General features: G+C 55.3%; 45 protein-coding genes, 1 tRNA gene, 1 other RNA gene and 3 pseudogenes (1 of these 50 running past the window's edge). 34 read left to right on the top strand and 16 right to left on the bottom strand.

Features of this window, described 5'->3' with window-relative positions; genetic code table 11:
• The 5 genes and pseudogenes from A3466_RS21145 to A3466_RS21160 all read left to right on the top strand — a co-directional run.
• Window positions 1–1,091, top strand: a 1,091-nt coding sequence (locus tag A3466_RS21145; RefSeq protein ID WP_245167796.1) for an RHS repeat domain-containing protein, incomplete at its 5' end; no start/stop codon positions are given.
• 15 nt (window positions 1,092–1,106) lie between these two features.
• Window positions 1,107–1,304, top strand: coding sequence for a hypothetical protein (locus tag A3466_RS21150; protein ID WP_023300305.1), 198 nt, complete (start codon window positions 1,107–1,109; stop codon window positions 1,302–1,304).
• A gap of 331 nt (window positions 1,305–1,635) precedes the next feature.
• Window positions 1,636–2,454, top strand: a pseudogene (locus A3466_RS21155) (RHS repeat domain-containing protein); the annotation flags it as partial.
• 63 nt (window positions 2,455–2,517) lie between these two features.
• Window positions 2,518–2,646, top strand: a pseudogene (locus A3466_RS23945) (hypothetical protein); the annotation flags it as partial.
• Between the two features lie 129 nt (window positions 2,647–2,775).
• Window positions 2,776–3,564: a hypothetical protein gene (locus A3466_RS21160; protein ID WP_063452221.1), complete on the top strand. Its 789-nt coding sequence runs from the start codon at window positions 2,776–2,778 to the stop codon at window positions 3,562–3,564.
• A 545-nt stretch (window positions 3,565–4,109) separates the two neighbouring features.
• On the opposite strand, the gene ychF is transcribed toward A3466_RS21160, so the two are convergent.
• Window positions 4,110–5,204, bottom strand: a complete 1,095-nt coding sequence (ychF, locus tag A3466_RS21165; RefSeq protein ID WP_010432886.1) for a redox-regulated ATPase YchF — start codon at window positions 5,202–5,204, stop codon at window positions 4,110–4,112.
• Between the two features lie 126 nt (window positions 5,205–5,330).
• Complete coding sequence (gene pth / locus A3466_RS21170; RefSeq protein ID WP_006810922.1) at window positions 5,331–5,915, bottom strand: aminoacyl-tRNA hydrolase; 585 nt, start codon at window positions 5,913–5,915, stop codon at window positions 5,331–5,333.
• Between the two features lie 273 nt (window positions 5,916–6,188).
• Between pth and ychH the strand changes: the two genes are divergently transcribed.
• Window positions 6,189–6,464 carry a stress-induced protein YchH gene (ychH, locus tag A3466_RS21175; RefSeq protein ID WP_028013466.1) on the top strand — a complete coding sequence of 92 codons (276 nt, stop codon included), beginning with the start codon at window positions 6,189–6,191 and terminating at the stop codon, window positions 6,462–6,464.
• Window positions 6,465–6,585: 121 nt separating this feature from the next.
• Entirely contained in the window at window positions 6,586–7,644 is a 1,059-nt protein-coding gene (locus A3466_RS21180; protein ID WP_063452222.1) for a MerR family transcriptional regulator, read from the top strand.
• On the opposite strand, the gene dauA is transcribed toward A3466_RS21180, so the two are convergent.
• The 4 genes from dauA to lolB form a co-directional block, all read right to left on the bottom strand.
• The gene (gene dauA, locus A3466_RS21185; RefSeq protein ID WP_063452223.1) at window positions 7,630–9,309 is read right to left on the bottom strand and encodes a C4-dicarboxylic acid transporter DauA; all 1,680 of its coding nucleotides are present in this window, start codon (window positions 9,307–9,309) and stop codon (window positions 7,630–7,632) included. The two genes, A3466_RS21180 and dauA, sit on opposite strands and share 15 nt — an antisense overlap.
• A gap of 124 nt (window positions 9,310–9,433) precedes the next feature.
• Window positions 9,434–10,381 carry a ribose-phosphate diphosphokinase gene (prs, locus tag A3466_RS21190; protein WP_003856663.1) on the bottom strand — a complete coding sequence of 316 codons (948 nt, stop codon included), beginning with the start codon at window positions 10,379–10,381 and terminating at the stop codon, window positions 9,434–9,436.
• 125 nt (window positions 10,382–10,506) lie between these two features.
• A complete protein-coding gene (gene ispE, locus A3466_RS21195; protein WP_063452224.1) occupies window positions 10,507–11,376 on the bottom strand; it encodes a 4-(cytidine 5'-diphospho)-2-C-methyl-D-erythritol kinase in 870 nt (289 codons plus the stop codon).
• A complete protein-coding gene (gene lolB / locus A3466_RS21200) occupies window positions 11,373–11,984 on the bottom strand; it encodes a lipoprotein insertase outer membrane protein LolB (protein ID WP_003856665.1) in 612 nt (203 codons plus the stop codon). The genes ispE and lolB overlap by 4 nt, the downstream gene beginning before the upstream one ends.
• Before the next feature lie 201 nt (window positions 11,985–12,185).
• Between lolB and hemA the strand changes: the two genes are divergently transcribed.
• From hemA to kdsA, 6 genes and pseudogenes are all read left to right on the top strand, one after another.
• A complete protein-coding gene (gene hemA, locus A3466_RS21205) occupies window positions 12,186–13,442 on the top strand; it encodes a glutamyl-tRNA reductase (protein ID WP_063452225.1) in 1,257 nt (418 codons plus the stop codon).
• A gap of 41 nt (window positions 13,443–13,483) precedes the next feature.
• Window positions 13,484–14,566 carry a peptide chain release factor 1 gene (prfA, locus tag A3466_RS21210; protein WP_003856667.1) on the top strand — a complete coding sequence of 361 codons (1,083 nt, stop codon included), beginning with the start codon at window positions 13,484–13,486 and terminating at the stop codon, window positions 14,564–14,566.
• The gene (gene prmC / locus A3466_RS21215) at window positions 14,566–15,396 is read left to right on the top strand and encodes a peptide chain release factor N(5)-glutamine methyltransferase (RefSeq protein WP_063452226.1); all 831 of its coding nucleotides are present in this window, start codon (window positions 14,566–14,568) and stop codon (window positions 15,394–15,396) included. The genes prfA and prmC overlap by 1 nt, the downstream gene beginning before the upstream one ends.
• Window positions 15,397–15,410: 14 nt before the next feature.
• Window positions 15,411–15,592: pseudogene (locus A3466_RS21220) on the top strand (SirB2 family protein); the annotation flags it as partial.
• Window positions 15,593–15,595: 3 nt separating this feature from the next.
• Window positions 15,596–16,405, top strand: a complete 810-nt coding sequence (sirB1, locus tag A3466_RS21225; protein WP_022648376.1) for an invasion regulator SirB1 — start codon at window positions 15,596–15,598, stop codon at window positions 16,403–16,405.
• Between the two features lie 36 nt (window positions 16,406–16,441).
• Window positions 16,442–17,296 carry a 3-deoxy-8-phosphooctulonate synthase gene (gene kdsA, locus A3466_RS21230; protein ID WP_003856671.1) on the top strand — a complete coding sequence of 285 codons (855 nt, stop codon included), beginning with the start codon at window positions 16,442–16,444 and terminating at the stop codon, window positions 17,294–17,296.
• Window positions 17,297–17,402: 106 nt separating this feature from the next.
• Here kdsA and chaA read toward each other — a convergent pair whose 3' ends face one another.
• Window positions 17,403–18,503 (bottom strand): sodium-potassium/proton antiporter ChaA, encoded by a 1,101-nt coding sequence (gene chaA, locus A3466_RS21235; RefSeq protein WP_024907071.1) that lies wholly within the window; start codon window positions 18,501–18,503, stop codon window positions 17,403–17,405.
• A 269-nt stretch (window positions 18,504–18,772) separates the two neighbouring features.
• On the opposite strand from chaA, the gene chaB reads away from it, so the two are divergent.
• Together chaB and A3466_RS21245 are read left to right on the top strand one after the other, a co-directional pair.
• Window positions 18,773–19,003: a putative cation transport regulator ChaB gene (gene chaB / locus A3466_RS21240; RefSeq protein ID WP_003856674.1), complete on the top strand. Its 231-nt coding sequence runs from the start codon at window positions 18,773–18,775 to the stop codon at window positions 19,001–19,003.
• Between the two features lie 177 nt (window positions 19,004–19,180).
• Window positions 19,181–19,876 (top strand): gamma-glutamylcyclotransferase, encoded by a 696-nt coding sequence (locus A3466_RS21245; RefSeq protein WP_063452227.1) that lies wholly within the window; start codon window positions 19,181–19,183, stop codon window positions 19,874–19,876.
• A gap of 37 nt (window positions 19,877–19,913) precedes the next feature.
• Here the strand turns inward: A3466_RS21245 and A3466_RS21250 are convergent, their stop codons facing one another.
• A complete protein-coding gene (locus tag A3466_RS21250) occupies window positions 19,914–20,267 on the bottom strand; it encodes a DsrE/DsrF/TusD sulfur relay family protein (protein WP_063452228.1) in 354 nt (117 codons plus the stop codon).
• A 72-nt stretch (window positions 20,268–20,339) separates the two neighbouring features.
• Here A3466_RS21250 and nasR point away from each other — a divergent pair, with 72 nt between their 5' ends.
• The 7 genes from nasR (at window position 20,340) to A3466_RS21285 (ending at window position 32,691) form a co-directional block, all read left to right on the top strand.
• Complete coding sequence (gene nasR / locus A3466_RS21255; RefSeq protein ID WP_063452229.1) at window positions 20,340–21,521, top strand: nitrate regulatory protein NasR; 1,182 nt, start codon at window positions 20,340–20,342, stop codon at window positions 21,519–21,521.
• A 229-nt stretch (window positions 21,522–21,750) separates the two neighbouring features.
• Window positions 21,751–22,998, top strand: a complete 1,248-nt coding sequence (locus A3466_RS21260; protein WP_082830962.1) for a CmpA/NrtA family ABC transporter substrate-binding protein — start codon at window positions 21,751–21,753, stop codon at window positions 22,996–22,998.
• A gap of 2 nt (window positions 22,999–23,000) precedes the next feature.
• Window positions 23,001–23,879, top strand: a complete 879-nt coding sequence (gene ntrB / locus A3466_RS21265; protein WP_063452231.1) for a nitrate ABC transporter permease — start codon at window positions 23,001–23,003, stop codon at window positions 23,877–23,879.
• Window positions 23,880–23,888: 9 nt separating this feature from the next.
• Window positions 23,889–24,677, top strand: coding sequence for an ABC transporter ATP-binding protein (locus tag A3466_RS21270; protein WP_063452232.1), 789 nt, complete (start codon window positions 23,889–23,891; stop codon window positions 24,675–24,677).
• Between the two features lie 12 nt (window positions 24,678–24,689).
• Window positions 24,690–28,676, top strand: a complete 3,987-nt coding sequence (nirB, locus tag A3466_RS21275; RefSeq protein WP_074161114.1) for a nitrite reductase large subunit NirB — start codon at window positions 24,690–24,692, stop codon at window positions 28,674–28,676.
• A complete protein-coding gene (locus A3466_RS21280) occupies window positions 28,673–31,150 on the top strand; it encodes a nitrate reductase (RefSeq protein WP_063452233.1) in 2,478 nt (825 codons plus the stop codon). Before nirB ends, A3466_RS21280 begins: the two co-directional genes overlap by 4 nt.
• 122 nt (window positions 31,151–31,272) lie before the next feature.
• Window positions 31,273–32,691, top strand: a complete 1,419-nt coding sequence (locus A3466_RS21285; RefSeq protein ID WP_063452234.1) for a YchO/YchP family invasin — start codon at window positions 31,273–31,275, stop codon at window positions 32,689–32,691.
• Window position 32,692: 1 nt separating this feature from the next.
• Here the strand turns inward: A3466_RS21285 and narL are convergent, their stop codons facing one another.
• Window positions 32,693–33,343 carry a two-component system response regulator NarL gene (narL, locus tag A3466_RS21290; RefSeq protein ID WP_003856701.1) on the bottom strand — a complete coding sequence of 217 codons (651 nt, stop codon included), beginning with the start codon at window positions 33,341–33,343 and terminating at the stop codon, window positions 32,693–32,695.
• Window positions 33,336–35,132, bottom strand: a complete 1,797-nt coding sequence (gene narX / locus A3466_RS21295; protein WP_063452235.1) for a nitrate/nitrite two-component system sensor histidine kinase NarX — start codon at window positions 35,130–35,132, stop codon at window positions 33,336–33,338. The genes narL and narX overlap by 8 nt, the downstream gene beginning before the upstream one ends.
• Window positions 35,133–35,441: 309 nt before the next feature.
• Here narX and A3466_RS21300 point away from each other — a divergent pair, with 309 nt between their 5' ends.
• The 5 genes from A3466_RS21300 (at window position 35,442) to narI (ending at window position 43,879) form a co-directional block, all read left to right on the top strand.
• Window positions 35,442–36,839: a NarK family nitrate/nitrite MFS transporter gene (locus A3466_RS21300; protein ID WP_063452236.1), complete on the top strand. Its 1,398-nt coding sequence runs from the start codon at window positions 35,442–35,444 to the stop codon at window positions 36,837–36,839.
• Window positions 36,840–37,219: 380 nt separating this feature from the next.
• The gene (locus tag A3466_RS21305; RefSeq protein ID WP_063452237.1) at window positions 37,220–40,963 is read left to right on the top strand and encodes a nitrate reductase subunit alpha; all 3,744 of its coding nucleotides are present in this window, start codon (window positions 37,220–37,222) and stop codon (window positions 40,961–40,963) included.
• The gene (narH, locus tag A3466_RS21310) at window positions 40,960–42,495 is read left to right on the top strand and encodes a nitrate reductase subunit beta (RefSeq protein ID WP_063452238.1); all 1,536 of its coding nucleotides are present in this window, start codon (window positions 40,960–40,962) and stop codon (window positions 42,493–42,495) included. The genes A3466_RS21305 and narH overlap by 4 nt, the downstream gene beginning before the upstream one ends.
• On the top strand, window positions 42,492–43,202 hold the full coding sequence (gene narJ / locus A3466_RS21315) for a nitrate reductase molybdenum cofactor assembly chaperone (protein WP_063452239.1): 711 nt from the start codon (window positions 42,492–42,494) through the stop codon (window positions 43,200–43,202). The genes narH and narJ overlap by 4 nt, the downstream gene beginning before the upstream one ends.
• On the top strand, window positions 43,202–43,879 hold the full coding sequence (gene narI / locus A3466_RS21320; RefSeq protein WP_063452240.1) for a respiratory nitrate reductase subunit gamma: 678 nt from the start codon (window positions 43,202–43,204) through the stop codon (window positions 43,877–43,879). The genes narJ and narI overlap by 1 nt, the downstream gene beginning before the upstream one ends.
• Window positions 43,880–44,118: 239 nt before the next feature.
• Here narI and A3466_RS21325 read toward each other — a convergent pair.
• The 4 genes from A3466_RS21325 to A3466_RS21340 form a co-directional block, all read right to left on the bottom strand.
• Window positions 44,119–44,249, bottom strand: a non-coding RNA gene (locus A3466_RS21325) — RtT sRNA.
• A gap of 46 nt (window positions 44,250–44,295) precedes the next feature.
• A tRNA-Tyr gene (locus A3466_RS21330) sits at window positions 44,296–44,380 on the bottom strand.
• Window positions 44,381–44,537: 157 nt separating this feature from the next.
• Complete coding sequence (gene purU, locus A3466_RS21335; RefSeq protein ID WP_063452241.1) at window positions 44,538–45,380, bottom strand: formyltetrahydrofolate deformylase; 843 nt, start codon at window positions 45,378–45,380, stop codon at window positions 44,538–44,540.
• Between the two features lie 41 nt (window positions 45,381–45,421).
• Window positions 45,422–45,886, bottom strand: coding sequence for a YchJ family protein (locus A3466_RS21340; RefSeq protein ID WP_063452242.1), 465 nt, complete (start codon window positions 45,884–45,886; stop codon window positions 45,422–45,424).
• Window positions 45,887–45,999: 113 nt separating this feature from the next.
• Here A3466_RS21340 and rssA point away from each other — a divergent pair, with 113 nt between their 5' ends.
• From rssA to galU, 3 genes are all read left to right on the top strand, one after another.
• On the top strand, window positions 46,000–46,902 hold the full coding sequence (rssA, locus tag A3466_RS21345) for a patatin-like phospholipase RssA (RefSeq protein ID WP_063452243.1): 903 nt from the start codon (window positions 46,000–46,002) through the stop codon (window positions 46,900–46,902).
• Window positions 46,903–46,992: 90 nt separating this feature from the next.
• Window positions 46,993–48,006 carry a two-component system response regulator RssB gene (gene rssB, locus A3466_RS21350; RefSeq protein ID WP_063452244.1) on the top strand — a complete coding sequence of 338 codons (1,014 nt, stop codon included), beginning with the start codon at window positions 46,993–46,995 and terminating at the stop codon, window positions 48,004–48,006.
• A gap of 199 nt (window positions 48,007–48,205) precedes the next feature.
• A complete protein-coding gene (galU, locus tag A3466_RS21355) occupies window positions 48,206–49,111 on the top strand; it encodes a UTP--glucose-1-phosphate uridylyltransferase GalU (protein ID WP_063452245.1) in 906 nt (301 codons plus the stop codon).
• Between the two features lie 202 nt (window positions 49,112–49,313).
• On the opposite strand, the gene hns is transcribed toward galU, so the two are convergent.
• Window positions 49,314–49,727 (bottom strand): histone-like nucleoid-structuring protein H-NS, encoded by a 414-nt coding sequence (hns, locus tag A3466_RS21360; protein WP_003856724.1) that lies wholly within the window; start codon window positions 49,725–49,727, stop codon window positions 49,314–49,316.
• Between the two features lie 550 nt (window positions 49,728–50,277).
• Between hns and tdk the strand changes: the two genes are divergently transcribed.
• Complete coding sequence (tdk, locus tag A3466_RS21365; RefSeq protein WP_063452325.1) at window positions 50,278–50,892, top strand: thymidine kinase; 615 nt, start codon at window positions 50,278–50,280, stop codon at window positions 50,890–50,892.
• Between the two features lie 70 nt (window positions 50,893–50,962).
• Here tdk and adhE read toward each other — a convergent pair whose 3' ends face one another.
• Window positions 50,963–53,644: a bifunctional acetaldehyde-CoA/alcohol dehydrogenase gene (adhE, locus tag A3466_RS21370; RefSeq protein WP_063452246.1), complete on the bottom strand. Its 2,682-nt coding sequence runs from the start codon at window positions 53,642–53,644 to the stop codon at window positions 50,963–50,965.
• Between the two features lie 479 nt (window positions 53,645–54,123).
• Between adhE and A3466_RS21375 the strand changes: the two genes are divergently transcribed.
• The 3 genes from A3466_RS21375 to oppB all read left to right on the top strand — a co-directional run.
• Window positions 54,124–54,771: a YchE family NAAT transporter gene (locus tag A3466_RS21375; RefSeq protein WP_063452247.1), complete on the top strand. Its 648-nt coding sequence runs from the start codon at window positions 54,124–54,126 to the stop codon at window positions 54,769–54,771.
• A gap of 769 nt (window positions 54,772–55,540) precedes the next feature.
• Complete coding sequence (gene oppA / locus A3466_RS21380; RefSeq protein WP_063452248.1) at window positions 55,541–57,172, top strand: oligopeptide ABC transporter substrate-binding protein OppA; 1,632 nt, start codon at window positions 55,541–55,543, stop codon at window positions 57,170–57,172.
• A gap of 82 nt (window positions 57,173–57,254) precedes the next feature.
• On the top strand, window positions 57,255–57,671 hold the 5' end (the start) of the coding sequence (gene oppB, locus A3466_RS21385; protein WP_063452249.1) for an oligopeptide ABC transporter permease OppB. It continues 504 nt past the right edge of the window; only the first 417 of its 921 coding nucleotides appear in the window; it begins with the start codon at window positions 57,255–57,257; the stop codon falls past the right edge of the window.

Raw genomic sequence — 57,671 nt, forward strand, 5'->3', positions numbered from 1 at the left:
CGCGGGACCGCAACAGGCCGCAGACGCAGGTCAGCTTCCGCTACGATCCGCTCGGGCGACGAATCAGCAAAACGCGCTGCCAGATGCTGGGCGGCCAGCCAACCGGTAAGCCGGTCACCACCCGGTTTGTCTGGGAAGGGTTCCGGCTGTTGCAGGAAGTACACGGGGATGTGCCGCTGACCTACGTCTACAGCGATCAGGACAGCTACGATCCGCTGGCGCGTATCGATGGCATTGATGACGCGGAGATCTTCTGGTTCCACTGCCAGCCGAACGGCACGCCGGAACGGATGACGGATAGCGAAGGGCAAGTACGCTGGGAGGGCGTGAACAGCGCCTGGGGCAAGCTGTTGCGGGAAAGCGAGACGCAGGTATCAGGATATTCCCAGAACCTGCGTATGCAGGGGCAATACCTGGACCGCGAGACAGGGCTGCACTACAATCTGTTCCGGTATTACGACCCGGACTGCGGAAGGTTTACGCAGCAGGACCCGATAGGGCTGGCGGGGGGGATAAACCTTTACCAGTATGCGCCGAATGCGCTGGGGTGGGTGGATCCGTGGGGGTTGTCGTGCAGAAATAGCTGGAATGATTTCCAGAGCAAAACTCGAGGTGCTTTTGCTACAAGAGGTCATGCTGCACGGGCCTACCGAGCTACTCATGGAATTTCAAAGCCAGATTTCCCTAATCCGGCCACATACCTTGATGCAGGAAAAATTAGTAGGCATTTAGAACTATTCAAGGGAGGGGTTACTAAGTTCGTTTGGGGTATTAATCCTGAATTTAGTCATTTAGGTCCACCAGGAGGCCACTTTGTTATGCCAAGGACCGTTGCTGATGACTTAATTAGACGTTCAGGTGGGAACATTCCAAAGCTTGAGAGATTGTTAGGGTTAAATGCAGGTGATCTCGGAGACGCTCCTTTAAGAGTTGATATTAATAATCCGACAGGTTTAAGAATGCCAACAGGAAATGAACGAGGAGCAAATGAATTTTGGTTGCCGGGAGGATATACTTCAGGTGGTATCCCAGAGGCGGCCATAGATCCTACTCCGCTAAATCAATTAAAGATCACACCGTTGAAAAATTAAAAAAAAGGAGGCGCAATGGATAAAATAATATTTAATAATTATGGAGTAATCCTTATCGAAAGAGAAGGGCGTTTTTTTATTAGGTTTTATTCAGGGGGGATAGTTATGAAAGAAGAGGAAGAAGAATTGAGCATTGATGAGGCCAAAAAAGTTCAAATGAGTGAAAAGGATGCTTATGAGGTTTTAATAGCCATTGAAAAAAAGAAAAGCTAAAATATTGGCCTCATTTTTAATAATTACCTGTCGATCAGTAATAAGGATGGTTTTTTACTACAAACCAAAATAAGTCGCTCAATGAGGTTCTTTGTAAAAATTAACTTTAGCCAATTATAATAGAGAACTAAAAACACGCATGGGGGGCGTTTTTTGTTCAAAGCGATTAAAAGTTAAATAAAAAATTATCTCATAGAAATCTATTAGAAGTAATTTTCCCCTTCCACAACCATCTTGTCCGTTACTTTCGTGCCTGGCTTATCCTTGTCGGCGTGGAGTCCTTATACATTATAGCTTGAGCACGTATAAGCCCTCGCTCTAGGCGCAAGCAGGGGGGCTGTCTACCCGCAGCGAATATGACCGTCTTGGCCGCCTGCATCGCCGGGATATAGTTACCGGTAACCCGCCCGAAGGCTCTGCTGAGAAGGTCACGCACAACCGCCTGACGCAGCTGAACGGCATTCGATGGCGTTATGACGTCCACGGTCGTACCGTGGAGAAAGATAACGGCCAGACCCGCTGGCACTACCGCTACGACGGTGAGCACCGCCTGACGGAGGTGATCAGCCAGCCGCGGGACCGCAACAGGCCGCAGACGCAGGTCAGCTTCCGCTACGATCCGCTCGGGCGACGAATCAGCAAAACGCGCCGCCAGATGCTGGGCGGCCAGCCAACCGGTAAGCCGGTTACCACCCGGTTTGTCTGGGAAGGGTTCTGGCTGTTGCAGGAAGTGCACGGGGATGTGCCACTGACCTACGTCTACAGCGATCAGGACAGCTACGATCCGCTGGCGCGTATCGATGGCGTTGATGCCCCGGAGATCTTCTGGTTCCACTGCCAGCCGAACGGCACGCCGGAGCGGATGACGGATAGCGAAGGGCAGGTGCGCTGGGAAGGGGTAAACAGCGCCTGGGGCAAGCTGTTGCGGGAAAGCGAAACGCAGGTATCAGGATATTCTCAGAACCTGCGCATGCAGGGGCAATACCTGGACCGCGAGACAGGGCTGCACTACAATCTGTTTCGGTATTATGACCCGGATTGTGGACGGTTTACGCAGCAGGACCCGATAGGGCTGGCGGGGGGGATAAACCTTTACCAGTATGCGCCGAATGCGCTGGGGTGGGTGGATCCGTGGGGGTTGACGCCTAAAACATTGATTCACTACACGACTGAAGAAGGTATGAAAGGTATCACGGAAAGTGGTGTGATTAGACCGTCATCTGGTGATATACATGCTCGTTTTGGGGATGGGCAATATTTCACTAATATCAGACCTGAAATGATTGGCGGAAGAACACTTAAAGATGTGGGAGAACTGGAAAAATGTCTCTCGGCCAATTAGCAGCTGATATATATGGTGATGCGAGAAAATTAAAAGGTATAAGCCATTTTGTTGAAATAGATGTTACTGGCCTAGATGTAATTGAACCCCGGAAAAACACATTCTTGATCTTAAACTCAAAAGATCTTGATGTCTCTAAAAGAATTGTTAAAAGTGGGAGGAGTTGTGGTTGATGTGAAAAAATATTATAAAGGTAACGTTGATTTTATTGCAGGTGAAGGAGTTATTATTAATGAATTCATAGGAGAGGTGGCCACACGACAAATAAACATCATAGATGGTGATTATTATGCATCTTCCTCTTTGCTAGATAAAAATGATAAAGTTGGTTTTCTGCTGTATGATGGTAAAAAAAGCGATCTCGACTTAAGTGATGCTGAAGAAATTTCGAATGAGGAGTTTGAAACTTTCTGGAAAACATCAACGAGTTCATTGCAAGAAAAAAAACAAATAAAATACTTGTCTGGAAATGCTGTGGAACCTTTGAAAAAATCCACAGTTATAGCTCACATTGTGAATAATAAAGGGAAATGGGGTAAGGGCTTTGTTCTGTCTCTTTCAAATAAATATCCTTCTGCAAAGAAATACTATCTCAATAGCTTCAATGGAAATAATATCCCAGAATTAGGTACGGTGGATTTTGTCTTAGTTGATGCTAAAGAACAGATATTTATTGCTAATATGTATGCACAAGATGGTATTAAGAAAAATGTCAATGACAAAAATCAATACGTGTGTTATGCATCCTTGGACGTTTGTCTTGAAAAATTATCTGACTTTGCTTTAGTGAATCGCCTTTCAGTACAAATGCCGAGAATAGGCGCTGGCCTCGGTGGAGGTGATTGGGATGTTATAGAGTCATTAATACTAAAAAATATTTGCTATAAGTTGGTCGATTGTAATGTAATAACTTTATAATATAAAAGCAAAATTAGCGTTGCATTTTATTATGTTTTGTTGTTGCTTGGAAAAGGATTTTTATTTAAAAAGGCAAGGGCTTTAGTATGAAAACGGCTATAGTAGATACTATTGAACAAGGAAGCAAGTTACACGACAACCAAAAATACGCCGAGGCTTTAGAGCAATATCAAAAAGCTTGGAAAGCTCTCCCTGAGCCAAAGTCCGAATCAGAACTTGCTAACTGGATCTCTGCATGCATGTACAGCGCATATTTTGATCTTGCGGATTACGTTGAGGCAAAGAAATGGGGAGAGACGACTTTACGGACACGTAGATCGGATATAGACACTGCACCGTTAATCGACTTGGGTATGGTCTGTTACGAGTTGAATCAATTCGAGGAAGCGTATAAATATTTTAACGATGCTTATAACTACGGCAAAGAGCGTGCGTTTCAGGATAGACCTAAAATATCTAGAGTTCTATCTGCGCAAGAGGGGATAAGTTCGTTACTCTATAAAAAAATCCACGCCAAAGCGTGGATTTTTTCCGTACAAAACAAATTAAACGTTAAACAAGAAGTTCATCACATCGCCATCTTTAACGATGTAGTCTTTCCCTTCCGCACGCATTTTGCCTGCTTCTTTCGCACCTTGCTCACCCTTGTAGGTGATAAAGTCTTCAAACGCGATAGTCTGCGCACGAATGAAGCCCTTCTCGAAGTCGGTGTGGATCTTACCCGCTGCCTGAGGCGCAGTCGCACCCACTGGAATCGTCCACGCACGCACTTCTTTCACGCCTGCGGTAAAGTAGGTTTGCAGGTTCAGCAGCTCATAGCCCGCGCGGATCACGCGATTCAGGCCCGGCTCTTCCAGACCCAGCTCGGCCATGAACTCTTCACGGTCGGCGTCGTCCAGCTCGGCGATATCGGATTCAACGGCAGCGCAAACCGCTACAACCACAGAACCTTCAGCCGCGGCAATTTCACGCACTTTGTCCAGGTACGGGTTGTTTTCGAAACCGTCTTCGTTAACGTTGGCGATATACATGGTTGGCTTCAGGGTCAGGAAGCTCAGGTATTTGATCGCCGCCTTGTCTTCTTCAGTCAGGTTTTTCAGCGCGCGGAGCATGCCCGCGTTTTCCAGCTGTGGCAGACATTTTTCCAGCGCAGCCAGTTCCGCTTTCGCGTCCTTGTCGCCGCCTTTGGCTTTCTTCTGCACGCGGTGAATTGCGCGCTCGCAGGTGTCGAGGTCAGAGAGCGCCAGCTCGGTGTTGATGACGTCGATGTCGTCAGCCGGATCCACTTTATTGTTAACGTGGATGATGTTGTCGTTCTCGAAGCAGCGCACAACGTGGCCGATCGCTTCGGTTTCACGAATGTTGGTCAGAAACTGATTGCCCAGACCTTCACCTTTGGATGCGCCTTTTACCAGACCCGCGATGTCCACGAACTCCATGGTGGTGGGCAGAATACGCTGCGGCTTCACGATTTCCGCGAGCTGGTCCAGACGCGGATCGGGCATAGGCACAACGCCGGTGTTCGGCTCGATGGTACAGAACGGGAAGTTCGCCGCTTCAATACCTGCTTTGGTGAGCGCGTTGAACAGGGTGGATTTGCCCACGTTAGGCAGACCGACGATACCGCATTTGAATCCCATTTCTAAATCACCTTAATCTCTTGATAATCAATCCGTTAACGATAACCGATTGAAGAAAAGTAAATAACTACGCCTATTATACACGTAACCCGCGCGCCGCGCGGTAAAAATGCCGCAAGGGCTTGTTTATTGCGCTTTGAAAGCGTGCAGTCGATTGGTGGCTTTCGTTAAGCCGTCCTGAAGCCAAATCTCGGTGCAGCGGGCCGCTTCGTCTACCGCTTCATCAATCAGCTTTTGCTCAGAAACCGGTGGTTTACCGAGTACGAAACCGACAACTTTGTTTTTATCGCCCGGATGACCGATTCCCACGCGCAAACGGTGGAAATTAGGGTTATTGCCCAGCTTGCTGATGATATCTTTCAGACCGTTGTGGCCACCATGACCGCCACCCAGTTTGAACTTCGCCACGCCTGGCGGCAGATCCAGTTCGTCGTGGGCCACCAGGATCTCATCCGGATTGATGCGGTAGAACGTTGCCATGGCCGCCACGGCCTTGCCGCTCAGGTTCATAAAGGTGGTTGGCACCAGCAACCGCACGTCGGCACCCGCAAGATTGATGCGTGAGGTATACCCGTAAAACTTTGGTTCTTCACGCAGAGGCGCGCGCAGACGCTCCGCCAGTAGATCAACATACCAGGCGCCGGCATTATGGCGGGTAGCGGCATACTCTGCGCCCGGATTGGCGAGGCCGACAATCAGTTTAATCGTCACGATTTACTTCCTAATGGGTTCCAGATCTGGTGCGTAGTTTACTGTCTGGCGCGCCGCTTGACAAAGTTCCGCCTGCTGTACATCGAATTGCGAATAATTTCTTATTTGAACAATTAGAATTTCAAGCTGTTCAATGTCTTATTTGTAAATTTTTGTCTGGGCGTTATCTGTAAATGTGATCGCTCGCGCAACTCATATAAGAGGCGTTGTCTATACTTTACACACAAGGAGAAGGGGCTTTTCCCTGACAACCCAAAGTTCCGGAGGTGACATATGAAACGCAAAAACGCTTCGATGCTCGGTAACGTGCTAATGGGGTTGGGACTGTTCGTGATGGTAGTCGGCGTAGGTTATTCCATTTTAAACCAACTGCCGCAGCTTGATCTCCCACAATACTTCGCGCATGGCGCGGTATTGAGCATCTTCCTCGGTGCAGTATTGTGGCTCGCCGGGGCGCGCGTAAGCGGACATGAGGAAGTCTGCGATAAATACTGGTGGGTGCGCCACTACGACAAACGTTGTCGTCGCGACCAGCATAAGCACAGCTAGTGCATGATTAAGAACATCGAAACGACTCCATCCGGAGTCGTTTTTTTTTGCATAGCATATTGACCCTCACGTAACGTAAGGCTCCAGAGTGGTGGCACTGGCAAAGTAAAAAGGAGCAGTTATGTTGATTCAGGTGGGGGAGCTGGCGAAACGAGCCGGTATCACCGTGCGGACATTGCATCACTACGAGCAAACAGGGCTGTTGCTGCCTTCTGCCAGAAGCGCGGCAGGTTACCGGCTTTACAACCTGGCGGATGTCCAGCGTCTGCACATGATCCAGGCGCTGGCAAAAGCGGGGCTGGGACTTGCTGAAATCAGGGATTTTCTGGAAAAGGAGTCGCTGTCGTTGACCGAGCTACTCGATGCGCAAATCACGCTGCTGGATAAACAGCTGCGCAGCATACACACGCTGCGCGACCGGCTGGTGGAGCTGCGTACCGGGCTTACCGACGATGCGACGCCGGATCTGGAGTCCTGGCTACAGACTCTGGAGTTAATGAATATGTACGATCGCTGGTTTAGCAAAGAAGAATTACAGCAGTTGCCGTTTGCGGTACAGAAGGATGCGCTGGCGGCTATCTGGTCAGGGCTGGTGGCAGAGGCTAACGCGCTGCTGCAACAGGATATACCCGTTACTGACGCGCGGGCGATGGATCTGGCGACACGCTGGATGGAACGTCTTGAACAGGACACGGCGGGCAAGCCGGAGTTTCTCGCCCGGCTGAACGAGATGCACAGCGTAGAGCCACAGATGCAGGCGCAGACCGGCATCACCCCGGAGATGACAGATTACATCACGCGGGCGTTTGCGGAATCTAAGCTCAGCATATGGGAGAAGTATCTCACTGTCGAAGAGATGGCCTTTACCCGGGCGCATTACTTTGACCGCATGATGGAGTGGCCGCCGCTGGTGGCGAAACTGCATCAGGCGCAGCGGGACAATATCGCTCCTGACTCGAAGGAGGCGCAAAAGCTGGCTGAAAACTGGCTGGCATTGTTCCAGTCCTACGCAGGCACCAACCCCGAGACCCAGCAAAAGTTTCGTACGGCTATGCAGCAGGAGCCGCATCTCATGAAAGGAACCTGGATGACGCCTGCCGTGCTTGCATGGCTCCAGCAGGCGATCGGGGTGATGATGCAGAGACGTTTCTCTGCATTAGATAATTCACAGATCCGCTAACGCGGCTTCACGGTTAGGATAAAAGGCAAGGCGGCCAGGGATCGGCTGCACGCCCGCACGCGCCATGGTGCGCAGGGGCTGGAATTCCAGGTTGCTGACCCGCAGCTCGCAGCCTTCCGGCAGACGTTTCACAAAGCGCTGGAAGGCATCGAGACCACCGGCATCCAGAACCGGGACGGCATCCCACTTCAGTACCACAATCCGTTTACCCGCCACACGAGACTCCAGATCGCTGAACAATCCCTCTGCGGCAGCAAAGAACAGAGGGCCAATCACGCGCAGCACCAGCACATCGTCAGGCACCTCAACGTTAACCGGAGAGAGACGCGTCATCTGCGCGATGCGGCGCATAAACAGCAGCGAGGCCAGCACAATGCCGACGCTGATGGCGATAACCATGTCGAACAGCACGGTCAGCGACATACAGATCAGCATCACGATGATGTCGTCTTTCGGCGCACGGCGCAGCAGATTCACCACTTTGTGCGCCTCACTCATGTTCCAGGCCACCATCAGCAGCAGGGCAGCCATGGCTGAGAGGGGAAGCCACGAAAGCAGCGGGGCCAGGATCAGCAGCGCCATGATCACCAGCAGAGAGTGAATGACCGCCGACACCGGCGATGTCGCCCCTGCGCGAACATTCGCGGCGGAACGGGCGATCGCAGCCGTTGCCGTAATACCGCCGAAGAACGGCGCAACGATGTTCCCTAAGCCCTGGCCGACCAGCTCGCTGTTAGCTTTATGCTTTGTCCCGGTCATGCCGTCGAGCACCACGGCGCAGAGCAGGGATTCAATCGCCCCCAGCATCGCCATGGAGAACGCGGCGGGCAGCAGGGCGCGAAGGGAATCCCAGCTCAGGGTGAAACTCGAACCTGGCATGTCCCACGGCAGAACCAGCTGCGGCAGCAGCTGCGGAATACCGTTACCCTGTGAACCGTCCGCCAGAATATAGTGGAACTGCGAGCCGATAGTGGCGACCTGTCCACCAAGCAGGTTGACGACGCCCATTACCGCGCAGCCCAGCAGAAGGGCGGGCAGATGCCCCGGGAGACGAATGCCCAGGCGAGGCCAGAAAACAAGCGTCCCGAGGGTAACGATGCCAATGGCCGCATCGCCCAGGTTGGCCGTCGGCAGCGCCATAAACAGCGCGCCCACTTTCTGTAAATAGTGCTCCGGAACATGGGTCATTTGCAGACCGAGGAAATCCTTAATCTGCATGGTCCCGATGGTGATCCCAATCCCCGAGGTGAACCCCAGCGTCACGGAAAGAGGAATATATTCAATCAGGCGACCGAAACGGGCCAGACCGAACAGAATTAAAAAGACGCCGGACATCAGGGTGGCGACCAGCAGGCCTGCCAGACCAAACTGTTGGGAAACCGGATAAAGGATCACCACGAAGGCGGCGGTTGGGCCGGAAACGCTGAAGCGGGACCCACCCGTCAGCGCAATCACAATCCCGGCGACTGCCGACGTGTACAGACCGTACTGCGGCGCGACGCCGCTACCAATCGCCAGCGCCATCGCCAGCGGAATGGCAATAATCCCGACGGTGATCCCGGCTATGAGGTCACGGATAAAGCGTGACGACGTGTATTTCTCTTTCCAGCAGGCGTCGATGAGGGCGCGAAAGGGCAGAACATGTGAGGAGGTTACGTTTTTCACAATTATCTATCATCCGTGTGCGCATCATCTGTCATATGAATGGCAGGTGAAGGAGGCATAAGTCATACAAATGAAAATTATAAACAAAAAAACCCGCCGTAGCGGGTTTTTTGGCCGTGCTCGATCAGTGTTCGAACATTGCAGAGATGGATTCTTCGTTGCTGATACGACGAATCGCTTCGGCCAGCATCCCGGACAGGGTCAACGTACGCACGTTTGGCAGTGCCTTGATCTCGTCGCTCAGTGGGATGGTATCGCACACTACAACTTCATCAATGACGGAGTTACGGAGGTTGTTCACCGCATTGCCGGAGAAGATCGGGTGAGTTGCGTAAGCGAATACGCGTTTCGCACCGCGCTCTTTTAGCGCTTCTGCGGCTTTACACAGCGTACCGCCGGTATCGATCATGTCGTCTACCAACACGCAGTCGCGGCCAGCTACGTCACCGATGATGTGCATCACCTGAGAAACGTTAGCGCGCGGACGGCGTTTGTCGATGATCGCCATGTCGGTATCGTTCAGCAGCTTCGCGATAGCACGAGCACGTACCACGCCGCCGATGTCCGGAGAAACCACAATCGGGTTGTCCAGATTCAGTTGCAGCATATCTTCCAGCAGGATTGGGCTGCCGAATACGTTATCAACAGGAACGTCGAAGAAGCCCTGGATCTGCTCTGCGTGCAGGTCGACCGTCAGTACGCGGTCAACGCCGACGCTGGACAGGAAGTCCGCGACAACTTTAGCGGTGATTGGCACACGCGCGGAACGGACGCGACGGTCCTGGCGGGCATAGCCAAAGTAAGGAATAACAGCAGTGATACGGCCAGCAGAAGCGCGACGCAGCGCGTCGACCATAACAACCAATTCCATCAGGTTGTCGTTCGTTGGAGCACAGGTGGACTGGATGATGAAAATATCACCACCGCGTACATTTTCGTTAATTTGTACGCTGACTTCGCCGTCGCTAAAGCGACCTACAGCGGCGTCGCCGAGGGAAGTGTACAGGCGGTTGGCAATACGTTGTGCTAGTTCCGGGGTGGCGTTACCAGCAAAAAGCTTCATATCAGGCACGAGAAGAACCTCAGGCATGCGTCCAGTGGTGGATAGCGTTCGCCGCAAACTGCGGGGCCTAAGCAAACGCTATCCAGGCGGTGTATTAAAGAGCGCGATGCAACGTCTGGAACAGGGTGACGTTGTCACCGAAACTCAGTCTGCGCCAGAATGGCCTGCTGTAGGGGGGAGGTGTTCATCCCGCGTGCTACAAAACCATGCAGCCAATCCGGCGCTTGCTCAAGCACCTGACGGGCGGCGGATTCGGTGTCAAATTCAGCAAAGACACAGGCCCCTGTACCGGTCAGGCGCGACGGCGCGTATTCTAACAGCCAGGAAAGCACCGCATCAACCTCGCGAAAACGTTTTCTTGCGATATCCTCGCAATCGTTGCTGAATTCACAATTTAATAACGTATCTATTGACCGTACCGGGGTATTTCTTTTCAGGTCAGGATCTTTAAAGATGACCGGGGTAGGAATGCTCACCCCGGGGTGAACAATCAGATACCATTTTTCCGGCGGATTAACCGGCGTGAGGATTTCACCCACGCCCTCGGCGAACGCCGCGTGGCCGCGCACAAATACCGGTACATCTGCGCCCAACGTTAACCCTAACGCTGCCAGCTCGTCCGTTGTCAGACCGCAGCCCCACAGATGGTTAAGTGCCACCAAAACGGTCGCGGCGTTTGACGAGCCGCCACCAAGCCCGCCGCCCATCGGCAGACGTTTGTCGATACGGATATCCGCACCGCTTCCCGCAGGCAGACGGCCCGATTCTGCGGCGGCTTTCATCAGCAGGCGCGCGGCGCGGACGATCAGGTTGTCCTCATGCGCCACGCCGTCGACCGGCGTCAGCAGGCAAATCTGCCCATCCTGACGCGGTTCAATGAAAATCGTGTCGCCGTAATCAACAAACTGAAACAGCGTTTGCAGGGTATGATAGCCGTCAGCGCGCTGCCCGGTAATGTAGAGAAACAGGTTCAGTTTTGCAGGAGAGGGCCACTGGGTCATCATTTAACGATCCAGTTGTCCATTTTCAGCTTGATACGCTGGCTGCCCTGCGTCAGCTCCATGTTGGACGGCAGCGACGGTTGCGTCTTACTGTCATACGCGCTGTAGACCACTTTCCAGGTTTTACCGCCCTGGGTGTAGTTTACCTGGCTCAGACGGTATTGATCGTCGAGCGTATAGTCGGTCGCATCACCCGGCAGGCCAAGGATCCACTGGCGCAGGCTATTGAGCGGAATCGGCATCCCGGTTAATTTGCCAATCATCTCTTCGGCGTCGGTGGCCGTGTAGTGCTGGCCTTTATTATCGGTAATCTGCGCTTCGCCAGGCTTCGCGTTAAGCTCCAGTTCGGTGCTGCCCAGCGGGTTCAGCAGCAGCAGACGATAGTTGTCCTGACCCGTTTGCTGCCAGAAGAAACGGGCGTAAACCTTTTGTTCGTCAGAGAGATAGGCAAACGCACCGCGGGTCTGGTACTGGCTTAACTTCAGCACGTCCTGCTGGTGTTGGCGCCACTGCGGTGAGTCGGGGCTTTTGCCGGGGCCTTTCGGCTGATGAACGGAACAGGCGGTCAGAACCAGGGCCGCCAGAGGCAGCAGGCGAATCATTCGGGTCATAATGATGACAAATCCTTGAGATACGTTGCAGTTATAACTGTTAATGCTAGCGTTGAAGGGTGTCACCGTCTACGTTCAAATTATCTCAAAGCGTTGAGTAACCTATTACTCCGAAAGGGTGCGGTCTCTTTTATTGATCTCGCGCATCCTGTATGATGCGTCCTGCTAACCTTATTAACGCTGGTACTACTCCCGCTCAACATGACCCTATTAGCACTCGGTATTAACCACAAAACAGCCCCGGTTTCACTGCGAGAACGCGTTACGTTTTCGCCGGATACGCTCGACCTGGCGCTGGACAGCCTGCTTGCACAGCCAATGGTGCAGGGCGGCGTGGTGCTGTCGACGTGCAACCGTACCGAGCTGTATCTGAGCGTAGAAGAGCAGGACAACCTGCACGAGGCGCTGATCCGCTGGCTATGTGACTACCACAACCTCAACGAAGAAGAGCTGCGCAACAGCCTGTACTGGCATCAGGATAACGATGCGGTCAGCCATCTGATGCGTGTGGCCAGCGGTCTGGATTCGCTGGTGCTGGGCGAGCCGCAGATCCTCGGCCAGGTGAAAAAAGCCTTCGCGGATTCCCAGAAAGGGCATCTGAAAGCCAGCGAGCTGGAGCGTATGTTCCAGAAGTCATTCTCCGTGGCGAAGCGTGTGCGAACCGAAACCGACATTGGTGCCAGTGCGGTTTCGGTTGCTTTCGCGGCCTGTACCCTTGCCCGTCAAATCTTTGAATCGCTGTCGACCGTCACCGTACTGCTGGTGGGGGCGGGCGAAACCATCGAGCTGGTGGCGCGCCATCTGCGTGAACACAAAGTGAAAAAAATGATCATCGCCAACCGCACCCGCGAACGTGCGCAGGTGCTGGCAGATGAAGTGGGCGCTGAGGTGATTGCGCTGAGCGACATCGATGAACGTCTGAAAGAGGCGGACATTATTATCAGTTCTACCGCCAGCCCGCTGCCGATCATCGGGAAAGGGATGGTCGAGCGTGCGCTGAAATCCCGCCGCAATCAGCCTATGCTGCTGGTGGATATCGCCGTTCCGCGCGATGTCGAACCGGAAGTGGGCAAACTGGCCAACGCCTACCTCTACAGCGTGGACGACCTGCAAACCATCATTTCGCACAACCTTGCCCAGCGTAAAGCGGCGGCAGTGCAGGCGGAAACTATCGTTGAGCAGGAAACCAGTGAATTTATGGCCTGGCTGCGCGCGCAAAGCGTCAGCGAGACTATCCGCGAGTACCGCGGTCAGGCGGAGCAGGTGCGTGATGACCTGACGGCCAAAGCGCTGGCGGCCCTTGAACAGGGCGGCGACGCGCAGGCGATTATGCAGGATCTGGCCTGGAAACTGACCAACCGCCTGATCCATGCGCCAACCAAATCTCTTCAGCAGGCTGCCCGTGACGGGGACGATGAACGCCTGACTATTCTGCGCAACAGCCTCGGGCTGGAATAGCGCCCTATACCCATTTTCTATGACAAGGTGCATTTACGCCTATGAAGCCTTCTATCGTCGCTAAACTGGAAGCTCTGCACGAGCGCCATGAAGAAGTCCAGGCGCTGCTCGGCGATGCCGGGACCATTGCCGACCAGGAACGTTTTCGCGCGCTGTCGCGTGAATACGCGCAGTTAAGTGATGTTTCAAAATGCTTTACCGACTGGCGACAGGTCCAGGAAGATATCGAAACCGCGCAGATGATGCTCGACGATCCTGAAATGCGCGAGATGGCGCAGGAAGAGTTACAGGACGCCAAAGCGCGTTCAGAAGAGATGGAGCAGCAGCTTCAGGTACTTCTGCTGCCGAAAGATCCGGACGATGAGCGTAACGCCTTTGTGGAAGTGCGCGCCGGTACCGGCGGCGACGAAGCGGCGCTGTTTGCCGGGGACCTGTTCCGTATGTACAGCCGTTATGCGGAATCACGCCGCTGGCGCGTGGAGATCATGAGCGCCAACGAAGGCGAGCATGGCGGCTACAAAGAGGTTATCGCAAAAATCAGCGGCGACGGCGTCTATGGTCGGCTGAAGTTTGAATCTGGCGGTCACCGCGTGCAGCGCGTGCCGGCGACCGAATCGCAGGGGCGTATTCACACCTCAGCCTGCACGGTGGCGGTCATGCCCGAGCTGCCGGAAGCGGAACTGCCGGACATCAACCCGGCGGATCTGCGTATCGACACCTTCCGCTCGTCAGGGGCGGGCGGTCAGCACGTTAACACCACCGACTCCGCCATCCGTATTACTCACCTGCCGACCGGGATTGTGGTGGAGTGTCAGGACGAACGTTCCCAGCACAAAAACAAAGCCAAGGCGTTGTCCGTGCTGGGCGCGCGCATTCACGCGGCGGAGATGGCGAAACGCCAGCAGGCGGAAGCGTCTACCCGCCGTAACCTGCTGGGCAGCGGCGATCGCAGCGACCGTAACCGCACCTATAACTTCCCGCAGGGCCGCGTCACCGATCACCGCATTAACCTGACGCTCTACCGTCTGGATGAGGCGATGGAAGGTAAGCTCGATATGCTGATTGAGCCTATCGTGCAGGAATACCAGGCCGACCAGCTGGCGGCGCTGTCCGAGCAGGATTAATGGATTTTCAACGCTGGCTACGCCATGCCGCCAGCGCGCTTTCCGCGAGCGAAAGCCCGAAGCGCGACGCTGAAATCCTGCTGGAACACGTGACGGGCAAAGCCCGGACGTATTTGCTGGCCTTCGGTGAAACCGAACTGACCGCTGAACAGCAGGCGCAGCTGGAAGTGCTCCTTGACCGCCGTAAAACCGGCGAGCCGGTGGCGCATCTGGTGGGCGAACGTGAGTTCTGGTCGCTGCCGCTGTACGTCTCGGCGGCCACGCTGATCCCGCGCCCGGACACCGAGTGTCTGGTCGAGCAGGCGCTGGCGCGGCTGCCGGCGCAGGGCTGCCCTGTTCTCGACCTCGGTACCGGCACCGGCGCGATTGCGCTGGCGCTGGCCAGCGAGCGGCCGGACTGCACCGTCATGGCGGTGGACGTGATGCCTGATGCGGTCACGCTGGCGCAGCGTAACATTGCGCGCCTGGGGCTGAGCAATGTTTACGTTCTGCAAAGCAGTTGGTTCGCCGCGCTTGAAAACCGCATGTTCGACATGATTGTCAGCAATCCACCCTACATTGACGAAGACGATCCGCATCTTGCGCAGGGCGACGTTCGCTTTGAACCGCTGACGGCGCTGGTCGCTGCGAATCACGGACTTGCGGATCTCGATCACATTGTGACAACGTCACGGCAACATTTGCTTCCCGGTGGCTGGCTGCTGGTGGAACATGGCTGGACGCAGGGGGAGGCGGTGCGAGCGCTGTTTACGCGTGCCGGATACGCCGCGGTGGAAACCTGCCGGGATTACGGCGGCAACGAACGCCTCACGCTGGGGCAGTGGGCATGAAAGCAGTCGATACGCCATTTACTGATAAAGGCGCATGGCTGACTGAGACGCTGTTTGGCGTTATCATCTACATCGTTTTGGGTTTTATCGCGCGTAGGCGTTACCGTCCGCGCAGCCAGCACGCTTTTTGCTGGGTCTGGTGGTGCTGTACATCATCATTAAACTCGCCACCACAAGAATACCGTTACTGGGGTAAGTCATGAGGTCCTTAGCCGATTTCGAATTTAACAAAGTGCCGCTCTGCGATGGCATGATCCTGATTTCAGAGATGATCCGCGACGATTTCACGTCGCAGTACGTTTACGCTGAACTGGAAAATCTGGTCAGCCTGGCGCGCGAAGAGATCAATCAGGCACGTCCGCAGGACTGGCAATTAGAGAAGCTGATAGAGCTTTTCTACGGCGAATGGGGTTTCTGCGACACGCGAGGCGTATACCGCCTGTCTGACGCACTGTGGCTGGACCAGGTGTTGAAAAATCGTCAGGGCAGCGCCGTCGCGTTGGGCGCCATTTTACTGTGGGTTGCGCACCGGCTGGATATTCCGCTGGTACCGGTCATTTTCCCGACGCAGATGATTTTGCGGGCGGAGTGGCTGGACGGGGAGATGTGGTTAATCAATCCGTTTAACGGCGACACGCTGGATGAACATACGCTGGACGTGTGGCTGAAGGGCAATATTAGCCCGATAGCTGAGCTCTTCAATGAAGATCTCGATGAAGCCGACAACGCTGAGGTGATCCGCAAGCTGCTGGATACACTGAAGTCTGCGCTGATGGAAGAGCGTCAGATGGAGCTGGCCCTGCGCGCAAGCGAAGTGCTGTTGCAGTTCAATCCGGAAGATCCGTACGAAATCCGCGATCGCGGCCTGATTTATGCACAGCTCGACTGTGAGCACGTGGCGCTGAATGATTTGAATTATTTCGTCGAGCAATGTCCGGAAGATCCGATCAGCGAAATGATTCGCGCGCAGATCAACGCGATCGCGCATAAACACATTACACTGCATTAATCTTAATTCCGATTCACACCTGAATAAGGCGATCCTATGAAACAAAAAGTGGTTAGCATTGGTGATATCAACGTGGCAAACGACCTGCCGTTCGTGCTGTTTGGCGGTATGAACGTGCTGGAATCCCGCGATCTCGCTATGCGCATCTGCGAACACTACGTGACCGTGACCCAAAAGCTGGGCATTCCGTACGTGTTTAAAGCCTCTTTTGACAAAGCCAACCGCTCCTCCATTCACTCCTACCGTGGCCCGGGCCTGGAAGAGGGGATGAAGATTTTCCAGGAGCTGAAACAGACGTTTGGCGTGAAAGTGATCACCGACGTGCACGAAGCCTCTCAGGCGCAGCCCGTGGCTGACGTAGTAGACGTGATTCAGCTTCCGGCGTTCCTGGCTCGCCAGACTGACCTGGTTGAAGCGATGGCGAAAACCGGTGCCGTGATTAACGTGAAGAAGCCGCAGTTTGTGAGCCCAGGCCAGATGGGTAACATCGTCGACAAGTTTATCGAAGGCGGTAACGACCAGGTGATCCTGTGCGACCGTGGTTCTAACTTCGGTTACGACAACCTGGTTGTGGATATGCTGGGCTTCAGCGTGATGAAGAACGTCTCTAACCAGTCTCCAGTGATTTTCGACGTAACCCACTCTCTGCAATGCCGCGACCCGTTTGGCGCAGCGTCCGGCGGCCGTCGTGCGCAGGTGACCGAACTGGCGCGCGCCGGGATGGCAACCGGCCTGGCGGGCCTGTTCATTGAAGCGCACCCGGATCCGGCTAACGCGAAATGCGACGGCCCATCCGCGCTGCCGCTGGATAAGCTGGAGCCGTTCCTGAAGCAGATCAAGGCGATTGACGATCTGGTGAAGAGCTTCGACGAGCTGGATACCAGCAACTAATAAAAAACCCGCTTCGGCGGGTTTTTTATTTGCCCGGCGGCGCTACGCTTGCACGGGCCTACGGGTTTTGTAGGCCGGGTAAGCGCAGCGCCACCCGGCAAAAACACTACGCAAATATCGTCATCAGATACGCAATAAACAGCGCCATATGTGCCGCGCCGTTAAGCACATTGGTGCGACCGGTAGAGAAAGAGATCTGGCACAGCAGCAGCGACGCCACCATCACAATCATCTCAGGCGCCCCCAGCGCAAACTGCAATTCATTCCCCGTCATAAAGGCAATCAACGTTACCACCGGAACGGTAAGGGAGATGGTCGCCAGTACGGAGCCGAAGAACAGGTTCATCGCACGCTGCACCTGATTGTTCAGCACCGCTTTCAGCGCACCCAGGCCTTCTGGCGACAGGATCAACAGTGCCACCAGGAAACCGGTAAAGGCGACCGGCGCGTTCAGTTCGGTTAACAGCGTTTCCAGCGGGTTGGCGTTCATCTTGGTGACCGCGATAACCGCAATCAGATGCACGATCAGCCAAACCGTGTGCCACGCGCTGCTGTGGGCCGACGGCTTGCCGTGGTGCGGGTCATCGTCGTCGCTGTCATCTTCATGTTCGTAAACAAACAGGCTCTGGTGCGTTTTGGTCTGAATGAGCAGGAATACGCCGTACATCGCCGCAGAAATCAGCGCGACCAGCAGCGCCTGGCCGGTGGAGAAGTTTGCACCCGGCAGCGCCATCGGGAATACCAGCACGATAATCGCCAGCGGGAACAGGGCAATCAGATACTGTTTAATGCCAAAGAGGTTCATGTACTGGGTGGCAAATTTACGGCCACCGAGTAAAAGCGAGAAACCGACCAGGCCGCCGGTGACAATCATGATGATGGAATAGAGCGTATCGCGCATTAACGTTGGCGCGGCGTCGCCGGTCGCCATCAATGCGGAAATTAAGCTAACTTCAAGAATAACAACCGAAAGACTTAATATTAATGAGCCGTACGGCTCTCCCAGACGGTGTGCTAAGACATCCGCATGGCGGACGACGCTAAATGCGCTGGTTAAAATACCTACCAGCGCCAGAATATTGATCCCGACCACCACTGGCAGTGACTGACTGCTTCCCCAGAAGAGCAGCACAGCCAGTGCCAGAACCGGGAAAATGAGAGACGTCTCCTTGTGGCGGGTCTTTACCGCCTCGTGTGTTGCTGTCATGTGCTTCTCCGTCAATGCAGGTGCTTGTAATTATAGATAGATTTTGAGGACATTAAACTAACAGAAATCTGTTAAATACCCTTTGTTTTTTACTTAATTTTACCCTTTGCTATGTTTTTTGATCTTGATGGTTATAATACCTCATCTTCATGAAATAATAATTAAATAACAACAGGTTGTGATCTTAAATCGTTCATTTCTTCCTGTCGGCTGGCACCCTGGCGTATCCTCGTCCACACTTATCTTTTAGCCAAAAAGAGAGGTTAACGATGCCATACAAATCGAAAAGCGAATTACCGGATAACGTGCAAAACGTATTGCCTGCCCACGCGCAGGATATCTATAAAGAAGCCTTTAACAGCGCCTGGGATCAGTACAAAGATAAAGAGGACCGCCGGGATGATGCCAGCCGTGAAGAGACGGCGCATAAGGTAGCCTGGGCCGCCGTAAAAAATGACTATGAAAAGGGGGACGATGATAAGTGGCATAAAAAGAAATAGCCGCCAGCTAATACGCTGCCTTCGTTTTGACTTTTCAGGCGGTTGACCTGCCGTTGTATTGCATCTGGCCCGCGAATTGCTTATCGTTGCTCGGCTGCTGTTAAAATGAACAGCGCAGAATGCCGGGAAGGCGAACTACAGATGTCGCAAGGAAGCATGCAGTGGCGGAGGTGTAATGTGTTAACGCGTGATTTCTTGATGAAGGCAGATTGTAAAACGGCATTTGGTGCTATTGAGGAATCGCTTCTGTGGTCGGCTGAACAACGTGCGGCGTCGCTTGCAGCAACGCTGGCTTGCCGCCCGGATGATGGACCGGTCTGGATTTTTGGCTATGGCTCGCTGATGTGGAACCCGGCGCTGGAGTATGTCGAATCGGCAACCGGTACGCTGCCGGGCTGGCACCGCGCGTTCTGTTTGCGCCTGACGGCCGGACGCGGCAGCGCCTGTCAGCCTGGCCGCATGCTTGCACTAAAAGAGGGCGGACGCACCACGGGTGTGGCATACCGCCTGCCGGATGCCACCCTGGAAGACGAACTGACGCTGCTGTGGAAGCGCGAGATGATTACCGGCTGCTATATGCCCAGCTGGTGCAGGCTGGAACTGGACGATGGCCGTACCGTAAACGCGCTGGTGTTTATTATGGATCCGCGCCATCCACTCTATGAAGCCGACACCCGAACCCAGGTGATTGCCCCGCTGATTGCCGCCGCCAGCGGACCGCTGGGCACGAACGCCCAGTATCTTTTTTCGCTCGATCAGGAGCTGAAGCGTCTCGGTATGCAGGACGACTGTCTGAGCGAGCTGGTGGTGAAGGTGAAAACTCTATTGGAGGGCAACCCGCTCAGCAATACGCTGCGCCCCGGTTTTGCCTGAACACGACGCCCGGCTGAACGGGCGTCCACTGCTCGCCTTAAAAAGTTAACACCTTGTCCGCAGCCAGCGTCCACTCGGCAAGCTCAGGCAGCGTGCCGATCTCAACCCCATCAATCAGCGGCAGCCCGGTAATGCCGCGCCCGTCCGTGCAGGTTTTACACAGTTTGACCGGCACATCTTGCGCCGTGAGGATCTCCAGCATCTGCTGAATGTTGTAGCCTTCAGCCGGTTTTTGACCTTTCAGCCCCGCGGTGACCGCATCCGACATCAAAAACAGCCGCAAATCGGTTTCGCTCTCTTTTTCGCGCAGGGCGATCGCCAGACGCAAGCTGTTAAAGAGGGATTCGCTGCCGTAGGCCGCCCCGTTGGCGACGATAACGATTTTTTGCATGTTGACTCCTGTTCTTTTAAAGGCACGAATATTGCTTGTCTCAGCGGAGATGACCGATCCGGGAGAGAGAAGATGACGACAATCACTGGCCGTTTACCCGGCGCAACCGAATGGTTCCAGCGCGCAACATATCAGCGCAGGGAACAGCTCAGCAGACTTGCGCAACTGGGTGAGCTGGTGAACAGCATTAGCCAACTGGTGCATATGCTACAGTGTGAGCGCGGCGCGTCAAACGTCTGGCTTTGCTCGCAAGGCAAACTGTATGCCCCGGAATGCAAAGCCAGCCGGGGGCTGGTGGATGAAAACCTGGCGGTATTGCTTACCCTGCTGAATGGCCAGGCGCCGCTGCCGGGAAGTGCCGTCTGTGAACGCATCGCCGTTGCGCTGCAATGCCTGGAGACGCTGCCGGCCCTTCGCGAGGGCGTGACGCAGCAGAGTATTACCGCTCCTCAGGCGATGGAGCACTATAGCCGGATGCTTCGCCATCTGCTCAGTATTGTCCCGCAGCTCAATGACAGCATTGACGATCCGCACATTGCGGGCCGTTTCGTCGCGCTTTTCAGCCTGATGCAGGGCAAAGAGCTGGTGGGGCAGGAGCGCGCGCTGGGGGCAATTGGTTTTACCCTGGGATTTTTTGATGATGAAACCCGCCAGAGGCTGGTGGACCGGATCGACGGGCAGCAGGCATGCTTCGACATCTTTCTCTCTCACAGCCGCGCCGGGGTGCAGGAGGCGTTTGCCCAGAACTGCCTGCCGGGTCTGGAAACCGAGCAGCTGAGACGCGTGGCCTGTACCCGCCAGCCCGGTGCTAACGGCGGTAACGTCGCGCTGACGTGGTTTACCTTACAGACAAGCCGCCTCGAGCATCTGCGCACGCTCGAGGAGGGGATGATCGCCGACCTGATGCTGACGGTGGAGGAACGTCTTCGCAGCGAGAACGACCTCGGCCGGTTAAGCGATCCCGATGAACCTCTCGCGCCTTACCCGGATAAACCTCTGCTTACGCTGGTGCGCCAGCAGGCGCGCGAGATAGAACAGCTTTCCCGCCAGCTTGCCTCGCTGCGCGATACGCTGGAAGAGCGAAAGACCATCGACAAAGCCAAAAGCGTACTGATTGCCCACCAGAATATGAGCGAAGAGCAGGCGTGGGCTGCCCTGCGCAAAATGGCGATGGATAAAAACCAGCGCATGGTGGATATCGCCCGTGCGCTGCTCACCGTCAGGAATCTCTGGCCAGTCATCCCTAAGGAGTAGTTGCACGATCGGTGGGCATTTTCTGCCTGTTTCGAGTGCGTCAAATCACATTCAGGCAAAGTAAGGTCTGAAAAACAAGGGATTAAAAGCTGGCATTACCTTTGCATTAACAGATTAACCATTTCTGACGATGCGCCAACGGCGGTGCATGCGTCTTCGGGATAAAGGCGTCCAGCGGTGCTTCAGCACCGTCGGACGCTTTTTTTTTTGCTTTTTTTCAGGAGCGATTATGGCGGATTTGTCGAGACGGCGGTTATTGCAGGCCAGCCTACTGGCGAGTGGCGCGATGCTGTTGCCGGGTGTCATGCAGGCCGCGTGGGCGGCGGGGTCAGATAAGCCAGAGCAGGATACCGTGCGTATTGGGTTTATTCCCCTGACCGACTGCGCGCCAGTGGTTATCGCGGCCCTGAAGGGGTTCGATAAAAAGCATGGCATTACTATTGTGCCGACCAAAGAGGCGAGCTGGGCGGCGGTGCGCGACAAGCTGGTGGCGGGCGAACTGGACGCCGCGCACATTCTGTACGGCCTGCTGTACGGGCTGGAGCTGGGGATCGCGGGCAAGCCACAGCAGATGGCGAACCTGATGACCCTCAATCAGAACGGTCAGGCCATCACGCTTTCAGGCGATCTGGCGGAGAAGGGCGTTCGTGACCTCGACGGGCTGAAAAAACTGATCGGGCAGCAGGCGCCGGGAACCTACACCTTCGCGCATACCTTCCCGACGGGGACCCACGCCATGTGGCTCTACTACTGGCTGGCCAGCGCGGGCATCAATCCCTTTGACGACGTCCGCACCGTGGTGGTGCCGCCACCGCAGATGGTAATGAACATGCGCATCGGCAACATGTTCGGGTTTTGCGTCGGCGAGCCGTGGAACGCGCGGGCGATTAACGACCGCATCGGCTTTACCGCCGCCACGTCGCAGTCCATCTGGGCCGATCACCCGGAAAAAATCCTCGGCACCCGCCGCGACTGGGTGGAGAAAAATCCGCATACCGCGCGGGCGCTGGTGAGCGCCGTAATGGAAGCCGCGCGCTGGATCGACGCGTCGGCGGAAAACAAACGTGAAACCGCGCAAATCCTCTCTCGCCGCGCCTGGCTGAACTGCAAAGAACAGTACCTCACCGGACGCATGCTCGGCGAGTACGACAACGGCCTGGGCCAGCGCTGGCAGGATGCGCACCCGATCCGCTGCTTCAACGAGGGGGCCGTGAGCTACCCGTACCTCTCTGACGGGATGTGGTTCTTAACCCAGTTCCGCCGCTGGGGCTTGCTTAACGCCGCGCCGGACTACGCGGGCATCGCACAGCGCATTAACCAGACCGCGGTCTGGCAGGATGCCGCTACCGCCGTGGGCGGCATGTCCACGCCGTCATCACCGTATCGCAGCAGCACCCTGATGGACGGCACCGTCTGGAACGGCACCGATCCTGAAGGATACGCCAACCGCTTCGCCATTCACCGTAAAGGGGTCTGATTATGCCGCATCTGCAAAACAGGAAACCACAAGAGACGTCAGAGAGCGGGGAAGTGATTGTCCTGCCTCCGTTACAGGTTCGCCGCCGCACGCCCGCCTTTGCGCGCCGGATGAACGATTTTTTACAGCGCGTCATCCCGGCGCTGCTCGGCCTCGGGCTGCTGGTGATGCTCTGGCAGCTGGCAGCGATAAGCAGTAAAGGCTTTCCGACGCCGCTCAGCACGCTTGATTCGGCCATAACCCTGTTCGCCGATCCGTTTTATCGTGACGGGCCAAACGATATGGGCATCGGCTGGAACGTGCTTGCGTCGTTGCAGCGCGTCGCCATCGGTTTTGGCCTGGCGGCACTGGCGGGCATCCCGCTGGGCTTTTTGATTGGCCGCTTCACCTTTTTCTCACGCATGTTTAACCCGCTGATCGCGCTCCTGCGCCCGGTCAGCCCGCTGGCCTGGCTGCCCATCGGCCTGCTGCTGTTCCAGAAGGCGGAGCCGGCATCGAGCTGGACCATTTTTATCTGCTCCATCTGGCCAATGGTCATAAACACCGCCGAAGGGGTGCGCCGCATTCCGCAGGACTACCTGAACGTGGCCCGCGTGCTGCAACTCTCCGAGTGGACCATCATGCGCCGCATTCTTTTTCCTGCCGTGCTGCCTGCGGTGCTGACCGGGGTACGCCTCTCCATCGGCATTGCCTGGCTGGTGATTGTCGCCGCCGAGATGCTCACCGGGGGCCTGGGCATTGGCTTCTGGATCTGGAACGAGTGGAACAACCTCAACGTAGAAAACATTCTCATCGCCATCGTCATTATTGGCGTGGTCGGGTTGCTGCTGGAGCAAGGGCTGATGCTGATCGCCCGTCGCTTTAGCTGGCAGGAAAAATAAGGAGCAAAGATGAAACCGTTAATTCAGGTCCAGGCCGTGAGCCAGCGTTTTTCCACTGCCAGCGGCGAGTTTCTGGCGCTACAAAACGTCTCTTTCGATATTCACGAGGGCGAAACCGTCAGTCTGATTGGTCACTCCGGCTGCGGCAAGTCGACGCTGTTAAACCTGATCGCCGGGATCGCGCTGCCTACGGAAGGCGGACTGATTTGCGACAACCGCGAAATCGCCGGGCCGGGGCCAGAGCGCGCGGTGGTGTTCCAGAACCATTCGCTGCTGCCGTGGTTAACCTGCTTCGACAACGTGGCGCTGGCGGTGGATCAGGTCTTCCGTCACGCCATGAGCAAGGCCGAGCGCAAAGAGTGGATTGAGCACAACCTCGACCGCGTGCAGATGGGCCATGCGCTGCATAAGCGCCCCGGGGAGATCTCCGGCGGCATGAAGCAGCGCGTGGGGATTGCCCGGGCGCTGGCGATGAAACCCAAAGTGCTGCTGATGGATGAGCCGTTTGGCGCGCTGGATGCCCTGACGCGAGCCCATTTGCAGGACTCGGTGATGCAGATCCAGCAGGCACTGAACACCACCATTGTGCTCATCACCCACGACGTGGACGAGGCGGTGCTGCTCTCTGACCGGGTGCTGATGATGACCAACGGCCCGGCGGCCACCGTGGGCGAGATCCTGCGCGTCGATTTGCCGCGCCCACGCAACCGGGTGCAGCTGGCGGACGACGGTCGCTATCACCACATGCGCCAGCAAATCCTCCATTTCCTCTACGAAAAACAGCCGAAAGCGGCGTAACGAGGAGGCACGATGCGACTGGTCATTATCGGTAATGGTATGGCGGCAACCCGGCTGATTGCCTCGCTGACCGAGCGTGCTCCCGGTCGCGTTGCGATTACGGTAATCGGTGACGAGCCGCAGCACGCCTATAACCGCATCCAGCTTTCACCGGTTCTCGGCGGAGAAAAGCAGGCGGAGCACCTCTGTCTGCACGATGAAGGCTGGTATACGGCACGTGGCGTGATGGTGTTGCGAGGAGAAACGGCGCTCGGCGTTGACCTGAACGCGCATGAAGTGCGTACCACCGCCCGCACGCTGAGCTGGGATGCGCTGGTGTTTGCCACCGGGTCGACACCCGTTGTGCCGCCGATCCCCGGCGGCGACGCGCCGCACGTGTTTACCTTTCGCACCCTGGCAGAAACCTGTGCCATTCAGAAGATCTCCGGACCGGCAGTCGTGCTGGGCGGCGGGGTGCTCGGCGTAGAGGCGGCGGCAGCGCTGGCCCGTTCAGGTGACAACGTCACGCTCGTGCATCGCGGCCCGTGGCTGATGGAGCAGCAGCTTGACCAGCAGGCGGGCGTGCTGCTGGAAGAGGCGCTGGCGGAGCGGGGCGTGCGCTGTGAGCTCGCCTCCGGCATCGCGGCTATCAACGCGAATAGCGTGACGCTGCTCAGCGGACGCCGCGTCGACGCCGCGCGCGTGGTGCTGGCGACTGGCGTGCAGCCCAACGTTGCGCTGGCGCGGGCCAACGGCATTCGCTGCGTGCGCGGCATTGTGGTGGATCAGCAGATGCAAACCTCCGTGCCGAATATCTACGCCATTGGCGAGTGCTGCGAAATTGACGGCCAGACGTTTGGCCTGGTCGCCCCCTGTCTGGTGCAGGCGGACATCCTCGCCGCGCGCCTCGCCGGTGACGTAACCGCGCCCTTTACCCTGACTGACAACGGCGTGCGCCTAAAGGTGACCGGCGTGGAGCTGTTTAGCCTCGGTCGCGCCACGGTGCGGGCGGACGATGTGGTCTGGAGCTCATGGGATCCGCTGACCCGCCACTATCGTCGTTTACTGATCCATCGCGGGGCGCTGGCTGGCGTGCTGCTGATGGGCGACTGCCGCAGCGCGGCGACTTTTACCGATTTACTGGCAACGGCTGCGCCCGCACACGCGGACTGGCTGTTCGATCGTTTCACAACGCAACCGCAGGTTGCAGGACAGAACGCTATGACAAAACCTACTCTGGTGGTGGTTGGGCACGGTATGGTCGGCCATCATTTCCTCGAAGACTGCGTTAACCGCAATCTGCATCAGCAGTATCAGATCGTTGTCTTTGGCGAAGAGCGCTATGCCGCCTACGACCGCGTGCATCTGTCGGAGTATTTTGGCGGACGCAGCGCGGACTCGCTCTCGCTGGTGGAGGGGGATTTCTTTGCCGACAACGGCATTGAGCTGCGCCTGTCGCAGCAGATCGTCGCTGTCGATCGTGAAGCGCACGTGGTGCGTACCGCCAGCGGCCATGAGACCCACTGGGACAAGCTGGTGCTGGCCACAGGCTCGTACCCATTCGTGCCGCCGGTACCGGGCAACGATCTGCCGGGGTGTTTTGTCTACCGCACCCTTGACGACCTTGACCATATCGCGGCCCACGCGGCGGGCTCGCGCCGCGGCGTGGTGATTGGCGGCGGCCTGCTCGGGCTGGAGGCGGCAAATGCACTCAAACAGCTTGGGCTGGAAACCCACGTGGTGGAGTTCGCGCCGAATCTGATGGCGGTGCAGCTCGACAGTGACGGCGCGGCGATGCTGCGCAGGAAAATCGAGGCGCTGGGCGTTGGCGTTCACACCAGTAAAGCCACCACGGAAATTGCTTCGACGGCCGACGGGCTGGTGCTGCGCTTCGCCGACGATGAACAGCTTGATGCGGACATGGTGGTCTTCTCTGCCGGCATTCGTCCGCAGGACGCGCTGGCGCGCAGCAGCGGGCTGGCTATCGGTGAGCGCGGCGGGATCTGCATTGACGACGCCTGCCGGACCTCCGATCCGAACGTGTTTGCCATCGGTGAATGCGCGCTGTGGGAGGGAAAAATCTTTGGTCTGGTGGCCCCGGGCTACCAGATGGCGCGCGTGGCCGCCGCCGTGCTGGCGGGTGAGGAGAAGTGCTTCACCGGCGCGGATATGAGCACTAAGCTCAAGCTGCTCGGCGTGGACGTGGCGTCGTTTGGGGATGCCCACGGGCGCACGCCGGGGGCGCTAAGCTACCAGTGGACGCATGGGCCACAGCAAATCTACAAAAAAATCGTGGTCAGCCACGACAGCAAAACCCTGCTAGGTGGCGTGCTGGTGGGCGATGCCAGCGAATACGCCACGCTGGTGCAGATGATGCTCAACGGCATCAGTCTGCCAAAAGAGCCAGAAACGCTGATCTTACCGGCTTCGTCAGGCAGCGCGCCGAAAGCGCTGGGCGTGGCGGCGCTGCCGGATAGCGCGCAGATCTGTTCGTGTCATAACGTCAGCAAAGGCGATATTTGTCACGCGGTGAGCGCGGGGGCAACGGATCTCGGCGCTATTAAGCAGTGCACCAGAGCGGCGACCGGCTGCGGTGGCTGTAGCGCGCTGGTGAAGCAGGTGATGGAGTTCCAGCTTGCGGAGCAGGGCGTGGAGGTGAAAAAGGACATCTGCGAACACTTCCCGTACTCGCGCCAGGAGATTTACCACCTGGTACGCGTCAACCATATCCGAACCTTCGACCAGCTTATCAGCCGCTACGGTCAGGGGCACGGGTGCGAGATCTGTAAGCCGCTGGTGGGGTCCGTGCTGGCCTCCTGCTGGAACGAGTATCTGCTCAAACCAGCGCACCTGCCGTTGCAGGATACCAACGACCGATACTTCGCCAATATCCAGAAGGACGGAACGTACTCCATCGTGCCGCGCATGCCTGCGGGTGAAGTGACCGCCGACGGGCTGATCGCCATAGGCCAGATTGCGAAACGCTATAGCCTTTACAGCAAAATCACCGGTGGGCAGCGTATCGACCTGTTTGGCGCCACGCTCGAACAGTTGCCGGAGATCTGGCAGGCGCTGGTCGGGGCAGGGTTTGAAACCGGGCACGCCTATGGAAAATCCCTGCGCACGGTGAAATCCTGCGTCGGATCGACCTGGTGCCGCTACGGCGTTCAGGACTCAACCGGCCTCGCGGTCAGGCTGGAGCACCGCTACAAGGGGCTGCGCGCGCCGCACAAAATTAAAATGGCGGTTTCCGGCTGTACCCGCGAGTGCGCAGAGGCGCAGAGCAAGGACGTGGGGGTGATTGCCACGGATAAAGGCTGGAACCTTTACCTGTGCGGCAACGGCGGGATGAAGCCGCGCCACGCGGATCTCTTCGCCAGCGATCTGGACGACGAAACGCTGATCCGCACCGTCGACCGCTTCCTGATGTTCTACATTCGCACGGCAGATCGCCTGCAACGCACCAGTACCTGGATGGACAACCTGGAAGGCGGCCTCGACTATCTGCGTGAGGTGATCCTGAACGATAGCCTCGGGATCGCCCACGAGCTGGAGCAGGAGATGGCCCGGGTGGTTGAGACGTACCAGTGTGAGTGGCAAACCACCCTTAACGATCCTGACCGCCTGGCGCTGTTCCGCACCGCGGTGAACCTCCCTGTCGAGGAGGAAAGCAAGCGCTGGCAGGAAATTTGCGGCATCGACGATATACCGGAGCAGGCGGGCATCGGCGCGCATCTTGGGCGCAAACCGATCGCGCTGTTCCGCTTTGGTCAAACCGTTTATGCCCTCGACGATCGGGAGCCGGGCAGCCGCGCGAACGTGCTTTCGCGCGGCATCCTCGGCGATGCGGCGGGCGAGCCGGTCGTTGTCTCTCCGCTATACAAGCAGCGCATTCGCCTGCGCGACGGCTGTCAGGTGGAGAGCGGCGAACCCGCGGTGCGCGCCTGGCCGGTAAAAATTGAAAATGGCAAGGTGTGGGTTGGCAACGAAGAGCTGGTGATGCGTGCGGAGGCCTCATGACGGAAACCCGGACAACGTGCCCTTACTGCGGCGTGGGCTGCGGGGTGGTCGCCAGCGTAGAGGGCGAAAAGGTAAGCATCCGGGGAGATGAAACCCATCCTGCGAATTTTGGGCGACTGTGCGTGAAGGGGTCGGCCCTCGGGGAAACGACGGGGTTGCAGGGACGCCTGCTGCGCCCGATGGTCGACGGCCTGGAGGTCGACTGGCCCGAGGCGCTGGGCGAAGCGGGCGAGCGGCTGCGGAACATCATCAACGAATGGGGCCCGCAGGCGGTAGCGTTTTACGCCTCCGGCCAGCTGTTGACCGAGGATTACTATGCCGCCAACAAGCTGATGAAAGGATTTATCGGAGCGGCGAACATTGATACCAACTCGCGGCTGTGTATGTCCTCGGCGGTGGTGGGCTACAAACGCGCTTTCGGTGAAGACGTGGTTCCGTGCAGCTACGAAGATGTGGAAAACAGCGATCTGGTGGTGCTGGTCGGGTCCAACGCGGCCTGGACGCATCCGGTGCTGTATCAGCGTCTGGTGCAGGCAAAACACAACAATCCGCAGATGAAAGTGGTAGCGATCGATCCGCGCAAAACCGCCACCTGCGATGTCGCAGACCTGCATCTGGCGCTGAAACCCGGCAGCGACGCCGGGCTGTTTGTGGGATTGCTCAATCTGATTCAGGGGAACGGCGAGTGGACTATTCCTCGCGTGGCGGCGTTTTGCGACCTGTCGCCAGAGGAGATTGGCACCTTCTACGACTGGTTTGTCACCGCGCCCCGCGCGATCACGCTCTACACCATGGGGATCAACCAGTCCTCCAGCGGCAGCGACAAGTGTAATGCCATCATTAACGTGCATCTTTCCAGCGGGAAGTTCAACCGTCCGGGCTGCGGCCCGTTTTCGCTGACCGGACAGCCAAACGCCATGGGGGGGCGGGAAGTGGGCGGGCTGGCGAATCAGCTGGCGGCACACATGAATTTTGAGCCTGACGATCTCGCGCGCGTGGCCCGCTTCTGGGGCACCGAGCGGCTGGCGCAGACCCCCGGCCTGATGGCGGTAGAACTGTTTGACGCCATTGCCCGCGGCGAGGTGAAAGCAGTGTGGATCATGGGCACCAACCCCGCCGTGTCGCTGCCGGACAGCCACGCGGTGTGCCAGGCGCTGGCGGCCTGTCCGCTGGTGATTGTTTCTGAAGTGATGCAGGAGACGGACACCAGCCGGTTTGCCCATATCCGTTTTCCCGCCCTGGGGTGGGGCGAGAAAAACGGCACGGTGACGAACTCTGAACGCCGTATTTCCCGCCAGCGCGCCTTTCTGCCTGCGCCCGGCGAGGCCAAACCGGACTGGTGGATCGTCGCCCGGATCGCAGAGCAGCTCGGCTATGGCGAGGCCTTCGCCTGGGAACATCCTCAGGAGATCTTTTGTGAACACGCAGCGCTGACGGCGTATGAAAATAACGGCGAACGGGCCCTGAACCTGCACGAGCTGGCGTCGTTGACGCGGGAGGCGTGGGACGATCTGGCGCCGTACCAGTGGCGCGCCGGTGATTTCCCGCAAAGAACGGTTGTTCCGGTTGAGCCCTCAACGCATGGGGCCTGCGTCAACGAACTGTACCCGTTAATACTGAACAGCGGGCGCATCCGCGATCAGTGGCACACCATGACGCGCACGGGGTATGTTCCGCGCCTGATGCAGCATATCGACGAGCCATTTGTTGAGATAAGCGCAGCCGATGCGGCTCGCGCGGCCCTGACGGACGCTCAGCTGGCGCGGATAAGCTCCCCGCGCGGAGTGATGGTTGCCAGAGTCCGTATTTCCCCCGCACAGCGTGCAGGCGAGCTGTTTGCGCCAATGCACTGGAACGCGCAGTTTGCCCGGCAGGGGAAGGTCAATGCGCTGGTAGAGGGACGGGTTGATGCCTGTTCCGGCCAGCCTGAGAGTAAACAAACGGCGGTAAGGATCATGCCCTGGCTCCCCGCCTGGCAGGGAGAACTGTATGCCCACGAGCTGCCGGCACTGCCGTCGTCAGTCTGCTGGTGGCGTAAAGCCTCACGTCTGACGGTAGCGGGTGATCGGCCTCTGCTGTTGTGGATTATGGCGTATGCCAGCGTCCGGGGCTGGCAGCTACAGGTGGCTCAGACGGGGGAACGCAGTAGCGTACTGGCCTGGCATCTTGGCGAGCTAATGCTTGGCTTCTGGGAGGGCCATACGCTGCCGGCGCTGGCGCATGCGTTTATTGAAGAAGCTTTTAATTCTGCGCCCGTACAAATCGCTGAACGCCATGCGCTGCTGCACGGACAACGGCCGGGTGAAGGTACCGATCCCGGACGAATTATCTGTAGCTGCTTTAGCGTGGGTGAAAACACGATACGCCAGGCGATAGCCGGAGGCTGTGATTCTGCGTCAGCGCTGGGTGTGAAGCTGCGCTGCGGGACTAACTGCGGCTCCTGCGTGCCGGAGCTAAAAGGGCTGTTAGGATAATGGTGTCGGGTACGCCTTACCCGACAAATCTTTTCAGGATATTCCTGAAATTTCTGTTAAGACTGGTTTTCAGGGCTTATGGCGTTAACATATAAGTGTTTGTTCAAAAACACAGGTTCTTATTGACGACGTTGAAGGCTGTATCGTCCCGCATCCGTTTTTTGCTGTTACTCCCCCTTATTTCGGCTGGAGCCGTTCACGGTGCGCCGAAATCCTTCGTGCAGCAGGCACAAAACCCGTTTGATAACAATGGCGATAGTCTGCCGGATCTGGGTATGGCGCAACCAACGAGCGAGGGCGAAAAGCACCTGGCTGAAATGGCAAAAGCCTTTGGGGAAGCCAGCATGACCGATAACGGCCTGACCGCCGGGCAGCAGGCGCGAGAGTTCGCGTTTGGCAAGGTGCGGGATGCCGTGAGCGGGGAAGTTAACGAGCAGATTGAATCCTGGCTTTCGCCCTGGGGGAATGCCAGCGTCAACGTGCTGGTGGATGACGAAGGGAACTTCAACGGCAGCAGCGGCAGCTGGTTTATCCCCTGGAACGATAACAGCCGTTATCTGAGCTGGAGCCAGCTGGGCCTGACGCAGCAGACGGATGGGCTGGTGAGCAACGTAGGGATTGGTCAGCGCTGGGTGGCCGGAAAGTGGCTGCTTGGCTACAACACCTTTTACGACAACCTGCTTGAAGACAACCTGCAACGCGCCGGATTGGGCGCAGAGGCGTGGGGAGAAAATCTGCGCCTGTCGGCCAATTACTACCAGCCGTTTGCCGGCTGGCAGCCGGGTTCCGACATTCGGGAGCAGCGCATGGCGCGCGGGTACGACGTAACGGCCAAAGCCTGGCTACCCTGGTTTCATCATCTGAACACCAGCGTCAGCGTTGAACAGTATTTCGGCGATAACGTCGATCTGTTTAACAGCGGTACGGGGTATCACAACCCGGTCGCGGTCAATCTGGGGCTGAACTATACCCCCGTTCCACTGGTCACCCTGACGGCTGCCCATAAGCAGGGGGAGAGCGGGGTTAGCCAGAATAACCTCGGGCTGAAGCTCAACTATCGGTTTGGCGTGCCGCTGGCGAAACAGCTTTCCGCCGGGGAAGTGGCGGCGACGCGCTCGCTGCGGGGAAGCCGCTATGATTCACCTGAGCGCGACAATCTGCCCGTCATGGAGTTTCGTCAGCGAAAAACCCTCTCGGTCTACCTGGCTACGCCGCCGTGGGATCTTAAGCCGGGCGAAACCGTCATGCTGAAGCTGCAAATTCGCAGCACCCACGGTATCCGTCAGATCCACTGGCTGGGTGATACCCAGGCGCTCAGCCTTACCTCACCGGCAAACAGCAACAGCAGCGATGGCTGGAGCGTGATTATGCCCGCCTGGAACGACGCGGAAGGGGCGAAAAACGAATGGCGGCTTGCGGCCGTGGTGGAAGATAAGGATGGGCAGCGTGTCTCCTCCAATGAGATCACGCTTTCCGTGGTGCAACCGCTCGTCGCAATGCCTGACGACGATCCACGGTGGAAGTTGCTGCCGGACGAATAGGTTAAAAAATGCGTTCCTGATGCACCCAGACGGCAGCTTCGACGCGGGATTTTAGCTTCATTTTCTTCAGCATGTGTTTGACATGCACCTTGACCGTACTTTCAGTGATGTCCAGACGGCGGGCGATCATTTTGTTAGGCAGTCCCTGCGCAATCAGCTTCAGAATGTCACGCTCGCGCGGGGTCAGCTGGCTGACGTCACGATCGGACGTAGCGCGGTTCGCACGCAGGCTGGCGGCCAGCACCGGCGTTAACGCTTCGCTCAGCACCATCTCGCCTGCGGCAGCCTGTTGCAGCGCCTTGAGCAGATCTTCCGGCTCCATATCCTTCAACAGATAGCCGTCTGCCCCCCGCTTGAGGGCGGTAACCACGTCTTCCTCGTGGTTGGAGACGCTGAAGACGACCACCCGGCCAGAAAGGGATTTCTCCCGCAGCTTGTCGAGGGTTTCCAGGCCATTCATGCCCGGCATGTTGAGATCGAGCAAGATCAAATCAGGATCGAGCGATTCGGCAAGTTCAATCCCCTGTTCACCGTTGCTGGCTTCACCGACGACGGTGATATCCGGCGCCATACTGACAAGCTGTTTAACGCCAGTGCGCAGCATCGGGTGATCGTCAATCAACAGGATCGATGCCGGTTCCTGATTAGTCATGGTTTTCTCCTTGAGCAGTTATAAGGGACTTTTCGGGTATAAAGGTGACCACGACTTCGGTGCCACCTGACTCTCCCCGGCGAACCTGGCAATCACCGCGCAGGCTTTGCGCGCGGTCTCGCATGATAATTAAACCATAATGGTTCGTTCGTTCGGCATTTTCCGGCACGCCGCGACCGTTATCCTGAACCTTGAGCTTCACCTGATTATCCTGGCAGCTGACGGTGACCGTAACGGTCGTTGCCTCGGCATGCTTGAGTACGTTGCTCAGGGCTTCACGGGCAATTTGCAGCACATGGATCGCCTGGTGAGAGGGGACAAAACGCGGCGGCAGCTGGTAATCCAGCTTCACCGGGAAGCCCAGCCGGGCACTAAATTCCTGGCAACTGGATTCCAGCGCCGGGCGCAGCCCAGGCTCGGTGAGCTGCAAACGGAAGGTGGTCAGCAGCTCGCGAAGCTGAACCCATGAGGTGTTAAGCTCGTTGCGGATCTGGCTGAGCAGCTGTTTGTTGCTTTCGGGCATGCCTTCGTCCTGCATTTGCAGGCAACTCACCTGCATTTTCATGCAGGAGAGGGACTGGGCGATAGAGTCGTGCAGCTCGCGGGCGATGGTGGCGCGCTCCTCCATAACAATCAGCTGCTGCTGTTTTTCCTGGTGACGATCGAGCGCGAGGGTGGCCGTGAGCTGCTCAACCAGGGTATCCACAAGCTGCTGCTGGTCGTGGCTGAGGTGACGCCCGGCTGGCAGGGTTGCCAGCAGAATGCCGTACTGGGTATGGCTGTCCATCAGCCGCCACTTGAGGGTCGTGCCGCTGGTGGTCAGCGGAGGCAAGCCGCGCGGGCACAAATGACACCCTTTATCGTCGCAGGAGATGTCCGACTGACAGGTAAATTCCTGGTGGTTTTCTTCGTCTTCAATGTCGTAAACCCGTAGCTCAAGATCGCGGAGCAGGGTCAGGTTTTGCAGGCCGTTCAGTACCGGCGAGAGACGCTCGCAAAGCGGTACCTGCATATGCAGGCGACGGTTCGCCTGCCAAAGGAAAGAGAGGATCTCGTTTTTCTGCTCAAGCCCGGCGGTTTTCTCCTGAACGCGTTTTTCCAGTACCGCGTAGCTTTCCGAAAGTTCAGCCGACATGGTATTGAGCGCCTCGCCGAGCATCGCCATTTCGTTGCGCCCGCTGATGTGCGTGCGTTGGGTAAAATCGCGCTGGGTGACGGCGCGGGCCATCGCCAGAAGCTGTTTCCAGGGGTTCAGCAGCCGCGCGCGCAGCCAGATAACCGTGAAAATCAGTAGCAAACCCATAAACAACGCCATCGCGCGATGAACCATCACCACACGGTCAATGCGTAACTCTGTCGTGCGATCGAAGGAGCTGACAAGATGGTCGATGCGTGACACAAACCCGGCGACATCCTGCGCGACCGTTTCCCGATTTTCCGCCCGCTTTAGCCCAGGCGCCAGCTGGGTGTGCCAGTAGCCCTGAAGCGCCTTAAGCTGAGATTGTTGGCCGTCACGAATAGCGGCTCTTTCCAGTTCAGGGCTGAATGCGGTACGCTCCATTTCGTCGATAAGCGGCTGGTCAGCCTGCGTCAGCGGAACCGACGCCAGAAGCCGGTAACTCTGCATGCGTAGCGAGCCTGCCTCGTTGATGGCATGCGCATTACCCTGTACACCCTGTACCAGCCAGGCAGAAATAGCCATGCCGGTCACACCGATAGCGGTGGACAGCAGAACGATAAGCGCCAGCTGGTTAACCAGCGTCAGCGGAGATAAACATCTTTTTAACATAGAGTTGACGGGCTCCTGACGTGACCTGCTTGCAGGAATGGCGCTATTCTGGTGCATACCCCGGAGTATACCCATACCAATAAAGGATTACCTCTAAATTGCCGGAGGGGTAACGGTTAGTGGGTGGACGAAGCAGGGATGCGTCAGCACTGTGAAAAACCACACCTTTTTTACGTTTTGCATCTACTCATTAAGAGTGATGGCTTTTTTTTCACCGCGAAACCTCCCACTTTTCCTTTGATTTATATCAACTTACCGCCGCCCTAAAGCCCTAATGTTTGCAGCATCATTCGAGAATCAGAGGTGTCTATGAGTCACTCTTCCGCTCCCGAAAGGGAAACTGGTGCCGTAATTACAGACTGGCGTCCAGAGGATCCGGCGTTCTGGCAACAGCGCGGCCACCGTGTAGCAAGTCGTAATCTGTGGATTTCCGTTCCATGTCTGTTACTGGCGTTTTGCGTCTGGATGTTGTTCAGTGCGGTTGCGGTTAACCTGCCTAAAGTGGGCTTTACCTTTACCACCGATCAGCTGTTTATGCTGACCGCGTTGCCGTCGCTTTCAGGTGCGCTGCTGCGCGTGCCTTACGCATTTATGGTGCCTGTCTTCGGCGGTCGTCGCTGGACGGCTTTCAGTACCGGGATCATGATCGTTCCGTGCGTGTGGCTCGGTTTTGCGGTGCAGGATACCTCCACGCCGTTTAGCGTGTTCGTGATTATCTCTCTGCTGTGCGGTTTTGCGGGTGCGAACTTTGCGTCCAGCATGGCGAACATCAGCTTCTTCTTCCCGAAAGCGAAGCAGGGCGGTGCGCTGGGCATTAACGGCGGTCTGGGTAACATGGGCGTGAGCGTGATGCAACTGCTTGCGCCGCTGGCGATCTCCGTCTCCATCTTTGCCGCCTTTGGTGGCGGTGGCGTGACGCAGCCTGACGGTTCAATGCTGTTCCTGCAAAACGCAGCCTGGATCTGGGTACCGTTCCTGGTGGTCTTCACCCTGGCGGCGTGGTTCTTCATGAACGATCTGTCGGCGTCCAAAGCTTCCCTGAGCGAGCAGCTGCCGGTGCTGAAACGCGGCCACCTGTGGGTGATGGCGCTGCTGTATCTGGCAACCTTCGGCTCGTTCATCGGCTTCTCCGCAGGCTTTGCGATGCTGTCGAAAACCCAGTTCCCGGACGTGCAGATCCTTCAGTTTGCCTTCTTCGGTCCGTTTATTGGCGCGCTGGCACGTTCGCTGGGCGGGATGATCTCCGACCGCCTGGGCGGGACCCGCGTTACGCTGGTGAACTTTGTTGTGATGGCTATCTTCTGCGCGCTGCTGTTCCTGACGCTGCCTGTTGATGGTCAGGGCGGTAACTTCTTTGCCTTCTTCGGTGTCTTCATGGTGCTGTTCCTGACGGCCGGGCTGGGCAGTGCGTCTACCTTCCAGATGATCTCTGTCATCTTCCGCAAGCTGACCATGGACCGCGTGAAGGCGCAGGGTGGGAGCGACGAGCAGGCGATGCGTGAAGCCGCTACCGATACCGCTGCGGCACTTGGATTTATCTCTGCAATTGGCGCGATTGGTGGCTTCTTTATTCCAAAAGCGTTCGGTATCTCACTGGATCTGACCGGCTCTCCGGCAGGTGCGATGAAAGTCTTCCTCGTCTTCTATATCGCCTGCGTGGCCATCACGTGGCTGGTATACGGCCGTAATACCAAGAAAAACAAGTAAGCTTGATTATCCGTTTGCGCGGCCTCAGTGCCGCGCTTTTTTTCATGCTTCCTTAGTTACAACATACTAAAGGTTTATTCCCCTTTACTCGCTGGCAACACTGTGATCATCATCGCTTCACAGGCGTTTCTACCCCTTAATACCTAAGATGTTAAATTTTACTCCGCCTTTTGTACGATAAATAAAAAATAATCATATAAATCATGAATATAAGAAATAATAACAGCTACCGCTTTGGTGGTATTTGATCTAATACCCCCCATGACAGACCCCCTTCGCCTTGATCGTTATCAATTCTCACCATCTTTCATAGCGTTACCTTCGCTGCAAATCAGCAATGTCGATTTAGAGAGCCACAGGCTCCACACAGGAGATACCCGATGAGCAAATTTTTGGACCGGTTTCGCTACTTCAAACAGAAGGGTGAAACTTTTGCCGATGGGCACGGCCAGGTTCTGGATACCAACCGGGACTGGGAAGACGGTTACCGTCAACGCTGGCAGCATGACAAAGTTGTCCGTTCTACCCACGGCGTAAACTGCACTGGCTCATGTAGCTGGAAGATTTTCGTTAAAAACGGTCTGGTGACCTGGGAAATGCAGCAGACCGACTATCCGCGTACCCGTCCGGATATGCCGAACCATGAACCGCGCGGCTGTCCGCGTGGGGCCAGCTACTCCTGGTATCTCTATAGCGCCAACCGTCTGAAATATCCGCTGATGCGTAAACGCCTGATGAAAATGTGGCGTGAAGCGAAAGTGCAGCACAGCGATCCGGTTGATGCGTGGGCCTCTATCATTGAAGATGCCGACAAAGCGAAAAGCTTCAAGCAGGCGCGCGGTCGCGGTGGTTTCGTTCGCTCTTCCTGGAAAGAGGTGAACGAGCTAATTGCCGCCTCCAACGTCTATACCGTGAAGACTTACGGTCCTGACCGCGTGGCGGGCTTCTCGCCAATCCCGGCGATGTCGATGGTATCTTACGCTTCCGGCGCGCGCTACCTGTCGCTTATCGGCGGGACCTGCCTGAGTTTCTACGACTGGTACTGTGACCTGCCGCCTGCGTCACCGCAGACCTGGGGTGAGCAGACCGATGTGCCGGAATCGGCCGACTGGTACAACTCCAGCTACATCATTGCCTGGGGCTCTAATGTGCCGCAGACCCGTACCCCGGATGCGCACTTCTTTACCGAGGTGCGCTACAAAGGGACGAAAACCGTCGCGGTAACGCCGGACTACGCGGAAATCGCTAAGCTGTGCGACCTGTGGCTGGCTCCGAAACAGGGCACCGATGCCGCAATGGCGCTGGCGATGGGCCACGTCATGCTGCGTGAGTTCCACCTCGACAAGCCAAGCCAGTACTTCACCGATTACGTCCGTCGCTACACCGACATGCCTATGCTGGTGATGCTCGAAGAGCGCGACGGTTACTACGCGGCGGGCCGTATGCTGCGTGCTGCGGATCTGGTGGACGCGCTGGGTCAGGAAAACAACCCAGAGTGGAAAACGGTCGCCTGCAACAGCAACGGCGAGCTGGTGGCACCTAACGGTTCTATCGGCTTCCGCTGGGGCGAGAAAGGCAAATGGAACCTGGAGCAGCGTAACGGCACCACCGGCGAAGAGACGGAGCTGCGCCTCAGCATGCTGGGCAGCCAGGACGAGATCGCCGATGTCGGCTTCCCGTACTTTGGTGGTGAAGGTTCCGAGCACTTCAACAAGGTTGAGCTGCAAAACGTCCTGATGCACAAACTGCCGGTTAAGCGCCTGCAACTGGCGGACGGCTCTACCGCGCTGGTCACGACGGTCTACGACCTGACCATGGCGAACTACGGCCTGGAGCGCGGTCTGAACGACGAAAACTGCGCAACCAGCTACGACGACGTGAAGGCGTATACCCCGGCCTGGGCGGAGCAGATCACCGGCGTGCCGCGCGCGCAGATCACCCGTATCGCGCGTGAATTTGCGGAAAACGCCGACAAAACTCACGGTCGTTCGATGATCATCGTGGGTGCCGGTCTGAACCACTGGTATCACCTCGATATGAACTATCGCGGCCTGATCAACATGCTGATCTTCTGTGGCTGCGTCGGTCAGAGCGGCGGCGGCTGGGCGCACTACGTGGGCCAGGAAAAACTGCGTCCGCAGACCGGCTGGCAGCCGCTGGCGTTTGCCCTTGACTGGCAGCGCCCGGCACGTCACATGAACAGCACCTCCTACTTCTATAACCACTCCAGCCAGTGGCGCTACGAGACGGTTACCGCGCAGGAACTGCTGTCGCCGATGGCGGATAAATCCCGCTACAGCGGCCACCTGATTGATTTCAACGTGCGCGCTGAACGCATGGGCTGGCTGCCGTCGGCGCCGCAGCTGGGCACTAACCCGCTGCGCATTGCACAAGAGGCGAAGCAGGCGGGCATGTCGCCGGTGGATTACACCGTGAAATCGCTCAAGGAAGGCTCAATTCGTTTCGCGGCAGAACAGCCTGAAAATGGTAAAAACCATCCGCGCAACCTGTTCATCTGGCGCTCCAACCTGCTGGGCTCGTCCGGTAAAGGCCACGAGTACATGCTTAAATACCTGCTGGGCACCGAGAACGGTATTCAGGGCAAAGACCTCGGCAAGCAGGGCGGCGTGAAGCCAGAAGAAGTGGAATGGAAAGACAACGGTCTGGACGGCAAGCTGGATCTGGTGGTGACGCTGGACTTCCGTCTGTCCAGCACCTGCCTGTACTCCGATATCGTGCTGCCAACCGCCACCTGGTACGAAAAAGACGACATGAATACCTCGGACATGCATCCGTTTATTCATCCGCTGTCTGCCGCCGTTGACCCGGCGTGGGAATCGAAAAGCGACTGGGATATCTACAAAGACATCGCGAAGAAATTCTCCGAAGTCTGCGTAGGTCACCTGGGCAAAGAGACCGACGTGGTGACGCTGCCAATCCAGCACGACTCCGCTGCCGAACTAGCGCAGCCGCTTGACGTGAAGGACTGGAAAAAAGGCGAGTGCGACCTGATCCCGGGAGTGACCGCGCCGCACATCATTCCGGTTGAACGTGATTACCCGGCAACCTACGAGCGCTTTACCTCTATCGGTCCGCTGATGGAAAAAATCGGTAACGGCGGCAAAGGCATCGCCTGGAATACCCAGAGCGAAATGGACCTGCTGCGCAAGCTCAATTACACCAAAGCAGACGGCCCGGCCAAAGGCCAGCCAATGCTGAACACGGCAATTGATGCGGCGGAGATGATCCTGACCCTGGCACCGGAAACCAACGGCCACGTGGCGGTGAAAGCGTGGGCGGCCCTGAGTGAATTTACCGGTCGTGACCACACGCATCTGGCGAAAAATAAAGAGGAAGAGAAAATTCGCTTCCGCGATATTCAGGCCCAGCCGCGAAAAATTATCTCCAGCCCGACCTGGTCAGGTCTGGAAGATGAGCATGTGTCCTATAACGCTGGCTATACCAACGTTCACGAGCTGATCCCTTGGCGCACGCTTTCTGGTCGTCAGTCTCTGTATCAGGACCACCAGTGGATGCGCGACTTCGGTGAGAGCCTGCTGGTGTACCGTCCGCCAATCGACACCCGCTCCGTGAAAGCGGTGATGGGCGCGAAATCGAACGGTAACCCTGAGAAGGCGCTGAACTTCCTGACGCCGCACCAGAAGTGGGGTATCCACTCCACCTACAGCGACAACCTGCTGATGCTGACGCTGTCACGCGGCGGTCCGATTGTCTGGATGAGCGAAGCGGACGCCAAAGATCTGGGTATCGAAGATAACGACTGGATCGAAGTGTTCAACAGTAACGGTGCCCTGACGGCACGAGCCGTGGTGAGCCAGCGTGTGCCGGCCGGGATGACCATGATGTATCACGCGCAGGAACGTATCGTTAACCTGCCGGGTTCAGAGATCACCGAGCAGCGCGGCGGTATTCATAACTCCGTGACCCGTATTACGCCGAAGCCGACCCATATGATCGGTGGCTATGCCCAGCTGGCCTACGGCTTTAACTACTACGGCACCGTAGGATCGAACCGCGATGAGTTCGTGGTGGTACGTAAGATGAAGAATATTAACTGGTTAGACGGCGAAGGTAATGACCAGGTACAGGAGAGCGTAAAATGAAAATTCGTTCACAAGTCGGCATGGTGCTGAATCTGGATAAATGCATCGGCTGTCATACCTGCTCGGTCACCTGTAAAAACGTCTGGACCAGCCGTGAAGGTATGGAGTACGCCTGGTTTAACAACGTGGAAAGCAAGCCGGGCACCGGCTTCCCGACCGACTGGGAAAACCAGGAGAAGTGGAAGGGCGGCTGGATCCGTAAAATCAACGGCAAACTGCAACCGCGCATGGGTAACCGTGCGATGCTGCTCGGTAAAATCTTTGCTAACCCGCATCTGCCGGGCATCGACGATTACTACGAGCCGTTTGATTACGACTATCAGAACCTGCACAACGCGCCGGAAAGCAAACACCAGCCGATCGCCCGTCCTCGCTCGCTGATCACCGGTAAGCGCATGGACAAAATTACCAGCGGTCCAAACTGGGAAGAAATTCTGGGCGGCGAGTTCGAAAAACGCGCGAAGGACCAGAACTTCGAGAATATGCAGAAGGCGATGTACGGCCAGTTCGAAAACACCTTCATGATGTATCTGCCGCGCCTGTGCGAACACTGCCTGAACCCGGCGTGCGTCGCGACTTGCCCGAGCGGCGCCATCTACAAGCGTGAAGAAGACGGCATCGTGCTGATCGACCAGGACAAGTGCCGCGGCTGGCGCATGTGCATCACCGGCTGCCCGTACAAAAAAATCTACTTCAACTGGAAGAGCGGTAAGTCAGAGAAGTGCATCTTCTGCTATCCGCGCATCGAAGCCGGTATGCCGACCGTCTGCTCCGAGAGCTGCGTTGGTCGTATCCGCTACCTCGGCGTGCTGCTGTACGACGCGGACGCGATTGAAAATGCCGCAAGCACCGAGAACGAGAAAGATCTCTATCAGCGTCAGCTGGATGTCTTCCTCGATCCAAACGATCCGAAGGTGATTGAGCAGGCGCTGAAAGACGGCGTACCGCAGAGCGTGATTGACGCCGCGCAGCAGTCTCCGGTGTACAAAATGGCGATGGACTGGAAGTTGGCCCTGCCGCTGCACCCGGAATACCGCACGCTGCCGATGGTCTGGTACGTGCCGCCTCTGTCGCCGATTCAGTCTGCGGCGGACGCGGGCGAGCTGGGCAGCAACGGTATTCTGCCGGACGTGGAAAGCCTGCGTATCCCGGTTCAGTACCTGGCAAACCTGCTGACCGCCGGAGATACCCAGCCGGTGCTGCTGGCGCTGAAACGTATGCTGGCGATGCGTCACTTCAAACGTGCGGAAACCGTTGACGGCGTTAACGATACCCGCGCGCTGGAAGAGGTCGGCCTGACCGAAGCGCAGGCGCAGGAGATGTACCGCTATCTGGCAATCGCTAACTACGAAGATCGTTTCGTGGTGCCAAGCAGCCACCGCGAGCTGGCTCGCGAGGCCTTCCCGGAGAAAAGCGGGTGTGGCTTTACCTTTGGCGACGGTTGCCACGGGTCAGACAGTAAATTCAACCTGTTCAACAGCCGCCGCATCGACGCGATGGATGTGACCAGCAAAACGGAGCCGCACCAATGATCGAACTCGTCATTGTTTCGCGCCTGCTCGAGTACCCTGACGCTGCGCTTGCGCAGCATCAACAGGAACTCTTTGATGCACTCGCGTCATCTGAAAACCTGGATAAAGAGGATGCCCAGAAGCTGGGCGTTTTCCTCCGCGACCTGCTGGCGCGCGATCTTCTCGATGCGCAGGCGGACTACAGCCAGCTGTTTGACCGTGGTCGTGCGACGTCTCTGCTGCTGTTTGAACACGTTCACGGTGAATCCCGCGACCGTGGTCAGGCGATGGTGGATCTGATGGCCCAGTACGAACAGCACGGCCTGCAACTCGACAGCCGCGAGCTGCCGGATCACCTGCCGCTGTACCTGGAGTATCTGGCGCAGCTGCCGAAAGAAGAGGCCCTGGGTGGTTTGCAGGACATCGCTCCCATTCTGGCGCTGCTCGGCGCGCGTCTACAGCAGCGTGAGAGCCGCTATGCCGTACTGTTCGAGCTGCTGGTGAAGCTGGCGAACGCCTCGGTCGACAGCGAAAAAGTGGCGGAGAAAATCGCGGATGAAGCTCGCGACGATACCCCACAAGCGCTGGACGCCGTCTGGGAAGAAGAGCAGGTGAAATTCTTTGCTGACCAGAACTGTGGCGAGTCTGAAATCTCTGCGCATCAGCGTCGTTTTGCCGGAGCGGTGGCTCCGCAATATTTGAATATCTCTAACGGAGGACAGCACTAATGCACTTCCTGAATATGTTCTTCTTTGACATTTACCCGTATATAGCGGGCACCGTGTTCCTGGTGGGAAGCTGGCTGCGTTATGACTATGGCCAGTACACCTGGCGTGCTGCCTCCAGCCAGATGCTGGATCGTAAGGGGATGAACCTGGCGTCAAACCTGTTCCACATCGGGATTTTGGGGATTTTCGCCGGTCACTTCCTGGGAATGCTGACGCCGCACTGGATGTACGAAGCGTGGCTGCCGATTGAAGTGAAGCAGAAGATGGCGATGATCGCCGGCGGTGCCTGCGGCGTGATGACCCTGGTGGGTGGCCTGCTGCTGCTGAAACGTCGTCTGTTCAGCCCACGCGTGCGGGCTACCACCACAGGCGCGGACATCCTGATCCTCTCCCTGCTGATGGTGCAATGCGCGCTGGGGCTGCTGACTATTCCATTCTCTGCGCAACATATGGACGGCAGTGAAATGATGAAGCTGGTGGGGTGGGCGCAGTCCGTCGTGACCTTCCACGGCGGTGCATCTGAGCATCTGGACGGCGTGGCGTTTATCTTCCGCGTTCACCTGGTGCTGGGTATGACGCTGTTTGTGCTGTTCCCGTTCTCCCGTCTGGTGCATATCTGGAGCGCGCCGGTGGAGTACCTGACGCGCAAATATCAGGTAGTGCGTGCTCGTCGCTGATTCCGTTGTTTTGAAAGAACCCCGCTTTTGCGGGGTTTTTTTTTGCCTGGTGCCTGGGTTTAGCGCGGATGTCGCGGTCGGATGCCGGGTGGCGGCTGCGCCTTACCCGGCCTACAAATATAGTTGTAGCCCCGGTAAGCGAAGCGCCACCGGGGAAAACAGGCAGGAAAGGATTAATCCCGGCATCGGTATACATGGCGCATTGTGCTTTTGGAGAGTGCTGAAGGATCTGGAAGTGATGGTGGTGGGGGAAGGATTACTCGGCGCGTTGCGCCTCGCCCTTCGGGTCGTTGCCTGCGGCAACGCTTTCTCGCTACGCTCGAATCGAACCTTGGTCGAAGCTTCTCATCCTTCCCCGCACTGGAGAAACATGGCGCACTGTGCTTATGGAGAGTGCTGAAGGATCTAAAAAGTGATGGTGGTGGGGGAAGGATTCGAACCTTCGAAGTCGATGACGGCAGATTTACAGTCTGCTCCCTTTGGCCGCTCGGGAACCCCACCACGGGGTAATGCTTTTTACTGGCCTGCTTCCTGTTGGAAGCGGGGCGCATCATATCAAATGAGACGCCCCTGTAAAGCATTCCTTTAGGGAAATGACGCTGTTTGCCTGCTTTTTATCCGTAAAGGCGCAAAGCTAATCAATTCATTTTACAAAGGATTAAAGAATAATCGTTCTGTTGCCGTACACGAAGACGCGTTGGGCAAGAACCTGATACAGCGCACGGCTCAGCACGTTCTTCTCAACGTCACGGCCTGCTCGCATCATATCTTCTGCCGTGTAGGTGTGATCTACGTGAATCACGTCCTGCATGATGATTGGACCTTCGTCCAGATTATCATTCACATAGTGGGCGGTCGCACCAATGATCTTCACCCCACGCTCGTAAGCCTGGTGATATGGACGCGCGCCAATGAAAGCTGGCAGGAACGAATGGTGAATGTTGATGATTTTATTCGGGAAGCGTGCCACGAAGGACGGCGTCAGGACGCGCATGTATTTTGCCAGCACAACGTAGTCCGGGTTATGCGCCTCGATGGCTTGCGCCATAAGGTTATCATGTTCTTCACGGGTATGGCCTTCATGGCTGACCAGCTCGAACGGAATGTCGAAGCGCTCAACCAGAGTACGCAGCGTTTCATGGTTGCCGATGACGGCAGCAATTTCGACGTCCAGGCCACCGTAGTTGGCTTTCATCAGCAGATCGCCCAGGCAGTGCGCCTCTTTGGTGACCAGAATCACGATGCGGCGACGACCCGCCGGGTTCAGTTCGCGCACCGAGCCTTCCGGCAGGGCGCTGTCCAGATCGGCAAGCAGGGTGGTGTCGTTGAAAATGCCTTCCAGCTCGGTACGCATAAAGAAGCGACCGGTACGGTGGTCAACAAACTCGTTGTTCTGCACGATATTCAGTTCATGCTTGTAGCAAATGTTGGTGATTCGTGCGATCAGCCCTTTTTGATCGGGACAGATTGTGCGCAGAACTTTACGTTGTAGTGATTGCATCGCCGGGAAATCCTGTTTGTGTATTTGCGAAGTCTGAGTTGTCAGGCATTACTGCCGCAACACTTTTTAAATTTTTTTCCTGAACCACAGGGGCAGGGATCGTTACGACCGAGCTGCGGACGTGTGCCGTCAATATAATACCATTGCCCGCTGTCCTTTAAGAACCGGGAGCGTTCAATGATGGCGCCAGGTCTGTTTTGTTCGCTAAAGCGGGCGACAAAACTGACATAGCCTTCATTGGCATCGCGGCCGGGAGCGGCATCAAAGACGGTGAGGCCCAGCCAGACGGTGTTGGCAAATCCGGCTTCAATCTCTTGTCGAAAATCGGCCGCATGGCAGGACGGATGCCAGGTTTTAATCAGGTAGTCTGCGTTTTTGATCACAAAAGCAGTATACCGTGAGCGCATAAGGTGTGACGGGTCTGGTGCAACCTGCTCGCCAGAAAGATATCGCTGGCAACATAGGCTATACTCCAGAGCGCTACCACAGGGGCAGAGTTGAGACACAATTCTTTTCCTGGAACAAAAAATAAGGCGTTAAACGCTTAAGGTAGCAATATGTTAACTGAGCAGTTACGTTGACGCTATGTCGGGAATCCAGGGGTAGTAAAACAGGGCTAATGAGAAAGGTAAAAATTGGACTGGCGTTGGGCTCAGGTGCCGCCCGGGGCTGGTCGCATATTGGCGTTATCAATGCTTTAAAGCAGATGGGAATTGACGTTGATATTGTTGCAGGGTGTTCGATAGGGTCGCTGGTCGGATCCGCGTACGCCTGCGGTAAGCTCCCGGAGCTTGAAAGCTGGGTGCGCTCCTTCAGTTACTGGGATGTGCTGCGCCTGATGGATCTCTCCTGGCAGCGGGGTGGCCTGCTGCGCGGCGAACGCGTGTTCAATCAGTTTCGTAAGATAATGCCTCTCGCTGACTTCAGTCACTGCCAAATGCCTTTTGGTGCCGTTGCAACCAACCTCAGTACGGGCAGGGAGTTATGGCTCACCGAAGGGGATATCCATCTCGCCGTACGTGCCTCCTGTAGTATACCTGGGTTAATGGCGCCTGTGCCTCATAACGGCTACTGGCTCGTTGACGGTGGCGTAGTGAATCCTGTCCCTATCTCACTGACGCGGGCCATGGGGGCGGATATCGTCATCGCCGTAGATTTACAACACGACGCTCACCTTATGCAGCAGGATTTGATGTCGGTTAATCTTCACAGCAATGATGCCGAAGAAGAGAAACTTGCATGGCATGCGCGTTTACGCGGCAGAATAGGGCGCCTGACTGCGCGTCGTGCGGTGACCGCACCGAACGCCGTTGAAATCATGACGACTTCGATACAAATTCTCGAGAATCGCCTGAAGCGAAACCGTATGGCGGGCGATCCTCCGGATATTCTTATTCAACCCTATTGTCCGCAAATCTCTACACTTGATTTCCACCGGGCTGAGGCCGCCATAGCAGCGGGCTCGTTAGCCGTCGAAAAGAAAATAGATGAACTGTTGCCTTTTGTGCGTACAGCACGTTAAGCACTTTTTTTGATTACTTCAGCAAAATCTGACAGGCGATAGTACTAATAGCATGCCACTATTGAGTAACTGTCAGCCAGGGGAGGAACCATGACACAGCCATTGGCCGGAAAACACATTTTGATAGTTGAAGACGAGCCCGTTTTCCGATCGCTACTGGATTCGTGGTTATCCTCGCTGGGTGCAACCACGTCCCTTGCCGAAGATGGCGTCGAGGCGCTGGAAAAGATGGCCAGCATTGCGCCTGACCTGATGATCTGCGATCTCGAGATGCCGCGGATGAACGGCTTAATGCTGGTGGAAAACCTGCGTAATGAAGGTTACCAGACACCGATACTCGTGATCTCGGCCACCGAAAATATGGCTGATATTGCCAGGGCATTGCGTTTGGGGGTGCAGGATATCCTGCTCAAACCGGTCAAAGATTTAAACCGGCTGCGTGAAACGGTATTGGCCTGCCTGTATCCCAATATGTTTAATTCCCGCGTTGAAGAAGAGGAGCGTCTTTTTCAGGACTGGGATGCCTTAGTCAGTAATCCGCTCGCGGCGGCGAAGCTGCTTCAGGAACTTCAGCCTCCGGTGCAGCAAAATATTTCTCATTGCAGAGTAAATTATCGCCAGTTGGTAGCGGCTGACCAGCCTGGACTGGTGCTGGATATTGCGCCGTTATCGGATGCTGACCTCGCCTTTTATTGCCTGGATGTTACCCGAGCGGGAGATAACGGCGTTTTGGCGGCCTTATTACTGCGCGCGCTCTTTAATGGATTGCTACAGGAACAATTATCCCATCAGGGACAACGGCTTCCTGAGTTAGGCAGTTTGCTAAAACAGGTGAACCAACTTTTTCGCCAGGCCAATTTACCGGGGCAGTTCCCGCTTCTGGTTGGCTATTATCACAGCGGGTTAAATAACCTTATTCTGGTGTCTGCGGGTTTAAATGCCACACTGAATACCGGAGAACACCATATTCAGGTGAGTAACGGCGTGCCGTTGGGCACGCTGGGTAATACTTATCTTAATCAAATTAGCCACCGCTGCACCTCATGGCAGTGCCAAATTTGGGGGACAGGGGGGCGGTTACGCTTAATGTTGTCCACAGAGTAAGCAGTCAGATTTTATTTTTCAGATTGCTTTACCTGTGTTTTTGCTGGCGGTGCTACTATCGCGGCAAGTTTCATGCGTATTTGTCTTAATTGATCGGCAACGCGTTCTTTTCAGACCCGTATTAGTGGCTGAGACTGTATACTCAACGCGTTATTCAATGCATAAAAGTTCAAAACTTGAACAGTTCAGGAGAATTTCAATGGCTGCCCTAAATTCGAAAGTCAGAAAGGCCGTTATCCCGGTGGCGGGATTGGGTACCAGGATGTTGCCAGCAACGAAGGCAATCCCAAAAGAGATGCTGCCTCTGGTTGATAAGCCATTAATCCAGTATGTCGTGAATGAATGTATTGCAGCAGGCATCACCGAAATTGTGCTGGTTACGCATTCATCTAAAAACTCTATCGAAAACCATTTTGATACCAGTTTCGAACTTGAAGCGATGCTGGAAAAACGCGTTAAGCGCCAGCTGCTGGAGGAAGTGCAGTCTATTTGCCCTCCGCACGTTACCATTATGCAGGTTCGTCAGGGCCTGGCGAAAGGTCTGGGGCACGCGGTATTGTGTGCACACCCGGTAGTGGGTGATGAGCCGGTCGCGGTTATTCTGCCGGACGTGATTCTTGATGAGTACGAGTCCGATCTTTCCCAGGAAAACCTGGCAGAGATGATTAAACGCTTTGATGAAACCGGCAGCAGCCAGATTATGGTTGAGCCCGTTGACGACGTGACCGCTTACGGTGTGGTTGACTGCAAAGGCGTTGCTCTGAAGCCTGGCGAAAGCGTACCGATGGTTGGCGTTGTTGAAAAGCCTAAAGCTGACGTCGCGCCGTCTAACCTTGCTGTCGTGGGTCGTTACGTACTGAGCGCTGAAATCTGGGCGCTGCTGGCGAAAACGCCTCCAGGTGCGGGCGATGAGATCCAGCTGACGGATGCTATCGATATGCTGATCGAGAAAGAGACCGTAGAAGCCTACCATATGAAAGGTAAGAGCCATGACTGCGGGAATAAACTCGGTTATATGCAGGCGTTCGTGGAATATGGTATTCGCCATAACAGCCTGGGTGAAGAATTTAAAGCCTGGCTCAAAGGCAGCATGGGTATTAAGTAATAAACCCACAGGCTACCGAACAAGACCGGTGTGGCGATGCCCACCGGTTTTTTTATGCCTGTCGCCTGGTAAATGACTGCGGATTGTCAAGGACGTTAAATAGTGAATCTCGCAATATGACAGAATGTAAGGAGATGTTCGGGCAAATATTATGGGCATAAAAAATCCCGCACCAGGCGGGATTTTTCAGAATCTTTCCAGATTAATCCTTGATCAGGAAGTCATCCAGTTGTTTACCTTGTTCGTCCATGGCTTTCTTGATTACAGCAGGAGTACGACCCTGGCCAGTCCAGGTTTTCTCTTCGCCGTTCTCATCGATGTAGCTATATTTAGCTGGACGTGCTGCACGTTTTGCTTTGGTGCCGGTTTTAGCCGCAGCCATGCTGTTCAGCAATTCGTTTGGATCGATACCATCGGCAATCAGCATTTCGCGATACTGTTGCAGTTTACGTGTACGTTCTTCGATTTCAGCCGCAGCTGCGCTTTCTTCTTCACGACGTTCGTTAACGACAACTTCTAATTTTTCGAGCATTTCTTCAAGCGTCTCAAGGGTACATTCTCTTGCCTGCGCACGAAGAGTACGGATGTTGTTCAGAATTTTAAGTGCTTCGCTCATTGTAGTAATCTCAAACTTATAATGGGGGTGGGTTTGTTGTCCTAATAATAGAGCGTTAATTTCACTTGTGCAATAGGTGGGAATGTAAGGAATTCAAAAAATACAAAATTAACGACGCTATTATTAATTACGCTAACTTAAATTTCATTGTTAGCTGGGTCTGTGAGATATCGTTTCAAACGGCAAAAGCTTGTCATTTGCATGTTTGTTTTGTGACTTTTACCTCAGGAATTATAGTTGCGGCTGATAAATATCAGCCTTTTGTATTACCCCCGCTAAGCGTAGCGAAGGCCAGAATAGTTAATAAATAGTGAATTTTAATGAACGGAGAAGCCACTATAAAAAGAAGTGTTATCTCTGGTTCCGGGCTCGCCTTATTGTCCGTGATTAATGCCTTTACTACCTGTTTTAACGCATTATTTTGCGCTACCCACAAAGGGTTTATTGGTGCAGAAGAGCCTTGCGCGCGCAGCCCACGGCTGATGACGGTACAAAATATGGTACAATGATTCATCGGGAATATTACACATTGATTAGGGTTCTTTGGCCAATGGCACAACTTTATTTCTACTATTCGGCAATGAATGCAGGGAAATCGACGGCGTTACTGCAATCCTCATACAATTATCAGGAGCGGGGGATGCGTACCGTTGTTTATACCGCCGAAATTGACGATCGCTTCGGGGCGGGGAAGGTAAGCTCCAGAATAGGCCTCTCGTCGCCTGCAAGGCTGTTTAACCCTGAAACGGACCTGCTTGAGGACATTCGTGCTGAGCACGCCTCTAAGCCTGTCCATTGCGTCCTGGTAGACGAAAGCCAGTTCCTGACCCGTGAGCAGGTCCATGCGCTTTCTGAGGTCGTGGATGAGCTGGATATTCCCGTTCTTTGCTATGGTTTACGCACCGATTTTCGCGGTGAGCTATTTGCCGGCAGCCAATATTTACTTGCCTGGTCGGATAAACTGGTAGAGCTAAAAACGATCTGCTTTTGTGGCCGTAAGGCGAGCATGGTTCTTCGTCTTGACCAGTCCGGTAAACCTTATGCTGATGGCGAGCAGGTGGTGATAGGGGGCAATGAACGCTATGTCTCGGTCTGCCGCAAGCATTATAAAGAGGCGCTGGTTGTAGGCTCGCTGACGGCGTTACAGGGCGACAGTCGAAAGTAACAAGAATTTTTTACTCTTTTTCAGATATAAAAAAACCCGCCATCGGCGGGTTTTTTTGTCACACTGTCAATTAAGCGTTTTTCTTCGCTTTCTTGTCAGCCTTTACCACTGCCGGGATGTCAGCTTTCACAGCAGCGACATCGCTTTCAGTGAAGTTACGACCGTAGTAAGTATCCAGCAGGATCTGTTTCAGTTCGGAAATCAGTGGGTAGCGTGGGTTAGCACCAGTACACTGGTCATCGAATGCATCTTCAGACAGCTTATCTACGTGAGCGAGGAAGTCAGCTTCCTGAACGCCCGCTTCGCGGATAGATTTAGGAATACCCAGTTCAGCCTTCAGGCTTTCCAGCCATGCCAGCAGTTTCTCGATCTTCGCGGCAGTACGGTCGCCCGGTGCGCTCAGACCCAGGTGATCTGCGATTTCAGCGTAGCGACGACGAGCCTGAGGACGGTCGTACTGGCTAAATGCAGTCTGCTTGGTTGGGTTGTCGTTGGCGTTATAGCGGATAACGTTGCTGATCAACAGGGCGTTCGCCAGACCGTGAGGAATGTGGAACTGTGAACCCAGCTTGTGCGCCATGGAGTGACACACGCCCAGGAAGGCGTTAGCAAACGCGATGCCCGCGATGGTTGCAGCACTGTGCACACGTTCACGCGCAACAGGGTTTTTTGAACCTTCGTTGTAAGAGGCTGGCAGGTTTTCTTTCAGCAGTTTCAGCGCCTGCAAGGCCTGACCGTCAGAGAACTCGGAAGCCAGTACGGAAACGTAAGCTTCCAGAGCGTGGGTCACCGCATCCAGACCACCGAACGCACACAGTGATTTCGGCATGTCCATCACCAGGTTGGCGTCAACGATAGCCATATCTGGCGTCAGCGCGTAGTCGGCCAGCGGGTATTTCTGACCCGTTGCGTCATCCGTCACAACCGCAAATGGCGTGACTTCTGAACCGGTACCGGAAGTGGTGGTGACGGCGATCATTTTCGCTTTCACGCCCATTTTCGGGAACTTGTAGATACGTTTACGGATATCCATAAAGCGCAGCGCCAGTTCTTCGAAGTGAGTTTCCGGATGCTCGTACATGACCCACATGATTTTCGCGGCGTCCATTGGGGAACCGCCACCCAGTGCGATGATCACATCGGGTTTGAAGGAGTTCGCCAGTTCAGCACCTTTACGGACAACGCTCAGGGTTGGATCAGCTTCAACTTCAAAGAAGACTTCGGTTTCGACGCCAGACGCTTTCAGAACAGAGGTGATCTGGTCAGCATAGCCATTGTTGAACAGGAAACGGTCAGTCACGATGAGCGCACGCTTGTGGCCATCAGTAATCACTTCATCCAGCGCGATTGGCAGTGAGCCACGACGGAAGTAGATAGATTTTGGAAGTTTGTGCCACAACATGTTTTCAGCTCGCTTAGCAACGGTTTTCTTGTTGATCAGGTGTTTTGGACCAACGTTTTCAGAGATGGAGTTACCACCCCAGGAACCACAACCCAGAGTCAGGGAAGGTGCGAGTTTGAAGTTGTACAGGTCACCGATACCACCCTGAGAAGCAGGGGTGTTAATCAGGATACGTGCCGTTTTCATCTTCTGACCGAAGTGTGCAACACGCTCAGGCTGGTTATCCTGGTCGGTGTACAGGCAAGAGGTGTGACCGATACCGCCCATGGCAACCAGTTTCTCTGCTTTTTCTACCGCGTCATCGAAATCTTTCGCACGGTACATAGCCAGCGTCGGAGACAGTTTTTCGTGAGCAAACGGCTCGCTTTCATCAACGACGTTAACTTCACCAATCAGGATCTTGGTGGAAGCAGGAACGCTAAAGCCGGCGAGTTCGGCAATTTTATAGGCTGGCTGACCCACGATAGCGGCGTTCAGCGCGCCATTTTTGAGAATCACGTCCTGAACGGCTTTCAGCTCTTTACCCTGCAACAGGTAGCCGCCGTGGCTGGCGAAACGTTCACGAACGGCGTCGTATACAGAGTCAACAACGACAACGGACTGTTCAGATGCACAGATAACGCCGTTATCGAAGGTTTTAGACATCAGCACAGACGCGACGGCGCGTTTGATGTCAGCGGTTTCGTCAATAACAACCGGGGTGTTACCCGCGCCTACGCCGATAGCGGGTTTACCGGAGCTGTAAGCGGCTTTAACCATGCCAGGACCACCGGTCGCCAGGATCAGGTTAATGTCCGGGTGATGCATCAGGGCGTTGGACAGCTCGACAGAAGGTTGGTCGATCCAGCCGATCAGATCTTTTGGTGCGCCCGCCGCAATGGCCGCCTGGAGCACGATGTCTGCTGCTTTGTTAGTGGCGTCTTTCGCACGTGGATGCGGGGAGAAAATGATTGCGTTACGTGTCTTCAGGCTGATAAGAGATTTGAAGATGGCGGTAGAGGTTGGGTTAGTGGTTGGAACGATACCGCAAATGATGCCGATCGGTTCTGCTATGGTGATGGTGCCGAAAGTATCGTCTTCTGACAGCACGCCGCAGGTTTTCTCATCTTTATAGGCGTTGTAGATATACTCTGAAGCAAAGTGGTTTTTAATCACTTTATCTTCAACGATACCCATGCCGGATTCGGCAACGGCCATTTTAGCGAGAGGGATTCGAGCATCAGCAGCAGCCAGAGCGGCCGCGCGGAAGATTTTATCAACCTGTTCTTGGGTGAAATTGGCATATTCACGCTGGGCTTTTTTAACGCGCTCGACGAGGGCGTTCAGTTCAGCGATATTGGTAACAGCCATAATGCTCTCCTGATAATGTTTAAACTCTTTTAGTAAACCAGCGCTCGATACGTCTGACAGTATAGTCAGTGCCGATCCCTCTTGCGTAACACACAGTAAAACAAAGGATTACTCACTGCTTATGCTCACTAATTTACTAAAAGAGCCTTACCTTAGCATCATACCTTTTTGATAGGTGATCTCCCTGGCGGCGTAACCAAGATTACTCACTTCTGAGTACGAAAATTATGATCAGGATCAATTTTGTCCTAAGCTGATACCTTTCAGCAGGGTTATTTTGTGCTAATTATTCCAGTGTTAAATAATTAAGTAACTATTGGAAGTGGCGCTATCATTGATTATACAAACGTTTAACATCATGAATTGATAACGTTTAGAACAGATTTCTGGTGAAGTGTGCGGCTAAAAAGCGTATCTTCAGCGCGGATTTATTATGACACGCTGTTTCTCCCTGGCCATGCTCAATTGCGGAGCTTAATGTGATTCAAACGCTCTTTGATTTCCCTACATATTTTAAGTTTTTTATCGGTTTGTTTGCGCTAGTCAACCCGGTAGGGATCATCCCTGTCTTTATTAGTATGACCAGCTATCAAACGGCCGCCGCAAGAAACAAAACCAACCTGACGGCAAACCTGTCGGTGGCTATCATCTTGCTGACCTCTCTTTATCTGGGGGACGCCATCCTTCAGGTCTTCGGCATCTCGATTGATTCGTTCCGAATAGCGGGTGGGATCCTGGTGGTGACAATTGCGATGTCGATGATCAGCGGCAAGCTGGGTGAGGATAAACAGAACAAGCAGGAGAAATCAGAGACCGCGATCCGCGAAAGCATCGGCGTAGTGCCGCTGGCATTGCCGCTGATGGCAGGCCCGGGGGCAATCAGCTCAACCATCGTCTGGGGAACGCGCTATCACAGCCTGATGCATCTGATTGGCTTTTCTGTCGCCATTGCGCTGTTCGCGCTGTGCTGTTGGGGCGTATTTCGCATGGCGCCATGGCTGGTTCGCTTGCTGGGTCAAACGGGCATCAACGTGATCACCCGTATCATGGGCCTGCTGTTAATGGCGTTGGGCATCGAATTTATCGTTACCGGTATAAAAAGCATATTCCCCGGATTATTACATTGACTTTCATTTGAAAGAGCGGAGCCGACGGCTCCGTTTTTTTACGTGATTATCAGCAAATCATATAAATAAAGTTGAATTACGGTCCAGCCATAATAAGTTCTACTAATAACGCTCTCTTGTTATTTTTCAAGAGGTTGTTTATTTTCAGCTTCCCCCTCTGCGCATAAATCCTTCGAACCCTCTGTTATTTTACTCACATGATACTCTGGGGCTTGCTGACAGATAACCGAAATGATATTAGTAATTTCGACGCTGACCCAGACGAATGTGCTAAATAATAACCAATTGTTAAATTTTCGTGAAAAATCGTTCAGATTGGTCATGGCATTACGCTCTCAGCGAGACAATCTTGTAATCGCTTGATTTTGAGTGTTTTTACTTTGTTTTGGTGGGGTTGGAGATTTATGGCTTAGATGAGCCAACCACCGTAAAAGAGAAATGCTTAACAAATTTGCAAAATGTATTGGCGAGAGTTGGCACCATTTGGTACTTTCCGGCCTTATATTTCGCAGCATTAATCAAGTTGATGAGAACTATTTTCATATAGACCTCGCGAAAGATATCCAATGCATCTCTCTGACAGGGGAGAGGTGTCAAGAATCGACGCAAGATCGCCGTACGAGCGGTCAGTAATAATGAAGTCGGTGATAGCAAGAAGTAAAAAAAGAACCTGACAGTAGCAAAAAAATCTCCTGCGCTGTACAGGCCCCGACAGGGGATTACACAACTGGCGAAGGCCAGTCATTATAATGAGTGGAGTATCAACACAATGTCCATCATCACAAAAAAAAGTCTGGTAGCGGCGGGGATTTTAACTGCGCTAATCGCGGGAAACGCTGCAATGGCTGCGGACGTTCCTGACGGTGTTCAGCTGGCTGAGAAGCAAGCGCTGGTGCGTAATAACGGTGCGGAAGTGCAGTCTCTCGATCCGCACAAAATTGAAGGTGTTCCAGAATCTAACGTTAACCGCGATCTGTTTGAAGGTCTGTTGGTGACTGACGTAGACGGCCACCCGGCGCCGGGCGTGGCGGAAAAATGGGACAATAAAGATTTTAAAGTCTGGACCTTCCATCTGCGTAAGGATGCCAAATGGTCCGACGGTACGCCGGTTACCGCCGAAGATTTCGTTTACAGCTGGCAGCGTCTGGCGGATCCGAATACCGCCTCCCCGTATGCGAGTTACCTTCAGTACGGTCATATTGCCAATATTGATGACATCATCACGGGCAAAAAGCCTGTTACCGATCTGGGCGTAAAAGCCATTGATGCCAACACCTTTGAAGTGACGTTGAGCGAGCCTGTTCCGTACTTCTATAAGCTGCTGGTTCACCCGTCTGTTTCCCCGGTACCAAAATCCGCTGTAGAGAAATTCGGTGAAAAATGGACGCAGCCTGCGAATATCGTGACCAACGGTGCGTACAAGCTGAAAAGCTGGGTCGTTAATGAACGTATGGTACTGGAGCGCAACCCGCAGTATTGGGATAACGCGAAGACCGTAATCAATCAGGTCACCTACCTGCCAATTTCTTCAGAAGTGACGGACGTCAACCGCTACCGCAGCGGTGAAATCGACATGACCTATAACAACATGCCGATTGAACTGTTCCAGAAGTTGAAAAAAGAGATCCCGAAAGAAGTGCACGTCGATCCTTATCTGTGCACCTACTACTACGAAATTAACAACCAGAAAGCACCATTCACCGACGTGCGCGTGCGTACCGCACTGAAGCTGGCCCTGGATCGCGATATTATCGTTAATAAAGTGAAGAATCAGGGCGACCTGCCAGCTTACAGCTACACTCCGCCTTATACCGACGGTATGAAACTGGTTGAGCCTGAATGGTTTAAATGGTCTCAGGAAAAACGTAACGAAGAAGCGAAAAAACTGCTGGCTGAAGCCGGGTACACTGCTGATAAGCCGCTGACGTTTAACCTGCTGTACAACACCTCGGATCTGCATAAAAAACTGGCTATCGCCGTGGCGTCAATCTGGAAGAAAAACCTGGGCGTGAACGTGAAGCTGGAAAACCAGGAATGGAAAACCTTCCTCGATACGCGCCACCAGGGAACGTTTGACGTGGCGCGCGCCGGCTGGTGTGCGGACTATAACGAACCGACCTCCTTCCTGAACACCATGCTCAGCGACAGCTCAAACAACACGGCACACTATAAGAGCCCGGCGTTTGATAAGCTGATTGGCGAGACCCTGAAAGTGGCAGACGACGCCCAGCGCGCCGATCTGTACGCGAAATCAGAACAACAGCTCGATAAAGACTCTGCGATCGTACCGGTTTACTACTACGTCAACGCCCGCCTGGTGAAACCGTGGGTAGGGGGTTATACCGGTAAAGACCCGTTGGATAATATTTCCGTTAAGAATCTTTATATTATCAAGCATTAATGGCAATACGTGGGGCGAGCGAGCTTGCCCCACTGTGTCTATTTTGTAACATTCATCAGGCACACGCCAGAAGGTACGGGCAATGTTGAAATTTATCCTGCGTCGCTGTCTTGAAGCGATTCCAACGTTATTTATTCTAATTACAATTTCCTTCTTCATGATGCGCCTTGCGCCGGGCAGTCCATTTACCGGTGAACGTACGCTGCCGCCAGAAGTCATGGCCAACATCGAAGCGAAATACCATTTAAACGATCCCATTACCACGCAGTACTTCAATTATCTGAAGCAACTTGCGCACGGTGATTTTGGACCGTCATTCAAATATAAAGACTATTCCGTTAACGACCTGGTGGCGTCCAGCTTCCCGGTATCGGCTAAATTAGGGGCTGCTGCTTTTATCCTGGCCGTTGTTCTCGGGGTCACTGCGGGCGTTATCGCCGCGCTAAAACAAAATACCCGATGGGATTATACCGTTATGGGGGTCGCAATGACCGGGGTG

This window comes from Enterobacter genomosp. S, from assembly GCF_001631805.1.
Classification (GTDB): Bacteria; Pseudomonadota; Gammaproteobacteria; order Enterobacterales; family Enterobacteriaceae; genus Enterobacter; species Enterobacter quasihormaechei.

Bases quoted from the DNA above. Each gene is read 5' to 3' on its own strand.
- A3466_RS21150 (WP_023300305.1), top strand. From the start codon at position 1,107: ATGGATAAAATAATATTTAATAATTATGGAGTAATCCTTATCGAAAGA.
- A3466_RS21160 (WP_063452221.1), top strand. From the start codon at position 2,776: ATGTCTCTAAAAGAATTGTTAAAAGTGGGAGGAGTTGTGGTTGATGTG.
- ychF (WP_010432886.1), bottom strand. From the start codon at position 5,204: ATGGGATTCAAATGCGGTATCGTCGGTCTGCCTAACGTGGGCAAATCC.
- ychH (WP_028013466.1), top strand. From the start codon at position 6,189: ATGAAACGCAAAAACGCTTCGATGCTCGGTAACGTGCTAATGGGGTTG.
- A3466_RS21180 (WP_063452222.1), top strand. From the start codon at position 6,586: ATGTTGATTCAGGTGGGGGAGCTGGCGAAACGAGCCGGTATCACCGTG.
- ispE (WP_063452224.1), bottom strand. From the start codon at position 11,376: ATGATGACCCAGTGGCCCTCTCCTGCAAAACTGAACCTGTTTCTCTAC.
- lolB (WP_003856665.1), bottom strand. From the start codon at position 11,984: ATGACCCGAATGATTCGCCTGCTGCCTCTGGCGGCCCTGGTTCTGACC.
- hemA (WP_063452225.1), top strand. From the start codon at position 12,186: ATGACCCTATTAGCACTCGGTATTAACCACAAAACAGCCCCGGTTTCA.
- prfA (WP_003856667.1), top strand. From the start codon at position 13,484: ATGAAGCCTTCTATCGTCGCTAAACTGGAAGCTCTGCACGAGCGCCAT.
- prmC (WP_063452226.1), top strand. From the start codon at position 14,566: ATGGATTTTCAACGCTGGCTACGCCATGCCGCCAGCGCGCTTTCCGCG.
- sirB1 (WP_022648376.1), top strand. From the start codon at position 15,596: ATGAGGTCCTTAGCCGATTTCGAATTTAACAAAGTGCCGCTCTGCGAT.
- kdsA (WP_003856671.1), top strand. From the start codon at position 16,442: ATGAAACAAAAAGTGGTTAGCATTGGTGATATCAACGTGGCAAACGAC.
- chaA (WP_024907071.1), bottom strand. From the start codon at position 18,503: ATGACAGCAACACACGAGGCGGTAAAGACCCGCCACAAGGAGACGTCT.
- chaB (WP_003856674.1), top strand. From the start codon at position 18,773: ATGCCATACAAATCGAAAAGCGAATTACCGGATAACGTGCAAAACGTA.
- A3466_RS21250 (WP_063452228.1), bottom strand. From the start codon at position 20,267: ATGCAAAAAATCGTTATCGTCGCCAACGGGGCGGCCTACGGCAGCGAA.
- nasR (WP_063452229.1), top strand. From the start codon at position 20,340: ATGACGACAATCACTGGCCGTTTACCCGGCGCAACCGAATGGTTCCAG.
- A3466_RS21260 (WP_082830962.1), top strand. From the start codon at position 21,751: ATGGCGGATTTGTCGAGACGGCGGTTATTGCAGGCCAGCCTACTGGCG.
- ntrB (WP_063452231.1), top strand. From the start codon at position 23,001: ATGCCGCATCTGCAAAACAGGAAACCACAAGAGACGTCAGAGAGCGGG.
- A3466_RS21270 (WP_063452232.1), top strand. From the start codon at position 23,889: ATGAAACCGTTAATTCAGGTCCAGGCCGTGAGCCAGCGTTTTTCCACT.
- nirB (WP_074161114.1), top strand. From the start codon at position 24,690: ATGCGACTGGTCATTATCGGTAATGGTATGGCGGCAACCCGGCTGATT.
- A3466_RS21280 (WP_063452233.1), top strand. From the start codon at position 28,673: ATGACGGAAACCCGGACAACGTGCCCTTACTGCGGCGTGGGCTGCGGG.
- narL (WP_003856701.1), bottom strand. From the start codon at position 33,343: ATGACTAATCAGGAACCGGCATCGATCCTGTTGATTGACGATCACCCG.
- narX (WP_063452235.1), bottom strand. From the start codon at position 35,132: ATGTTAAAAAGATGTTTATCTCCGCTGACGCTGGTTAACCAGCTGGCG.
- A3466_RS21300 (WP_063452236.1), top strand. From the start codon at position 35,442: ATGAGTCACTCTTCCGCTCCCGAAAGGGAAACTGGTGCCGTAATTACA.
- A3466_RS21305 (WP_063452237.1), top strand. From the start codon at position 37,220: ATGAGCAAATTTTTGGACCGGTTTCGCTACTTCAAACAGAAGGGTGAA.
- narH (WP_063452238.1), top strand. From the start codon at position 40,960: ATGAAAATTCGTTCACAAGTCGGCATGGTGCTGAATCTGGATAAATGC.
- narJ (WP_063452239.1), top strand. From the start codon at position 42,492: ATGATCGAACTCGTCATTGTTTCGCGCCTGCTCGAGTACCCTGACGCT.
- narI (WP_063452240.1), top strand. From the start codon at position 43,202: ATGCACTTCCTGAATATGTTCTTCTTTGACATTTACCCGTATATAGCG.
- purU (WP_063452241.1), bottom strand. From the start codon at position 45,380: ATGCAATCACTACAACGTAAAGTTCTGCGCACAATCTGTCCCGATCAA.
- rssA (WP_063452243.1), top strand. From the start codon at position 46,000: ATGAGAAAGGTAAAAATTGGACTGGCGTTGGGCTCAGGTGCCGCCCGG.
- rssB (WP_063452244.1), top strand. From the start codon at position 46,993: ATGACACAGCCATTGGCCGGAAAACACATTTTGATAGTTGAAGACGAG.
- galU (WP_063452245.1), top strand. From the start codon at position 48,206: ATGGCTGCCCTAAATTCGAAAGTCAGAAAGGCCGTTATCCCGGTGGCG.
- hns (WP_003856724.1), bottom strand. From the start codon at position 49,727: ATGAGCGAAGCACTTAAAATTCTGAACAACATCCGTACTCTTCGTGCG.
- tdk (WP_063452325.1), top strand. From the start codon at position 50,278: ATGGCACAACTTTATTTCTACTATTCGGCAATGAATGCAGGGAAATCG.
- adhE (WP_063452246.1), bottom strand. From the start codon at position 53,644: ATGGCTGTTACCAATATCGCTGAACTGAACGCCCTCGTCGAGCGCGTT.
- oppA (WP_063452248.1), top strand. From the start codon at position 55,541: ATGTCCATCATCACAAAAAAAAGTCTGGTAGCGGCGGGGATTTTAACT.